Below are 43,422 nucleotides of genomic sequence, written 5' to 3' on the forward strand. Positions count from 1 at the left end.
CCGGCGCAACCCAGAGCAAGAAAGGCAAGATCGAGAGCGCCAACGGCGGCACCCTGTTCCTGGACGAGATTGGCGATATGCCGATGGCGCTGCAGGCCAAACTGCTGCGTTTTCTTCAGGAGCGGGTTATCGACAGGGTCGGATCAGTCAAACCCATCCCGGTCGATGTACGCGTGGTGTGCGCCACCCACCGTGATGTTCGCCAGTTGATCGAAAGCGGGGAATTCCGGGAGGACCTTTACTACCGCATCAGTGAAATCACACTCGATATCCCACCACTGCGGGACCGGAATGGAGATGCCCTGGTCATTGCCCAGTCTCTCCTCAAATCCCTGGGCAAGCAGATGGACCGGCCGAACCTGACCTTCACCGAGGATGCTGTCAACGCCATCACCGGCTATTCCTGGCCCGGCAACGTGCGGGAGATGATCAACAAGGTCAAGCGGGCAACGATCATGGCCGATGGCAAGCGGGTAACGGCAGTGGATCTTGATCTGCCCGCGGAGCAACCCCCTTCGGACACTCAGCTGAACCTCCGGCAGGTTCGTGAGAACGCCGAGCGGCGGGCAATCACCCAGGCCCTCCGATCATGCAATTTCAACATGGCTCAGGCCTCCCGCCTGCTCGGTATAACTCGGCCGACACTCTATAACCTGACAGACAAATACAGGATCGAGACATCCGAGTTCGTCGACAATGCCTAAACCATATCAAGAATAAAATCCGGAACATGCGAAGGAATTCAGCCATGAAAGTAGCAGAGGTTTTGCGGGTAACGTTGCTGTCTACCGCAATCATTCTGGGCATCGCGGGATGCGGCAGCGACACGGAGATGACCCAGGAAGAACTGCAATACATCAGCCACCTTGACCAGGCACGCTTCTTCCAGAAACAGGGAGAGCTCAAGGCCAGCACCCTCGAAGCGAGAAGCGCCATCGAGCTTCAGCCACAAAAGTCCGAGCCCTATCTTCTGATTATCAACAATCTGCTGATCGCCGGCGATGCAGTCAACGCCGAGCGCCAGCTGGACGAACTTCTGGAGCGTATCCCCGAGCAGTCCCTGAACCGCACAGATCGCAACCGCGCCCGTCTTATCCGGGCAGAAGCCCTTTTAATGAAAGGCAGGCACGAGCAGGCACTTGCCACACTGGAGCAGCTCGACTCGCCGGGTAACGAGGAGCAGCTTGAGGCCGATCTGCTACGCGGCCGTATCCTGATTGATTCCGGGCAACTCGAGCAGGCCGGCGAGGTATATCGGCAGGCCCGCGAAGCCAACAGCAACGCCATCATGCCGGTTATTGGCCTGGCCCGGGTTGCCTGGCTATCCGGCGACCAGGAACAGGCAGAGGAATTGCTGGATACCGCCAGCCAGATCGACGAGAGCCACCCGGAACTCTGGCTTCTCAAGGCCAGGATGGCCGATGCCAACGAACAATGGGGCGAGGCGGAAACCGCCTATATCCGCGCCCTCGAGGACATCGGCCAGTACGATGTGATGACCTACCGGAAATACGAAACCATCTCCTCTCTTATCAACGTGCTCCGGGCGCAGGGCAAAGCCAGGGAAGCCTTCGTCTACGAGGAAATTCTTGCCAAATCGGCCCCGGGCACCATCAAGGCCAACCTGACCGCGGCCCAGGCAGCCCTGGAGGAGAACGATCTGGATTCCGCTGCCGGTTATCTTGAAGAGATCCTGGCCCAGGCGCCGGAACATCAGCAAGGCGCCCTGTTACTGGGCTTGATTCGCCTGAGACAGGGGCGCGTGGAAGAAGCCGAGAGCCTGCTGGCGCCGATCGCTGAAATGGGCGAACTGGACGCGGCAAATAAACTGCTTGCAGCCACCCGTCTGAGCCTGAATGACATCGAAGGTGCCAGAGAAGCGATTGCCGGTCTGGAAGGAGACGAAAACGATCCGTCCGTCATGGCACTGGTGGGAATCACTGCCCTCGCCAGCGGGGATGCGGAGGCCGGTGAGCGGATTATCGAATCCGCTCTCAGCCAGAAGCCTGACTATCACACGCTCAGACTGCGCTACGCCCGCTACCTTGTGCAGGCAGACCGTACAGAAGACGCCCTGGAGCACATCCGGATGCTCACCGAGGTCCCAGTGCTCCGGGACGATGCCTGGCAACTGATGGTGCAGGCCTACGCTTCCAACGGTCAGCTTGACCAGGCTGTCGGAGCGGCGGAGCAATGGATCAAACAGCAGCCGGAAAACAGCCGCGCCATACTGGTTCGCGGGGAACTGGCGTTACAAAACGAAGAGCCCGACACAGCAGAGCGCTATTTTGAGCAGGCCCGGGAGGCTGCCCCCGATACTGCCGCTCCCCTCGTTGCACTGGCCCGGCTAGCCCTGTACCGCGAAAACCGGGACGGTGCTATCGGCCTCTACCGGGACGCATTGTCGACCGAACCGAACACGACCGGCGCGATAAGGGGCCTCTCGGAACTGCTCACGCCGGAAGAGCTTGCAGCTGATATGGAAAAGCTTCTTGCACAACAGCCGGACGCCATCGCACCGCGAATGGTACTGCTTGAGCAGGCCCTGATGGGCGAAAATCCTTCGAGGGCGGACGAACTGACGGCCACCCTGATAGAGCGTAATACCGAGAACCAACCGGCCGAAGCTGAACCGCTGGTGGCGAAGCTCTATTACGACACCGCCGCACGGAAGATGGCAGAAGGCGACACGGCCGAAGCTCAACGAATTCTGGATCGCGGCCGCGCATTGTTTCCGAGACAACTCGACATAGCCGTTGCTTCCGCCAGCCTGGCTTTCCGACAGGGGCGGCCGGAACAGGCGCGCAAGATCGTCGAGGAAACCCGCCTGGCCCACCCCGAGTCCGACCGCCCGTTGGTTGTGGAGGCGGAGTATCTTGCCAATCAGGGTAATCACACGGCCGCAGCCCGCATGTACCAGCTTGCGCTGGAAAAACAGAGCCGAGTAATAACCGAACTGGTCCACGCCAGGGAACTGAATCAGGCCGGTGATCCGGAAGCGGCCATCACTGCCCTTGAGCAGGCCATGAAAACCTGGCCTAACGATCCACGTCTGCCCCTGACCCTCGCCCTGTTCGCCCAGAATCAGGCACAGCCGGACAAAGCGAAACAGGCGTACAAGAGGGCCCTCGAACTGGACAGCGACAACATCCTGGCCCTGAACAATCTGGCCTGGCTCTACTTCGAATCGGATCATCCGGATGCACTGCCCCTCGCCGAACGCGCCTATAAACTTGCACCACAATCCGGCTCCGTCGCAGATACTTATGGCTGGATCCTGTTCAACGAAGGGTTCCACGAGGATAGCCTCCCGATTCTCGAGAAAGCCTATGAGCTTGAACCGGGAGAACAGATTGCCCTGCACCTGGCCGAAGCCTACAAGGCAACAGGCCAACAAGAGAAGGCGGACGCCCTGTTGGAGAAACTGTAAGCAGCCGGCGATATAAGCTTTGGGCACAAAGAGCGAAATGTTCCAAGCCCGCGCTGGCGCGCAAACTGCTGGGCACCATACTTAACAGACTATTTCATTAACCAGGAAGGTGGATGACTATGTCTGTGGGCACAGTACTTGGGCTGGGATGCACCATTTTGTTTGTGACGGGCTGTCAGAGCTGGCAGTACCGCGATATCGAGTCGCTTCCTCCCACTGCGGCGGTTCCGGAGACCAGTGAGCCCGGGAAGGTTGAGGTGCGGTATTTTGACAACCTCGATGGGACCGCCATAGACACGATGACCTCATCCACCAAATTCCCGGATAATCCGGATGAGGTTGCTGAGTTAACCAGCCTGGAGGATCCGGACAATAGAGCAGATTACTATGGCTCCTACGTCAGGGGGTTTATCAGCCCGCCAACCTCAGGCGAGTATCGCTTTTTCCTGAGTGGCAATGATGAGGCTGAATTCTGGTTGAGCACATCAGATTCGCCGGAGAATATCGAGCTTATATCCTTGGTCCCCGGGTGGACTAACGTTAACGAATTCACGAAGTATTCTTCACAGACTTCTCGCTACATTTCTCTGGATTCCGCACAAAAATACTACTTTGAAGTCCTGCATAGAGAAGGCTACGGCAGCGACCATTTCGCTGTTGCCTGGGAAGGGCCCGGAACCTCACAGCAGGTGATTGGCAGTTCTTATATCCATAGCTGGGCCCAACCGGCAACCGACACAATTCAGAGTAGTGAGGAGGCTTATCATCTTGGCTATCGGGTTGGATTTCTCGATGGCTCGGAGGGCTTGACCTTCAACCCATCATACCCACCTCTGGATCAGGATCAGGACGGCCTCTACGACAACTGGGAAATCGTGCATGGCCTCGATCCGAATGATCCTTCTGATGCCACCAGCGACCCGGACCAGGATTTACTGTCCGCGGCGGACGAGTTCCTGATTGGCACAGCCGAGGGGAACCCGGATTCCGATAACGATGGGATTCCCGATGGCGTGGAATATGCCTATGGAATGGACCCACTGGATCCGGCTGATGCCTCCGAGGACCTCGACAATGATGGCTACACCAATCTGGAAGAATACGTTGCCGGAACAGAGCTGAATGATCCGGGTGACAGCCCTGCCCCGGAACCGGAACCGGAGCCCGACACAACGCCAGAGACTGATGAAATCGCATACGTAACCGGTTTTACAGGGCAATACTTTTCCGGCACCAATTTTGAACGCCTGCTCGCGGTACGAGTGGATGAAACCGTCGATTTCAACTGGGGCAACGGAGCTCCTATTCCGGAGAGCCCCGATGACAACTTCTCCGTCCGCTGGAACGGTATCTTTACGGCACCTCACTCCAGTGGAACCAATGAGTATGAATTCTCAGTGCGTACCAATGATGGTGTCCGCCTCTATGCGAACGGGGAACTCGTCATCAATGACTGGTCGTCCCATGCTCCCACAACCTTCACCTATAACCGTTCAATGAACGCTGGCGAGGAACTGCGAATCACCATTGAGTACTACGAAGGCACAGGCACAGCCGTTGCACAGTATAGTGTTCGAAACCTCAGTACCAATTCCAACGTCGACACCGCCAGCACTGTCGTCTCGCCGGATATGACCCAGATGGCCAGCGTCGATTCCGATGGCGATGGCATCCCGGATACCTGGGAGCTGCAATACGGCCTGAACGCCTGGGTACCTGATGCCGATGGCGTGAACAACGATGCAGGCATCAGCAATATCGAGGCTTACGAAAGCGGGCTCGATCCTTACACGCTAACGACTGTCTCGGGCGAGTCATCACAGACCACGGCTCCGGAAACAAGTGAGCCCGCGCCATCGGAAACCGCGGGCACTGTCACACTGACCTGGACGGCCCCTTCAACCCGAATGGACGGAAGTTCGATCCTCCTCTCCGAGATTGACTACTATGTCATCAACTATGGCCAGGAGGTCACCAATCTGGATCAGAGCGTCAACGTTGGCGGTGGCGAGGACAACTACACCTTCAGTAATCTGAAATCAGGAACCTGGTACTTCACCATTCGGGTGGTGGATACCAACGGACTGAGCAGTGCGCCCTCTGAACCGGTTTCCGCTGAGGTCCCGTGATTGAAGCCTCTGCTGTATCAATTGGTCCCGGCAGCCCCGAACCGTTCATCCAGACGGTTCTCGACCCGCTCGCGGACCAGGGGGGCCAGCCGCTCCAGGCTGGCCTTTCCATCACAGGTGTCGCACCGGACGCCAATTACAAGCAGTGATGCATCAGAACGGTTATTGAAGATCCCGGGTAACTGGGCGAGCTTTGCTCTTAGCTCATCGGCCTGCCAGAAACTTTCCACGTAATAGCCATAGGCAAGATAGACCCTGGATTCGCTTTGCCTGTACTTAAGTGCAAGTCCGGTCAACGTTGTGTCACTCCCGGCTGGAACAGTGAAAGTCTGCTGGGGAAGCAGGAGATCGGCATCATAAAGTCGATTCGCATACTGGACAACTTCGCTACCGGGGCGTTGCTGGTTATAGGTGAAGAGACCGACATAGTATTCAGGCTGGGCTTGTCCAGGCTGCAATTCGTCCCGCTCAACAAAAACCCCGGTCGATTCCAGATCAGGCTGCTGGATGACCGGCTGCCACCCCCCGAGTGAACCCCGAAACAGGGGTAACCATTGTTCCGACGGAAGAAGTTCAAAGCCATGCCGATCAGAGCCCGTATAATCTGCTTCTGCAGTTGAGGATTCGACCGCCCATGCAAGGGTTACAAAAACTAAAGCCGGAACCAGTGAAATCCAGGCTTTCATCCCCCCATTGTTCTTGGCAAGACCCTTGCCGGCTGAGCTTGCAGACGTCTGCTCTTGCCTGTGCTCCAGGTACCTTGCCAGCACAAACAATGGTACGAGTGTTCCTGCAAAGACCCACCAGCCAAAATAGTCATGCTCCCAGATCAGCGACGAGGTCATGTTAGATTCGTAACCAACATAGATGATCACAAATACCCGGATCCAGTTGGCAACCATGGCCAGCAGCGCCGCTGCGAACAGGAGAATCACCCTTTCTGTCACACGCTGATAGCTCAGCTCCGCGTAAATGGTGGCAATCGTCAGGCCGACCAGGAGATAACGCAGCCCGGAACAGCCATGAGCGATCTCAAAGGCCCCCACCCCCGGAAAGTAGACAAATACCCCTTCAACCGTGAAATCGATTCCGAGTGCCGACAACAGTAGTTGGTTCACCGCGACGGTGATCAGTTGCAGTGGCCAGGACAGGTAATCCCACACCGGAATAGCAAAAATAAACAGGCCAATGGGCAGGAAGAATGCGGACGCCTGTCGCCAGCCCCAAATCAACAACAGCAAACCGAGAAACAAGGGAACCATCGCTATCTGCTGGAAAGCCTCGACAAAAAGGACACTACCAGCAAGGTAGACAGCGGCTGCCAGGGCAAGAGGAAATAACCAGCCCGGATAAAACCCGTTGACCGGGCGGAGGGTTCGCCATTTGCGCACGGAGAGCACCACGCAAACGAGCAGAACAAGAAAACCGTGGGAATAGGACTCGTCGAACTTCTGCCAGCGGCTGAAAAGCACCTGGAGAGCTGGCCAGACTGCAATCCCGGCTCCGGCCAGGAGAACGACCGGCAATAGCCATGGGGAATGCCTTTGGAGTGTGGAACGGTCCATGTCCGGATTCTCTACCTCGAGTCCTTGATACGGTATAACAGTTTGAAAAGCCGGCTGCGCACCAGCATCAGCGATACCAGGGGTGTTCGATCGGTTGCGAGTTTCGCCTTATAGTCTGCATTCTTTCCTCCGCCCGCCAACAGATCGAAAGCCTCAACGTCACCATTCTCGAACGCCGCCTCGATACTGTAACCAAGATGCAGCGTCCCCAGGGCCAGCTTTTTATGGAAATTCTCCACAAACCCGGCCTGCAGGTTATATGCCACATTTCTATACAGAACATTGTAGAGCACAGAAACCGGTCTGCCCGAAACGCAAAGCACCGACAGTTCCGGCCTGCCGCCCTCGTGAACAATATTCTTCAGAAATTCACGATGAAATGACAGGCTCGTCTCGTTGAAACAGGGCTGACCCCAGCGTTCACGATGGAAGTCATTCAACAACTCAAAAAATGAGACAAGCTTGTCGGGCCACCAGTTCCCAATGGTCACACTACCAAGCTGCTCCAGGACCGAACGGCGATTGTACAGCCTTAAACGTGTACCACTACCCAGGCTCGCCAGGTAGTCGCTGAAAAGGCCATTCGTCTCAATGGAGTAGGCAACATCTCCGCCAGTTCGCCGAACCAGGCACCCGCGATCGTCCGCCAATTCCAGAAGAGCCCGGACGCCCGGTGAGTCCTCCGGCATGTCAGAGAGCACCGCCTCACTCCAATCCACAGAAAATATTGCCTCGGGACTGGCAGCGGGAAGCGTATTGTACTCAGTGCGGGGCGTGGAGAGCCGGCGATAGTTCGTGCCAATGAACTGCAGGCAGGTTACAGGCAGAACGCCCTTGTACTTGTAGCGGTCCCGATAGAGCCCCGAACAACCCCGGCCTTCACTCACGAGTTCGAAACCCGGGGTCGATCCCCAGTACTTCCACCAGGCATCCTGCCAGGCTCTGGTCAAAAAAAGATTCATGTTTGCGTCGTCCTTGAGTAAACCGCTGACAAGGCCTGTCAATAAACCTTACAAGCTGCGGCTGCACGCAGATTAGGGTCGAGCATATCACATTGTATTAAGGCCTGAAGTGCTTGACTGGCAAGAAAGATGCTCGCTATCCAGGGGGAAAAGGAATTACAAAAAGTCTTGAGGGAGGCAACCAGGCATGCGTGATTTCCGGCTTCGTTATACCCTGCGTTTCATTCTGGCAGCGTGTTTTTTTCTGGCTACATTTGCCGTTCAGGCAGCGCCCAATTTGTTGGTGAGCACATCCCCGGAGCGGACTGCTCCTCTTGCGCTCAGCGGTGCCCAACTCAATGATCTGGTGTACATTTTTGTGGCGCCGGAAACCGGGATAAAGCAAGTTGATTTTTACCTGGATAATCCGCCTCCAGCCTCGCCACGAGTGACGGAGAGGCTGAAGCCGTTTGACTTCAACAGGACAGCGGCCGATCTCACGGCAATCCCGTTCGATACCAACTCCATTCCCGACGGTCAACACAGTGTTTATGCGCGTGCCACGTACACCGATGGCACCAGCGAATTACTGTCAGCAACTTTTACAGTCAACAACTCTGCGCCAGCATTCTCCTTCAGCCAAACGAATCTGGATTTTGCACTGGAGGCGGGCAGCGGTTCAAAAACATTACAGGTGGGTCTGTCTTCATCAACATCGGGTGGTGAGACGTTCTTTATCTCGGATAATGCCAACTGGCTAACAGTTCAACCCACCACCGGCACTGTGCCCGAAACTCTTACCATCACCGCAAACCCGGACGGATTGAGCGCCGGCCAATATACAGCGACGGTAGAGGCTACCGGTACCGGCATTGCTACAGCTTACCTGACGGTTGACCTGACAGTGGTACAACCCTCAAACACTGCTTATTCATTGATGATCAGCACCTCGCCTGACCGCTCCGGTGCTACCGGGCTTAATGGCTCTACGGTTGCCGGGGATATCTATGTCTTCGTGCCCCAGCAAAGTGGCATGTCTCAGGTCAGGTTCTACATCGATAACCCCCAGAAATCAGGTACCCCCAACCAGACTGAAAATATGCCTCCCTATGACATGGCGGGCACAGCACCGGACGACACAGCCTATCCTTATGACACCTCGATACTGATTGAAGGTAGCCATACGGTCACTGCGGTCGTGAGGGAAAGCGACGGTAGCCTTCACGAGGTGACTGAGTTCTTCACTGTCGCCAACGACATGGCGGCGCTTTCCTTCAGTAACGCCAGCCTTTCCGGATCCCGGCACGTCGATAATCCGGACCCCATTACGACAGGTGTCAGCCTGACCGCGAGCGATAACTCCTCCGCCAGCTTCTCAATTTCATCGAGCGCTGGCTGGTTGTCTGCCACCGGCAATTCGGCCACGACTCCGGCAACGATAACTGTTACTGCGGATCCAGCCGGGCTCGCCGCAGGCACCTACAGCGGAAAACTCACAGCCAGTGCCTCAGGGTACACGGCAGGAGAGCTCACCTATACGTTGACTGTTACCTCGGGCTCTCAGGGCATCCTGGCCAACCCTACCTCGCTGGTATTCAACGGTCAGCCTGACTCTCCAATCTCCAGCCAGACCCTGAGCGTTAGTCACAGCGCCAATGAGAGTCAGGGTTTTACTGTGAGTACCAATATGCCCTGGCTCTCTGTGTCTCCCACCAGCGGGACCACGCCCGAGAATCTCAGTGTACAGGTCGACAGCTCAGGCCTTACCACCGGTAGCTTCGACGCCACGATCACACTCACACCGAGCAGTGGATCAGCGATCAACGTTCCGGTAACCATGATCCTGTCCAGTGATGACAAGTGCGCACCGGTACCATGCAGCGACGTGCGCATTGATCTGCCCTATCAACTCACCTTCACCGAAGGTCAGGGTTACTACCCTGATTCCAATGGCTGGGGAACAGGGTTTACATGGCTCGATGAACCGGCCAGTGGGTCCGGGTATATACCGGCCAACCTGGAAATGAGCTTTTTCGAAGGTGTTTTGAAGTACACCACTACTTCCGGCATTTCATTCAAGAATATAAACAGCCAGGACAATGCCCTCGGAGTAGGTTTCGCGGCACCGAACCAGATCACACAGATTTCCACTGAAATTCTGAACGTTCCGGCCGGGAGCGGCAATTACGAACAAGCGGGACTCTGGTTCGGAAACAATCAGGACAATTATGTGAAATTGGTAGTCATCTCTACTCCTCAGGGGCTAAAGATTCACTACCTCCTTGAACTCGCAGGAAGCATCGCGACAGAAAAGAACATCACGGTAACTGGTCTTGCTGGAGCCGACGTCACACTCTCGATGATTGTGAATCCTTACAACCGGACTGTGGATCTGACCTACAAGGTCGAAGGTGGAACCACCAAGCAGGCAGGAACCGTGTCTCCCCCGGATGAATTCTTCAGCTTCGATGCCGCAGGAATAGATCCGGAGATTGGTACCCGCAGCTTTACTGGTATTTTTGCAACTCACCGTAACGGTTCGAGCCCGATAACCTACCTGTTCGATGAGTTCACTATGGAAGCGGGGGGAGGCCCCCTCTCGCCCGAATCCGCAGTGGAATTCCTGCGCAAGGATTACAATATCGACTACCCGACCTCCATGGTATGGGGACCCGATGACCGACTCTATGTAACAGAACTGTTCGGCACCATCCGCGCCCTCACTTTTGATGCCGATATGAATGTAGTGGACGATCAGGTCATCGAATCCCTGATTAACAGCGTAGGACCGCGCCTCACCCTGGGTATCACCGTGTCGCCGGATGCAACAGCCGGAAACATGGATCTCTGGGTAGCTCACTCAAGCCCGTCCATTGATAATGGTGAAGTTAACTCCGGCATGGTCACCCGCCTCAGCGGCACAAACTTTGCGAATGTGGAACACCGAATCACCGGCCTTCCCCGCGCAATCGCCAACCATTCCATCAACTCCATTCATTTTGGCGACGACAACCGTTTGTACATTGCTGTCGGGGGCAACACGGGTGCAGGCGCGCCGAACAGCTCGGCATCCGAGTTCGGAGACCGGGCAGAGCAGCCACTCAGTGCAGCTATCGTCGTAGCCGATGTATTCGCCGCATCGTTTGATGGCACTTGTGCGAATACCACGAACATGTACGGCCCGCCTCCCTGTGACGTGGTGCCTTATGCCACTGGTTTGAGAAACAGCTACGACTTTGTATTCCACTCCAACGGCAAGATGTACGCCACAGACAACGGCCTTGGTGTTACCGGTACCTATCCGCCAAAACCCGAACCAGTCTGTACCGGGCTCGCAAATACCGCCAGTTATCTGAACGGCGGACATAACCCCGGCGCACAACCAGACCTGTTACTGCTGATTCAGGAAGGCAAGTATTACGGTCACCCCAACCCGTACCGTGACGAGTGCGTGTTCAAGGATGGCAGCTACCAGAATGTCGCTCCGTTGCCCAATTATGAACCAGCCCTCTTCGATCTGGGGGACCACAAATCTTCCAACGCTATTATCGAGTACAGCGGCGCTCAAGGTTGTGTTGGCGACTACCTGAACGGGCAACTGTTGATAACCAACTATTCCATTGGTGATGACATTTTCCGTGTACGCCTTAATGAAACCGGCGATGGCGTCATCGAAGGGGAGCCTCTGGTGACCGGTTTCAATGATCCGTTGCCAATGACCAGTAGCCCCGACGGCACCATTTTCGTAGGCCAGTTCGGTGGCGGCAAGCTAACATCGCTCAGCCCTGTAAGCCTGGGATGCTGGCTTACCCTGGCGCCCAGCCCGATCAGCATACTTGACGCCAGTGGCGCTTCTATCAACGAGAGGATGTACATGGTCGGTGGTAAAAATGCCAGCGGTCACCTGACCACGCTCTTCATCTATGACGCGAACTCGGATAGCTGGAGCCAGGGCGCCAACCTGCCTGGTCCGGGGGTTGAAAATCCGGCTGTCGTCGCACTTAACGGCCGGATCTATGTGTTTGGCGGCTCAACCGCGCCCTTCTCCGGAGCGGTCAGCAATGCGGCCGTCTATAACCCGGCGAGCAACAGTTGGCAGACTCTGCCGCCGATGCCGACCGCCCGCGGGGGCGCAACCGCACAAGCTGTGAATGGGCTGATTTATGTAGTAGGCGGCATGGACAACAGCGGTGTATCCCTGGCCACAGTTGAAGTCTTCAGCCCGGGCACGGGGACCTGGCAGAGTGCAGCGGGCCTGCAAACCCGCCGCGACAACCCCGGCTCAGCCGTGCTGAATGGAGAGCTGTATGTATTCGGTGGACGGGTGCGTAATTCTGATGGTTCCGCCCCGGAACCAGCACTCTCTTCTGTCGAGAAGTACAGCGCCTCCACCAACACCTGGCAGTACATGACTCCAATGCCCACAGGCAGGCGGGCCATGAGTGTTGGAACAGCTACCGGCAAAGTTCAGGTTATGGGCGGCGAGGCTAACCCCAATAGTATTTCCGGAGTCTTCGAGCAAAACGAAGAGTACGATCCTGCCACCAATAGTTGGCGCAGCCTGACCAAAGTGCCTACACCCAAACATGGCGCTGCGACAGCAACCATTGACAATAAGGTTCATATTGTCGGTGGAGGCGTACAGACCGGTAACTCCTACACCAGCAGCCACGAGGTCTTGCAGTTCTGATTGTTCGGTTCCAGGCCATCAAACAGAGGGGCTGACCACGGTCAGCCCCTCTTCTTTGAAAACAGCGGACTGGCTTGTAAGCTATACTCACCGCAAGGACCACTTTCACACGGATAGTACACAATGCGCGCCAAGCGGTTCGTAGCCAGTTCCCTCGCCCGGACACTGGAAACGGTTGTTGCCATCATCACCGGCCTGATCATGATGCCGTTGATGATCCGTATCCTGGGCGAAAACCTTTACGGCATCTGGATTGTAATCGGGAGCATAGTCGGATCCCTCTATCTTTTCGATATCGGGATGTCTTCAAGTGTTACCCGTTACATCGCCTATGCGCTGTCACAAAAAGACCGGCGGCGCGCAAGCCAGGTGATGTCTACCGCTTTTGCCATCTATTCTGCCCTGTCTTTAATTATTATTCTTACGTCCGTCGTCATCGCACTTGGTGCAACGTTTTTCGTCGAGTCTCCTGAAAACACACGGCTGGTGCAGATTCTGATCCTGATTGTCGGGCTGAATGTCGCTGTCGAATTTCCTTTCAAGAGCTACGCGGGCATTGCTGGTTATCATCTCAGGCAGGATCTTCTCTCCTACTCCCGAATTGCGTTCAAAGTAGCCAGCACCCTGGTCATCGCCTGGCTGCTGTTCAAGGGCTTTCAGCTGATTGCCATTGCGCTGGTACAGTTGGCATCGTCATTCTTCTCCAACCTTGTATTTCGTTTCATCGCCCATTATCTGGAACCCGAGGTACGTCTCCAACCTCGGCTCATTGACAAGGCTACGGTTAAAGAAATCTTCAGCTTCAGTGCATGGGCTTTTATTGTGGACCTGTCACGGCTGCTGAAAGAACGAGGGGATGTCTGGATGGTCGCGGCGTTTACCACACCTGCCTTGCTGACTGTCTATTATGTGGGAGTCCGGCTGGTGGAATATTCCAACCAGCTACTGTACAAGGCGTTCGGATTTACATTACCGCTGTATACCGAAGCGGTTGCGCGAGAGGACGACGCTGAACTGGCTCGCAAGGTCCGAATGTTTTTGCGCCTTAACGCAATGGTAGCTGGCGGGTTACTTATCGGAGCCTACCTGTTTGGAAACGACCTGATTCGCCTGTGGATGGGAAGCGACTTCCAAAGCGCCGAAGCGTATCTTGTTCTGGTTGTACTGCTCTCAGCCAAACTGCTTGTATTTATTACCGCCCCATACAGTAATGTGTTGTTTGCCATCGCCAAACACCAGTATCAGGCCTATGTTTCGGCTACTGAGGCGGCTTCTTCCCTCATCCTTATTCCAGTACTGATTCATCTGATGGAGAAGCCTCTTCTTGCGGCTTCCATAGCCATCGCCTTACCCTTCCTGGTGACTCGACCGTTCATCATTCCCCTCCTTGTCTCGCGTCACAGCAGCGTCCCCGTGACCTTGCTGTACCAAACTGTTCTTCCTTTAGTCGCAAAGATTACTGTATTTGGACTGTTGTGGTATTTCGGCATCAGCTTTGCTGCCGGAGACCCGGGGTTGATGGAATTCCTTCTGTTCGCCGGAACCTTTGGCTGCAGTTATGCGATCTTTGCATACCTGCTCTTGCTGGATCACGAGGAACGCAATCTGCTCTTGTCCGGCATTGGACTAAGAAAACAGACTCAGCCCTGATTACCGGAGACGCTTCGGACGATCTTTCTCCCGGTAATAGGCGAAAATCCCCTGGAACATACCCAATTCGATGGCATTCAGGTAATAGCGGTGGCTATCACCCAAGAATCTCCAAAGCTGTGTTTTAGTAAACAGGGTCAAAAGCTTCCGAAAAAGAAACCGTGGTACACCAAACCAGTGTTTGTAACCATCGAACTCCCGGTATAGGGCGGCCTTCCCTTTTCCCTGCCGATAGGCACGCCCCCTGAGCCAATCGATGGAAAGCTGGTTTGGTCTGATCTGATGATGAACCAGGGCGGAGGGTATGCACGCACTTCTGAAACCAGCCTCCGAAGCACGGAGCAAGAATTCCGTTTCGCTACCCATAGTGTAATTTGTACTTTGGGAGGGTCCGATCGACGGATCGAACGAATACCCGGCCTCAAACACCCTTTTCCTGACCGCCATGTTGGGCCCCCAGATTCTTCCAGGCCGAATCTCTCCCTCGGGCAAATCCCAGTCTGCAATCACATACGCTGAACGCGTAAAACCATTGTCCAGATCAATCCCCTCCTCCGGCTCCATACCTTCCGGAAACAAGGGAAGAATGCGCCCTCCAAACAGATCAAACTCCGGAAGCCTTTTCGCCCCGGACCAGAGATTTAACAACCAGTCGGGATCGGCTATAACGTCGTCGTCCGTGAATACAACCAGTTGCCCTTCAACTTCAGGCATCGCCCGAAGTAGCGCATTGTTCTTGCCGGCAGTGGCCTCTTCCAGGTATCTGACAGGAAGGGATTCAGAAAACCCGGACACCAGTTTCAACGTCTCAGGCCGGCAAGCGTTGTCCACAACAAAAACTTGCCAAGCCAGGCCATCGGTTTTAAGGCTCTGAAAGCTCAATAAGGTCTTGGCAAGAATCTCATCCCGGTTGTACGTGGCCAACACCACAGAAATGTCCACTAAACTCGCCTCAACTGTCAAAAATCCATTAGTACTTCTATCTTCCACGCTGACTGGCCCGCGCCTTCACCAATCTATAGACTCGCGGCGGGAGCAATGACTTCAAAACACCACGCAAGGCAGCGCCACTCGGTTTGGAAACAAATGACCGGGCAAACGCACCCAAGGCCTCATACGGCCTGGCTTCATTGTGAAATAAAATATAGCCAATCTTCAGAAGGCTCCGTGCCCGCCAAGCTTTCGCTAACGACCTGATTCGCGGAGATTCCGAGCTGCGCAAAACCTTCTGAGCAACAACAACCCTCTCCCTGAATTGCTGCAATTCCCGTTGCTTGGAAACACTACCCGGGGTATCGCGGTATAAATAGAATGGTTTATCGCGGTAAAGAATGGGTCCTAACTGCGCCAGACGAATCCACATATCCCGATCATCCAGATTCCTCAATGACTCATCAAACGGGCCCGCAGCCTCTAGCGCCGAACGACGGGCAATCACGCTCGATGTGCCAACGAAGTTAGTTTGGAGGAGTGTAGCGAGGGCATCTTCACTGGAAAGTTGCCAGGTATTTGGCGCTGCTGGTTCTGTTAATAAGACCTGGAACGTCTCGTACCGATCTATATTCCTTTCGATGCGAATGCCGAGGTCTTGGTCGGCAACGTGGAAATTGCTGCAAATCATTACCGCTTCAGGATTGCGCGACAAAGCAAGAAGCACTGCCTCTATTTCTTCCGAAATGACCAGGTCATCGGCATCGAGAAACAGTATGTATTCGCCCGAGGAAACTGCCACGCCCCTGTTCCTTGGCGATGCAGGCCCCCCGGAGTTTCTCTGCCGAATTAGAGACACACTGTCATCCCTAATAAAAGGCTCAATTACAACCGACAACTCATCGGTGGAGCCATCGTCGACCACGATGACCTCCAGCTCTACTCTCTTGACATCAAGGACCGCATTGAGAGTTGAGCCAATCGACTCGGAGGCGTTATATGCAGGAACAACAACTGAGAGTTCCATTTTGCGTCCTTTCGTAAATGTCTCTGCGCATGTTTGTCACATCCCTACACGGTGTTTCAGCGATCTTATTACAGCCACACCACGCCGACCTAACAACGATTTAAGATAGAGCGAAAGAAACCGGGGCTGCAGGCTATGGTTGAGCGCTTGCACCAAGGCTTCACGTGACGCCCGCATATCACCCCTCGAAAACAATTCATACGCCATCGAGTGATAGTTCAGTGCTATCTGATGACGAATATCCTTTGCAAAAGCTTTGCTCACGGGATCTCGGAGTTGCTTTTCGAGTACCCTGATCCTTGCATCAGCACGCTTCAGCGCTCCTCCGCGCGAAATGCTATTTTCCCGGATCCTATAGAGGTGATATTCCTTGTCCAGATAAACGATCGGATACCTTCTGGTGATCCGGAACCACATATCTTTGTCATCACCGTTTTTTAGTGACTCGTCGAAGCCTCCCATTTTCGAAAATATACTCGATCTAATGGCAACTCCTGAGGTTCCAATAAAGTTCTGACGGGCCAGATGGGAGCAGGCAGTACGAGCATCAATGAGAGCGACATCGGGCTCACCACCTGAACGAATCTTGTCGATCAGCTCATAACCCTCAAGGAAATCCATGTCCAGAATCTCGCCGTTCTCATCGACGCAACCGAAATTGGTGAAGATCAGAGCTGACTGGGGGAACCTTTCGAATGCTGCTACGGTCGAAGTTACCTTCCCGGGTAACATCAGATCATCCGAGTCAAAGAAAAATAAATACTCGCCTCGAGCATGCAGTGCTCCCACATTTCTTGGAGAAGCCGGACCACCACTAGCGTCCTGGTAAAAATACCTGAAACGTTCGTCAGCCAAGAATGGACAGACCTTTTCTTTAGTCCCGTCCGAAGAGCCATCATCCACAATAACAACCTCATCATGAGGTCCCAACTCTCTCAATATGGATTCCAAAGTTTGGATTAGAAATTCCCTACAGTTGTGGGAAGGGATAATGATACTCGCTCTCACTTAATGAAATTCCTCAATATTTCCATAGAGACCGGACCATAAGGGCAACGAGCCATAAAATACATAAGCAAAACTCTATGGTCATTCTAGTGATTTCGACTAAACTGTACGTAGTTCATCAGAAACTTAGTTCCTAGCATAGCACTAGGTTAACGTTCTATAAATATTTGATTATTTAACCCAACAGTCAGCAGACGAACGAAGAAAGCCGTCATGCCAATACGCCATTTAGAACCCCAAGCAAGGTTCAGAACTAGCTTCGCCCCTCATCCAGTTTCAAATAGGGTTTCCGAAAGCAAACTTCTAGTTTTCGCCACATGCATATATATCATCGCATGGTATTTGCAAGTTGGGTTACGTGTCCCGATACTAGGAACTATTCGGTTCGAGTTTGTGCTTGGATTTATACTTAGTTTTTGTGCAATTTTCAAACTAATCCAAGAACCATCTTTCTCACCGCTCGCAAAACCAGTAATAATATTTATATTTGTATTGTCTTTCTACACCATATTTTCCTATGATCGAAGCCAGTCGTGGGAAATATTCATCGAAAGAGTTATAAAATTCTCAATGCTCGGTGCATTTATTGCGGCGTTTGTCCGTACTGAATGGGCGCTTAAAATGGTTGTCGGTGCATTTTTGCTTGCGATGTTAAAGCTCGGACAAGAGGGCTTTATGGGTTGGTATTCGGGAGGAATGATATGGGAAAATCAAGGAATACCCAGACTACATGGCGTTACGTCGTTATACAGACATCCTAACTCATACAGCGGCATGGCTGTTGGCTGTTTGCCTTTCATATTTTATTTATTTCCTATATCGCGGACTTGGCAGAAAGCTGCGCTCACAATTCTTTTACTCTCCTGTTTAATAATAATAGTATTTACAGGATCGAGAACAGGATATGTAGCCACTGCATTATTATCACTTTATTTTTGGAAACACCTCATCTTTAAGAAACGACAAATAAAAACCATTTTGTTTGGAGCAATATTGATGTTCTCAGTTATATTTTTTGCTCCTTCAGAATACACTCAACGATTTTTCACAATATTCACACTTCAGGAAGCCGAAGGTGGATCCTCTCAAGCCAGGATTCAAATAATAAAGGACGCGTTAGAAGTATTTCTTTCTCATCCATGGGGAGTCGGCGTGGCAGCATTTCCAGAGGTTCGCTATGAGATGTTTGGTAGAGCTCAGGACACACACAACTTATACTTAGAATTGTTGACCAATCTAAGCGTCGTTGGATTAGCTGCTTTCACATTTTTAATTATAAAAGTAATAAAAACCAATATTCATATAATAAACAACCCAGAAAGCGGCGAATTTGTTCGAGCAATATCGAAATCAATAATTGCCTTTATTTATGCCCGACTTTTTCTCGGTCTCTTTGGAATGGATACATATGAGATTTACTGGTGGTTCGCTGTGGGAATCACTATAGCTGCTTATCGAGTTTCTGGCACAGATAAAAAATATAGTTGGTCCGATCTGAACTCACGAAAAATCGGATCTAGGATTGAACAGAGATAACTAGCAATCTTATACGTTGTGGTAATAATGACGACTCTTAAATTCAAAAAAAAACCTAGCACCCAACACAAGCTAGGGATATCATTTTAGGACACTGGACAATTGCGTAGGTTGGTGACTGTTATGGTAAAGTATTCGACACTTTCTATATTATTATCGCTATCAATATCAAATCACCTCTATGCCTTAGAGGTGATACCCACCAACGAACCGAACACCTTTTCACTCTCTGGGGAGGGTTTTGGAGAGGCACCAACAATAGCACTCCACGCAGATTTCGAGGAAGGTCCCATAGGAGGGAGCTTAGCCAGCCCCTGGACACTACAAAGCTCTGGCGGTCCATTGCCAACTTATACCGATGACCGCCAAGTAACCGGCAAATTAGCTGCTAAAGCAACGTTCACCGGAAACTATTATAACTCAACCGCAGAGTACAAATCTCTACCCAAAATGCGGCAAATTTATGTTAGCTATTACGTTTATGTTGACCACGTAGCTGGAGACAAATCAAGGAACGTAAAGTTAGCCCGAATAACCTCAGGATACAGTAGCGGCGGGTATGACCAACCCTCTCTCGGCATTACTCTCTTTGATAATAATAACAATGGCGTAATTTACATGTATCCTGGAGAGTCTAAAGAAAATTACGACGATTGGATGGGCACACTCACAGGAAAAGGCTGGAAAAGAATAGAATATTTCGTTCGATTATCAGAGCCATCCTCTACAAATAATGGGCTCATCCAAGTCAAAATTGACGGAAACATTGAAATGAATTTCAGTAACATTATAACAGACTATTACGGAAACTCATTTGAGTGGCTCTCTATGCCCTATTACGTTGCACATGATCCAGGTGGTGACTATTTCATGTATTATGACAACGTCTATGTCTCAGATAACTATGCGCGAGTAGAGATTTGCTCAACACAAACCTATCAAGATTGCACAAACCCCGTCATTTCTAAAATTGAATCTTGGAACACTAATAACGTAGTTTTTTCCACCACAGACGAGGAAACATACAGCAAGTATGTATACGTCTTTTTAGCAAATGGTAGTTTGTTGAACACAAATGGGCTTTCCGTATGCACTGACTGTCCAGAACCGCCAATCGTCGAAGTTCAATAATAAATTAAATAAGTATCCAAAGGTTTTCCGTCTTCATGTACGGAGCCCCTGCATTAAGCCTTAAATATTACAGGGGCTCAGATCTTTTCTCGATAGCCTAAAATCATTTTTTTATATATTTCGCTTCCCAGCCCCCAAGCTCTTCCACTCAGAGCAGTTAATGCTATCAAAAATGTTTTTGGCACTAAAGTAACCGCGTTGCGATAAGTGGTTCTTCTTAGACGAGCAATTGTAAAAATAAACGGGGGTATAATTAAAGCTATTACTGCAAGCCACCACGGCAAGTTTAAATACAAGGCTGCGGGGGTCAGCATAAGAAGGGAAATCCAGACCCAAGTTAAAATCACAACCTTATCACCAAAAAAACCATGCGCAATTAACTGTGTTTCACTTTGGGAAACCATTTTTCTGAATAAATCAACAAGTGATTTGGGGTAGCCCAAATGGACTACCGCTAGATTTCTTTTGGAAATGATTTGGAACCCAAAAGCTCTCGCGCGCTTACATATCTCATCATCTTCCGCAGTCTTTAGCCGATCGCAAAACCCACCTAGTCGAAAGAAAGCGCTTTTTTCAAGTGACATATTAGCACCAGGTAATGCATTCACCGGACCTTCATAAAAAGTTGTATTTGGAGCCCAATTTTTCTCTACGAAAGTGCCGTCTTTAGGGGAAAGACAAGTCCCTCCTACTATTAACTCGCTGTTTCGACCATTAGCAAAAACATTATGAATAACCTCGAGCCACTCAGGAGGGGCAATACAATCAGAATCGAGAAACGCCAGAATTTTTCCATTCGCAAACTCTGCACCCATATTTCGGACACCTGCAGCCGAAGTTGCGTAACTCTCAATTAAGCTGAAACCAAACGACTCGACAGTTTCTACAGTGGAATCCGTGGACAAATTGTTTACAACAATGACCTCGAAAAATTTAGGATCAAACGTTTGTTGTTTCAAACTTTCCAAGCACCTAAAAATGAACTCTTCAGAGTTCTTGGCGGGTATAATCACCGAAATTATCGGACAATATTTAGGCATAATCTGCGTATCGACCGTAAGATTTCCTTGCATAATCATTGAGAGTGTAGTTCTTCAAGAATATTTGTCTAGCCCTTATTGCCATATTAATAATTGATTCATTACGCATCGTTAAAGCCATTTCAAAAGCCTCTAAAATAGCATCCTCATTGGAGCCTTCTATCTTGATACATGCATTATTTTCCCAAAGCCGATTGGCAACTTCACCTTCATTTGTTGCAATAACAGGAACCCTCCCACGGCAAGCCTCGAGAATGGACAGCCCAAATGCTTCATTAGTTGATGCTGATACAAAAAAATCATAGTTAATTAGGGCTTTGTCTGCGTTTTTTGTATACCCCATCAAATTAACTGAGGCGCTCATGCCTTTTTCATTAATCAAATCATTAAGTAAGCCATACTGTTCGCCTAAGCCAAAAATATCTAGAGTGATTTTTTTAGCGTACTTAGTCTTGTTAAATTTGTAAACTGCATTTATTACGGATTTAATATTCTTTTGAGGATCTAGTCTAGATAGTATGCAAACCCTTATTTCTTCATTCTGTTCCCTAATACCCATCTTCTGATATTTTGTATCCTGTAGTGCATTAGGCCAAATCTCAACATCATCCACTCCAAGACGCTCAAGAGATTCTGCAACAATCTTTGAAACAGCAATAAAATGAACTCTCGGATCACTACTAAACTTTCTCAGAAACACTCTTTTAGCAAAAGATTTTGGATCTCTCTTGCTAAAATAATTATAATTAGAATGAACGGTGCAGAAAATCGGGCGATTCCTAGTAAAAAAGATGGAAAAAAACAGTGGAGTAAAAGAATGACAATGAATAATATTTGGGCTAAAAGCTCGCATAAACCGAATAAATCTAAATATCGCAGTAAATTTATCACTACTCCAAAAAAGCTGGATTTTCGGAGAGAACAAATTAAAATAACCGTCAAATTCTTCATCGCTATTAAGTAACACGAGAGCGGAACTATTCCGTGTATTAAACGACTCAGTATTTCGAAGAAGCTCCGTAATTCCGCTACGGCTCCAATGAACAAAATGAACTACTTTAAAAATATCTTCTTTATCTTCCATCCTAAAAACCTGAGCTTCGTCTTAGTATCACCTTTGAAAATATTCCTACTAAAATAGAGGAATTTTAGAAAATTTGATTTCGGTAATCGCCCCGAGAATTTATAAAGATCAACAATACTATCTTTAGGTAATCGCACAGACTTTCCTGACATTACTGGTCTACCATCATCTAATATATCCACACCATGAATAAAAGCTTCAACACAATCGTCGCTCAAAAAATTGACCTCTACCATACCACTCCGGTTTATATATTTATTCCAGGTTAGATCAAAAACAAAATCTCCCAAGCTATAACAAACAATACTGTTACTAATTCTCTCAACCTCATAAAAAATATGTGGGTGATGACCGACGATAAGATCAGCACCGGCCCCAACTAACCTAGCCGCGACTTCTCGCTGTAATTTAGTTGCGTTTAGGTTTGATTCAGACCCCCAATGCAAATTTAATATTAGTATATCGCATTGAGGTGCAAGAGATTTCAGATTATCTGTAAGCTCATCAATGGATGGGAAGTAATAGGTAGAGGCGCACATACTTCGCTTTGGATCACTTACCAATGATGCACCCACAACGATAATTTCTTTATCACCTAGCGTTGTCCGAGCTATTCCTTTTTTATCTTCAAGACCACATATTGAAATTCCGCTCCTTTCACATGATTCGAGCATGTTATCAAAAACAGTTGGCCCAAATTCCAATGCGTGGTTGTTTGCAACACTTAAAACTGTTTTCGGGAATTGGCTAAAAATACTTAAAGCAGATTCGCCAGCTCTGAACACTCTTTTGCTCGGATCACTCTCGTCAAATAAATCGCCACTTACTACACACTCGAGGTTACCAATTAACAGATCACCCTTTTCTATAAACTTTGTAACACCTGATAATATATCTTCCCCACTTAATACAGACGAACGAACCCCATGTCCAAAATTAAAATAATGTTCTCCAAGACAGATATCGCCCACAAGGATTATTTTCACACTATTTCCTTTGCAGCGGCGAGTAGTTTCCAACTACAGCCTTAAATTTACCATTTCTCTCTCTCGCCAGTTCCTTAACGGTAATAACTTTTACCTTTAACTGGTCTTGTGTCCTCTTATTGAATTCCTTTATTATAGTTTGCCTGTTCAAACTGCTAAAAGATACATCAGGTACGACAAAAATATCGACACTAGAATCTACATTCTGTATTATTTGTGCCTCTCTGATTCCTAATCCACCTTTAAAGATTGGGTCAAGTCTTCCGATTGGCGTTCCATCTTTCAGATAAATGAGATCATCTATCCGGCCCTCTAGTGATTCGATGATTGGAAATGGCAATCCGCACGCGCAATTCGAATTTGACAGCTCTATTACATCTCCGACTTTATAGCGAATTAAAGGCATTACTTCATTGACGAAACCAGTAGCAACTAACACTTTGCCGCCAAGAATATTGTCTTCTAGTGCTTCGACAATCCCATGCTCCGGATGCACATGCATAGTGCCCTGGCAACATTCAGAGGCAAAAAAAGCCATCTCGGTGCATCCATACTGGTTTACAATTTTAGTTATAAACGCGCGATTAATTAGATATCTCTGTAGTTCAGTCAGAGGTTCAGCAGTCGTCATGATGAGGGGAATGTTTATAGGCTCTTCATCGTTATCGATTATATATTGAGCTATTTGTGCAATACTTGAGGGGTATGAAAATATCTCTTGCGGCTTATATTTTCTTATTTTCTCCACATAATATTTAATATTCTTCGGATTTAAGTGATAAGAGGACATCAACAAGTTATTATTAAAAAGGTCATGCCGCCAAAATGGTGGCTTGGAAATCCTTGGAGAGATAATAATTCGACCAAAAAGCGAGACCCTCTTGGGTTGTATCGGTAAATTGTACCAGCTCCTAATCCTAGAAAAGAATGCGTAATGCTTGGACCTTGAAACCCTATTCGTAAAGACTTTTAATGGAGTTCCACTAGTCCCACTTGTGAATAAAATGAAGGTATCACTTTCTCTTTCATATCTTTCATCAACGAACTTTTCGGGATTCGACCTGATGTCTTTTTTCTCAAGGATAGGGAATAGGACTAGGTCCTCTATACTTTTAATGTCTCTATAATTAAGCCCCTTTTCCCTGGCCCATTCGCGATAGAATGGAACGTTCTTGATCGCGCCCTGAGCTATTTTTACGAAGGCCTCATTCTTCAATCCAATCATTTCTTGTTCAGAATACTACTGCGACGCGATAAGTTTATTTAGAAAGATCGAACCGTCTTTAGAGTATCTTTCCCTTTTTATCCGCGCACCATAAATACTCACTGCCATATTCTGAATAAATACTGGCGAATTGTAATAGATATTTTCAATAATTTTATTCATAAACTCCAGCCAAATTCATTCAAGATCGAAAATCGCCGATTTTAATTTTAATCTTAGATAGGTTAGACCAAAAATATTTTTTTCGAACAAATTTTTATTTTTATTAGCAGGATATCTATTTAATTCCCATCGATCCGAAATCGGTTTAAGGCCGGGAAATGCTGATATACCGTAAATATAACCTGCTGACTGTACCTCCTTCTTTACGAGCTCATTAAAGTCACCTGACTCTCCATTGGGATAACAGAAACCTATATCCTCCAACCCCAATTTTCGCTTTATTAAGGAGATAGGTCGTATAAGCTCATTTTTAAGTTGACCGCTCCCTACTCTTGTGAGAATAGGATGTGTATGCGAATGGCTCCCGACTTCAAGGCCATCATCAACCATTTCCGCTAGCTGTTCCCATGTTACGGCACTGTATTCGTTCGGTGGATTAACTAATTTCGTGACTCCAGTATTTTCGAAAACCCGATTGACGGTCGCATTCTTAAGCTCTTCATCTAAACTCAAACAAAGGTTAGCAATATCATGCCAGCATTTTATGGTTTCTTCCGGCAGGTAATATTGCTTTCCTAGGGCTTCAACGAATACTTTATTTTTTTTTGAATTTTTCAAACAGTACATTAATTGATCTGGCCATAGCCATAAGTTTTTATCAACAAACCCGGTCGTAATGAAAAGAGTTGCCGATAAACCACGTTCTTTTAAGATTGGGAAAGCATATTGGTAAAAATCATAATAACCATCGTCAAAGGTAAGTACTACCACATTATCTGTTCGGTCTCCTTTATCATTTGCAGTTATTAACTCTTTGAGAGTCATAACACGGAAATGCTTGCTGATAATGTCGAGCTGCTCTTTAAACTCGGAAACCGTAATTGCACCATGAACCGACGTTGGCAAAATTCTATGGTACATTAATATCTTTGGGTGTCTTTTGCTAAGAATCCGCGCTAATGGTAAGACTCCCAATGATCGCCCCCCCTTAAATAGGATGTGACTGAAGCTTGAATTTGGCATTTCTTTATATCCGCCTCAAAACTAACTTTGCCATCGCTTTCCAGGCTAATATATTTAACCAATCATGCTTTATACCATGCATCAAATCTATAAATGGCTCTCGAAACGTCCTTTCGGATTTAGCAATTTCCATAGCACGGCAAACATAAATGTCTGCCCACGCCCTAGAAATTACAGAACCAGGAATAGCATCGGGGTATTTCATCAAAAACTTAGTCAGGATTTTAATAGCGTTATCATATCGTCCGCGATAATTGTGAGACATTTGTCCTGACCAGAGTCGGTAAGCGTATGTTTTTTCTGGATTGTATTTAAACTCCCAGTTTAGGGAGTAACGTAGCCATAGATCCCAGTCTATTCCCATTGGCAGACTCTCGTCGAATACGCCATCCTTGGTCATACAGGCCCGCCGGATTAAAGCTGTTCCAAAGGGGATGAAATTCTTGATCACTAAATGGTTCGTCACCTTTCCGCTATATCGATAGTAGGGCTTCGGTTTGTCGATCAGCATTCCTAACTCATCAATATAGGATACTTCGCTATAAACGACTCCGACCGATGAATCTTTGAATAGCGGCATCTGTAACTTAAGTTTGTCAGGGTGCCACAGGTCATCGGCATCACAGAAGCCAATGAATTCCCCTTTCGATTCCGCTAATCCCCGATTCTTTGCCTTCGGCTGACCTTGATTTGCGGTTCTGACATAACGGAACCTGGCGTCATCATTAAACCGTGAGATACTCTCAGCGGTATTATCCTCCGAACCATCATCCACCACGATCACCTCGAGGTTCTTCCAGTGCTGGTTCAACACCGACTCCACTGCATCCGGCAGATATTGCCCCATGTTATAGGTGGCGATCACAACGCTCACCAGAGGTTCGTCTTTCATCGTTAAACCTTGCATATTGCAAACCGGTATTTTCCTGAGGATTCCTGGGGGATCTCCGATACATCATGGATAGTGATGGAAACGGAGTCGCCGAAGACTTCTTGTAGTTCAGAAATTAATGCCCGGTCCATTTCAGGCTTGTGATCGCTCCCCTTCACACGGTTGATGTTTAAGCCTGTAAGATCTTCCTGTACCAGTTGCATTTGCTTTATTCCCGGCACCTTCGTCAGCGTTCGCTCGATCAACGAAATCCCAGCCACCTGCCCGCCATCAGGAAGCTTCAGAAAATCCGCCACCCTTCCTTCCAGTCTTTGAAGGATGGGCAGGCCACGGCCACAACTACACGGTTCATCGGTAAAGGTCCCGACATCCTCTACCCGGTAGCGAATGAGAGGCATCGCAAAGTTATTGAGATCGGTAACCACGATCTTGCCCGGTTCACCTGGCTTCACCGGTTTATTCTCCCCATCCAAAAACTCTACAAATAAGTGAGGGAGATTCAGATGCATCCCACGATGTTCCTCACATTCACAAGCGATCAGCCCCACCTCTTCGCACCCATAGCGGTTGGTAACGGGACAATCAAAGACTTGCTCGATAGCCTTACGCTCCTGATCAAGCAACATCATTGAGGTAGCGACGATTCCTCTTGGGCGGAGATCTGTGATTCCCTGGTCACGGAGATAGCAGGCAAAAATATAGATTGAATGGGCGTGCCCGAAGATTGCTCCGGGTTGTTCCACGCGCCACTTCTGAACGAATTTGCCCATGGAGGTTTCGCTCAAATTCATGGTATCGAGGTAAATAGTCCGGTCCAGCAGATGATGGCGTAGCTTCTGTTTCATCGTTGACGGCACTGGAGGGTTACCCCAAATTGCGGCCTTCTTCATACCCAGATCCCAGCCGGACCAACGGTCTGCCATTAACTGGGCTGCGTTTCTTCGCTCCTGGCAGGCTTCGTCGAAATAGAGCTGGAGCGAGAACCCTGTTGATCCACCGGTTTTTGCGCTCACCAATTCGTTGCGATCAAACTGGTCACTGATGAAATTCTCCAGGTTGTTGCGGATGTCCGATTTGGTCGTTACCGGAATCCTGAGCAGGTCGTCTTCACTCCGAATACTGGCCGGTGATATTCCATGTTTACTGAATACATCCCTGTAAAAAGGGCTGTGTTCGGCCGCGTGAGTCAGTAGCTTTTGTAATCTTTCCCATTGCATCATCCGCAGTCGATCAACTGGCCACCATTGCTGCTCCTCCAGTGCCCGCCATTCTCTCAACCGTTGGCTTCGATCCTTGAGATCCCACAAGGGATAGAAAACATACCGTGAAAGTGAATCCATCATGCTTCAGCCATCCCTGGTTCAAGCAGGTGGTACAAACGGATGTATTGGTTAAGCATACTTTCCAGTGAATAGCGCTTGGCCATTTGCTCTTTGTTTAATCGCCCCATGGCCAATCGCCTGTCCGGATTATCGATCAGGGCTTCGAGCCGCTCAGCCAATGAACCTACATCACCGACTCCAACCAGATAGCCATTGACCCCATCATCAATGATTTCCGGATTGCCGCCCGTATCCGTGCATACCACGGGCTTTCCGCAACGCATGTATTCGATGATGGAATTGGAGAAACCTTCGGTTTCGGAGCATAAAACGGCGATATCAAATTCCTGGATATGGCGCTCAGGATCAGGCTGGCTACCAAGGAATTTGACTTGGCCAGCAATACCCAACTTCTCGACTCTTCGACGATAGGCAACTTCATCGCCGCCTCCGACGATGCGAAGCTCTACATTTCTGCCGGAGTGGATAACTCCCGCCACCGCCTCAATCAGGTCTTCAATCCGTTTGATTGGTCGTAGGTTGGCAACTATGCCGATGATGAGTGGTTGTGTCCGGTTCTGCTGAGTATCAGGCTCGTCTCCACTCGAACTACACTCTTCGGTTCCCTCGGGGTATCCGTTGTAGATAACATGAAGCTTGGATTCGGGAACCCCTTCAAGCTGTGCGGTGATTTCGGCCACCGCCTTGCTGTTGCAAACTACTCCATGGACAAACCGGTCAGTCAGGCGCAAGGCTTTGAGGTAAACGCCGGAGTACCAGAACCCCATGTCACGGCGAGATATCAGTGTCCTCAGTCCAGCCAGCCGCATCATTGGAGGGCAAACAACCGAGGCGTCGTTGAAGAAAACATGGACCACCCCGAATCCGTCATCGGCCAACATGCGTCCATAACGATAAACCGCCCACCAGCTGCGGGGATCCGAAATGCGTCCAATATCAAGCTCCTCTATCGCAACGGGAAATGCATCGCTTCTGCTGTAATCGCTCGCTCTGAAGACCGCAAACCGTATGGTCCATCCCCTCTGGGTGAGACCTTCAACCAGCTTGAGGACCTGACTTTCAGTCCCCGCGTAAGGGCTTTCATATCGGTCCATCACAATGCAGAGCTTCATGCCACAGCCCTCTGATAAACCTGAAGATACTTTTTTGCCATGGCATGACTGGAGTAGTCCTTATCAATCCGTTGTCTGGACCACTGCGCCCGATCTGCGCTCTGCTCCGACTCCCTTAGTACAGAAATCACCTCCTCCGCCAACGAACCCGGAATCTCAGCACGGATAACCCTGCCGCCTTTGCCGGCACCAAGCACTTCACTTATTTCCCCTACATCGGAGGCGACAATTGGCAAGCCTACGGTCATCGCTTCCAGCAATGTGATTGGCAAACCCTCGGTGAGCGAAGGCATGCAAAGCACATTTGAACGCTGCATGATGCTGGGAACATTACCCAGATATCCCGGCATCATTACTGCATCGTCCAGACCAAGTTCATGGGTTTGACGTTCCAGTGAAGCCCTCTGGGAACCCTCGCCGATCACCAGTAATCCGGCAGATGGAAAAGACCGTTTCACTTCTTCGAACGCACTGATCAGGCGGTCAAATCCCTTTTCCCTTGCCAACCGCCCAACCCCTAGCAGCAGCGGGGTATAGATTCTTATGAAGGCCTGAATATTTTCGGGGAGTTCGGCGTCTGACTCCGCAATGATTCGGCTTGCATCCAAACCATTTGGTATCACGGTAACCTTGGGAGAGCGGCCAATGGCTCCCGGAACTTGGCTTTTCATAGCATTAGACACAAGCACCACTTGTCTCATTCGACCCAATGCCAACTGGTCAACGCTTTCGTAAAACCAAGCCTTGGTGAAGAATGGTGCATGGACATAACCGTGTAGCGTAGTCACTAAAGGAATCTTACGGATTGATTCTGGCCAAAGTCCCATCAATACATTGAACTTGTATCCATGGGAATGCATGACTTCAAACCCCTCTTTTTGCGCCCACCTATAAATTTTTCGGGCATCCAGAAGATTTAATCCAGGCTTCATTCGCCAGCATATGAGGGGTAAACCTTGATGGCGTGCTTCCGTTTCAAGTTCTTTTTCACCTAGCCGGGGGTCACCTGCACTCAAGATCATAGGAGACAATCCGCTCTTCATTTGCTCTCGAACTAGGGTGAGCAGCACGTTCTCTGCCCCATAGAGACCACCACTATCAATTAAATGAAGAACTTTCATAAATTAAATTAACCTAAACGGAGAACCAAGAAAGCTAATGCACGTTCAATTCACATAAAGACAAATACTCTCTATCTAAAACTTGCTACTAGTTAACTAATAATTAAACAAAATGATAAACCTCTTAGTCCAATGGTTTAGCCGATGTTAATTGATCGGAACGCTTGGAATCTTGACTAATAATTGACTGTATTCTTCCCTTTGCCTTTCCTGTAACCCAATTAGTGGCCCAAGTTACTGGAACAGATATTGCGGCACTTATCATAAATACTGAAAAAATTTTTACAGCCGCAAGAACTAGATCATCTATGACATTTACCAATCCAAACTTTGTTTCCAAAAAATATATAGAGAAGCTATGCACTATGAAAACTGAATATGCATGCTTGCTGAAAAAGAGAACTACGCGGTCGGCGAGCGACCAATCATCAAGTATTTTATTAATCAACCTTTTTAATAATAAAACAGAAAGTATGGCAGCATAGCTACCAGACAAATAATACGTATCCGGTGCATAGGTGTGATTTGCCATATTCACATCCACATTAAGCCAAAACACGTTAGTCAAAGCTACTGTCATTGAAACTATTAGCAACCCAAGCAAAAATTTAAAATCAAACAACTCCAACCTTTTATAATACAGAGCACCAAATACAAAAAAACCTACATTAACTAATCCTTGATAAAAGTTGTGACCAAGAATGCTAAAATTATTACTAACACCAATTGATTGATGAAACACTGAAAGAACTATCGAAAAAATAATCAGAAACAATAATGGTACACTTGAGTTTCTAGCCATTACTAAAAAAGGGACAGTAACGAGTACGATAATCACCATCGCATGAATAAACCAGATCTGACCCATTGGAAATGGCGTATCCGAGCTCTCGGGAATAATGGTTAGCCATCGAACAATCTCTTTAATGTTAAAGCTTGGGGCCTGATTATTATAAATCCAGAATACGACCATGGCACTCAAAGCTATCACATAAAAAGGTCCCACAATCGACAGCAGACGTTTTATAAGGTATAAACCGAACCCATTGGAGCGACTTAAGCTATAAAATGAAACGGCACCACTCACAAAAAAAAGAAGTGGAAGTAAATTATGGACAAACTGAGAATAAGGAGTATAGAACCAAGATAAGCCCAAATGTACGAGCACCACTCTGATTATCGATAACCCACGGATACGATCAATAAAAACTCTCTCAGACTTGGATAGATCCTGGAATTCAATGTTTTTTGTTGAGGTGGTTTCCATTAGTCTTCCCTCACCCCTTTCTCGGCTTCCAAACCACCCGCTTCTCCCCCCGCAAAAACGCGATCACCGCCTTGAGCGATGCCACATTCAGCAGAAGGAAGTAGTAAGGCACAGAGTACAGCGGCCCAAAATTACGGCCTTCGCTCTCATTCTTCCGGCCGATCCAGGCCAGCCCGTATAGCGCCACGAGTCCCAGGAATGCCAGCGGGTAAATTCCGCCCCTTGGCATCAGGAGCAACGTTGCCAATGTGAAAACTACAAGTGGTATGAAAGCGAGGTAACGCAGCAGCTTGTGGGAGATCAGCTGAATGGCGAAGAAGCCATAACTCAGAGGATTCATCAGTGCCGCCATGTCCTTCAGCGCCCATAGGGCTCTCAGGCTCACCCGCACCCGCATACTGAACTCGCTGCCGCTGTCGTTGAGTACCGGTTCTTTCAAGAGTGCCCGGGGCTCGAACACCACCCGGTAGCCCTGCTCCACGACTTTCAATGGCTGCACGAAATCCGGTAGCTGGTCGGGGCGCAAGGGTTGGTAGAGCGCCTTGCGCATGGCGTCGATTCCGCCGTCCACGCCGACGATGGATCCGGCCCGGGTCTCCTGCTCCCGCAGCCAGTTCTCGTATTTCATGTAGGCGCTGCAACCGTCACCCACCATAGATCCGTCGTCATTCACGTACACCATTTTGCCGGTGACGTAGCCGACATCGGGGTCATGGAAGTTGCTGACGAGATGCCGAAGCGCATCTGTTGCCCATTGGGAGTTGGCGTCGGAGAACAGGAGGATTTCGCCGGTGGCATGAGGGACCAGTGTATTGAGACCGGAGGTCTTGCCCTGGCGGGGAGCCTGGCGGAAGAGGCGGACAGGCACTTTGGCTTCCGCGGCCACGCGGCGAACGATATCGTCCGTGCCGTCGTCGGATTCGTCCGAGATGACGAGGATTTCGATCCGGTCTGCGGGGTAATCAAGGGCAAGCTTGTTCTGCAGGGTCGCCTCGATATCCGCCGCCTCGTTGTAGGCGGCAATCAGTACAGAAACGGTCGGCGCCTCGCGGTCGTCCTTGCGAACCGGGGTAGCACCAGTGTTCGCAATCAGTTTTGCCAGCAGCGGATAGCCAATATAGATATATCCGAGTAGCAGCAGTGACAACCAGAACAGCACGTGAAGCATGGTTTATCGTCCCTGACGTCCTATAACGTCCTTACGAATTTCTGAGCGCTGAGGGCCCGATCCTGGCCGTCAGCATCTATTGGCGTTGCAGGGTTCAGACTAGCTGGCTCAAGCAGCCCAGCGTCCCGTAGCACTTCGCCCATGGGTGCAAAATCAAACCGCTGGAGCAGCTTGTTCAGGCGTGCCTCGCACACATCCAGGTTGTTGTAATGCCGGAACCTGGATAGCCATTTGACCTCGAGCCGCGGTTGCTCCGGGTCCACCTCCCAGGGGTGCAGGTAAAACACAAATGGCCGCCCCTGGCGGTTGATGGAGCCAAGTCCCCATTGGCTGAACCAGTAGGGAAACAGCCGGAAGTACCCACCACCGGCGATCGGCAGGGTATAGCCGGGTAGTTTCAGGGTGCTCAGGGGAAATTCCGCCAGTTCATGACCGTTATCGGTCTTCAGGCGGTAAGGCCAGCGGGGGGCATCCGGCATGCCATAGCGGTCATGGTGTACCGGGAAGATGGAGGAATCCCAGATAAAGCCTTCCTCGGCAAGGATGTCGAGGGCCCAGCGGGATCGGGCGGTGATTGAGTAGCTGGCGGCACGATACCCGGTCACGGGTTCGCCAAGGATGTCTTCGAGAGTGGCCTTGGACCGGCGGGTTTCTTCACGGAAGACATCCGGAGTCTGATTATAGATCAACTGGTGGCTGTAACCGTGGCTTGCCACCTCGTGGCCGGCCGCACGGATGCGACGAACCAGTTCCGGGGAGCGCTCAGCTACCCAGCCGAGGGTGAAAAAGGTTGCCCTGGTATTGTGTTGATCGAGCAGGCCCAGTAACCGGTCGGTGTTGGCCTCTACCCGATATTCCATGGAATCCCAGTCATCCCGGCGCACCGCTTCAGCGAGCGCGGCCACCTGGAAGTAGTCTTCCACGTCAATTGTCAGAGCATTGCGAATGCTGTTCATTGAGCCCTTCCCTGGCCCTGTTTCTCAGTTGCCGTTCAACGGAACTGGTAACTCAGGCCGAGCAAAATCCAGTTTTCGTCGTATTCACGGGAGGCGGTCTCGCTCTCCCGGCGCTCATGACCGATACTGCCGTTCGCGGTCAGTTTGCGGCTGAGCTGATAGTCCAGACCAACCCTCAGATCCAGCACATGGTCATTGGAGTCGGTCTCGCCTCCATAGTCATAAAAGTCATAGCCAAGGCCCGCATTGAAGCCCATGAATTCAGTCACAGGCCTGCGATAGCTGGCATTGACGCCTGAACGATAGTCGGTCAGATCGCTCAGAAGGTAATCTGTCTGGCTGCCATAGCCAGTCAGCCCAATGGAACTCCCGTCACTGAAGCCTTTGTCCAGTGTCGCGCGAAATGCCGTTACCTCAACGGGCTCGGTCTGTTCGAGGTTGAACACGAAAGAGCCGATGCGGATATCAAGGTCCGACGTCTGGTCGGTCAGTTCACGGTTGGCTGCCAGCGTCAGTAATGTGGTGGGGTTGATCTCACGCTCGAGCCTGAGATTACCCACAATCCCGTCGTTCTCGCTCTCACTGTTTGGCCTGCGGCTCTCCAGCTGGCTGACGCCAAGTGAACCACTCAACCGGGTGGCAACCCATTGTTTACTGAAGGTAGCCGTCAGGGTATCGCGGTCCACATCCTCACCGACTGTGTCGAGTTCCGCCCGGTCGGCCTCGGCAAACAGGCCAGCAGTGAGGGTCGGACTGAACAGGTGGTTCCATGCAGCAGATGCGATGTAGCGTTCGCTATCCGGCTCAACGGGCTCGCTGTAGTCGGTCTGCTCATAGGAAGCCCGGAACACCAGTTCATCCACCGAGGTAGGCCTGAAGCTTAGCACTGGGCCGGTGCGGAAGATGTTCTTTCGGGTACGGTTCTCGGGGGTATCTCCGGCACGGGTGTCCTGGGTGACATCGCGAAGGTAATCGGTCAATTCCCAGCTCAGGTTGTCGTTGATCTCGCAATCACCCAGAAACGTCATGTTGCTGTAGACTTCCGGATCATAGGTGTCATCGAGCCAGTATCCGTAACCGAACCGTGAACTCAGATCGGCGATACACCGGCCCGGATCGGTGCGGTATCCGATGCCGATGGTGGCCCGGGTTTCCAGATCGCTGGTTTCATTCGAGGACGAGAGTTCCACGTTGTCACTGAATCGCCCCTCCAGGGAACCATCTATCCGAAGAGGCTCGGCGACAGCGGTCGATAACCCGGCACTTGCTATTGCCAATACCAATACCTTTCGCTCAACCATTGATCACCGCCCCGACAAATTTCTGCGGATGGAATGCAAGCGCTGCCTGCTCTGCTGTTGTCGGACTCACCCGACCATGGGGAACCACCAGCATGGCGTAGTCACACAGTTCACCAAGGATGCGGGCATCCGGCGACTCGCTGATCGGGGCGGTATCGAAAATGATAAACCGGTCCGGATAACGCCGGCGCACAGCCTGAACAAACTGCTTCATGCGAAAGGACGTGAAAAACTCACCTGGGACTTCCCGTCGGCTGCCCGCCGGGATCAGCCTCAGCCTCGGAATACCTGTCGGATACAGGATACTGGCGACATCGAAATCCGGGTCGTCGAGGAAATCGGTCAGACCGTATTCCGGCACTACATCGACCAGTGAGTGCAGACTCGGCTCGCGCAGATTGCAATCAATAACAACCGCCGTCTTGGCCTGATCAAAGGCAAACGCCGCCGCGAGATTGAAGGCCACAAACGAACTCCCGGCAGCGCTGCTGGCGCCACTGACCACCAGAGTGAAGTTGTTGCCTCCAGAGGCTTCCAGAAGTTTGGTACGCAAATCCCGGAACCGGTTGACCAGTTGGCGGTTGGGAGATTCGGGGTAGATGATGCGCCGCTCATCAAGATCATCATGGCTGAGCCGCCGCGGCTCCTGCATCCGCACGATCTGTTTGCTGATGACATAACGGTCAACAGCGCCCGGACCCAACTCCAGGGAGCTGGGCACCAGCATGCGGGAATCATCCCATTCCGAGTAAGGGACGCCCTCGCCTTTCAGGGCTTTTTCCGCATCGCTCTCCTCCGGTGCCTGTTTGTGCACCTCCCAGAAACGGCCTTCCCGGTTCTGCTGCTCGGCGTCCGGATTGATAGAGCGATCCTTGGCCTTGGCGTGTTTGCTTTGCTCAGTCATCCGATGACTCCCATCATTGATGCCGCCGCGATGGCAACGTAGGCCCCGCAAACCAGCAAGGCGCAGACCACAACCAGCGTTGTCAGGCGGCGTTCACGACGTTGCTCGTAGGGTGTTTTGACCTGCGGCAACTCGGCCAGGACCGGCAAACCGATGGTCTCTTCCAGTTGCTTGCGAGCGCGAACGCGAGGGTCGATCTGAAGCAATCCTGCTATCAGCCCGAAGGGCGCAATGGCACCGAGAAACAGGCCGGCAAACGCAAACGTCGAGAATTTCGGGCCTTTGACGCCACGCGGATACTGCGCATTCTCACTGATCCGATAGCTCAAGCCCTGGCCTTCAACATCCAGATGCATGGACACCCGGGCCCTTTCACGACGTTTGAGCAGATCATCGTAAATCTGCTTGTTCACTTCCATGTCGCGGGTCAGTTCGGAGTACTCGGCCTTGTTTTCCTGGATTCTCTCCATACGGAGCATGTGCTCAGACAATAACTCATTAAGTGCCCTGATCCGGGTGTCTTTGGTCCGGATATCGGCGCGGGTTTCTGCCAGTGCGCTCCTGACCTCCTGGAAGACCGGGTTGGCTTCGGCATCCCCGCCGGAAACCACGTTTGCCGGCCCGCCATCCGCCAGGGCCTGGGCCCGGCGCCGCTCGAGTTCCGCAATCTGCTCCCGGAGAATCACGATATCGGGATAGGTGTCATGATAGCGGAGCCTCAGGTTGTCGAGCTTGTCCTGCAGGCCATTAATGCGCTGCTGATATTGGTCCACTGCCCGTTGCTGGATGACCGGAGCCATACCCAGCAATTCTCTCTCCAGGGACGCAGCCCGGGACTGGAGTTCCTGGCGGTCGAGTTCGGCCCGTTCAATCTGGCTGCGCAGGTTGGCCATTCGCTGATTGGCCTCACCCTCGGTGCCGTCCACGTTTTCCGAGAGGAATTGCTTCATTCGTTCTTCAACCTGAGCCAACTGCTGCTCGTAGCTCTTGACCTGTTTGTCGATGAACTCGTAGGCACTTCTGCTTTCGCTGCGCTTGCGGGCATTGTTTTCAGCGATAAAAAGTTGACCGAGCCGTTGTGCAACCTGGAAGGCCTGGGTAGGAGATTCTGATGAGTATCCGATGCTGAAGTAGCTATCGCCCCTTGGCCGCACGAAGAGGTTGGCGCGGATAGCGGCTACCCGGCCCTCTAGTGCTTCCGGAGACAGGCCCGATGCTTCCTGACCGAATATTTCAGGATCGGTAGCGACCGGCTCGACGATACTCCGGCTCCACAGCAACTCCCTGGCGGCAGACGCGCGGTCACTAACCTTTGTCGTTACCGCGCTACCCTCCATCAGCGGGCGGATGATATTACTGTCATCCACGAAAATAACGACTTCGGATTCGTACTTGTAGGGCCACACGAATCCGGCAATCAGCACCCCAAAACTGACAACGGCAAAGATCACCAGAGCCAACCATTTGTGGGCCTTTATCTCCCGGAACATTTCGGCCGGCAATTGTGAGAAAGGGAGGGTCATGACACTGTTCCTTCCCGGTTCATACCGGGGTCTGCTACCTTGAAAATCCTTTTATCAGAGCACCCGCTCAGGAACGCTGAGGATATCCCCCGGACGCAACAGATAGTTTGTCTTCACATCGCCCCGGGTGAGGATATCGTCGAGCCTTACCGGAATGGCCACCACATCGTCACCAACCTTCCGGTAGAGCATGGCGTTGTTCTCAGCGGCAAACTGATTGGCGCCACCGGCCTGAAGCACGATATCCAGTACCGTCATGCCGGCACGATGGGGCATCGAGAGGGGTTGCTGAACAGCTCCGGTGACGCGAACCCTGTCGATAAACTCATGACTGCCCATGCTGGTCACGACAACGCTGACCTGGGGCTGACGGATATAGGAGGCCAATTCGTTTTCGATGTCATCCGCAAGCGCTTCCGGCGTTTTCCCACTGGCCTGGACGTCTCCGACCAGGGGCACGGAGACTTTTCCGTCCGGGCGGACCGGAACCGTAATACTCAGATCTTCGTTTCGCCATACCGAGACCCGAACGGTATCGGTGGGCCCGAGAATGTATTCATCAACGCTTGTGGAGGTATCGACTGTCAGCGCCCTGTTGATCGCTTCGGGAGACGAAGCGGTGGGTGCTGCACATCCTGTAGACAACGCTACCGCCACCAGGGTCGCGATTACGCCCCAAAACCTGAACATCCGTGACATTGTTATTCCTCTCTGAAATCCCTGCTTGAGTTCGGCTTCGAAGACTGCGCCCCTTCCGAAGCTACCTTGAACCTTTCCTGAACAAGATCACTTCTACCGTCTGCATGATGATCAGAAGATCCAGCAACAGACTCTGGTTCTTGATGTAGTAAAGGTCATACCTGAGCTTTTCGCGACTGTCCTCTTCGTTATCTGCGTATGCGAAGCACAGTTGCGCCCAGCCTGTAATCCCGGGCTTTACGCGATGCCGTTCGTTGTAGAACGGGATCGTCGCTGCCAGTTTCTCGACGAAGACCGGCCGTTCCGGACGGGGTCCCACAAACGCCATGGTACCGTTCAGCACATTGAAGATTTGTGGCAACTCATCGATGCGCAATTTCCGGATAAACTCGCCAACCCGGGTCACCCGGGTGTCGCCCTTGCTGGCCCAAACTGCACCGTTCTTTTCCGCATCCGTCACCATCGAGCGAAACTTGTGTACAAGGAATACCTTGCCATTGAGCCCTACCCGCTCCTGGCTGTAGATAACCGGGGCACGGAAGCCGTCTTCCAGCTTGATCGCGAGCATCGTCAGCAACATGAGAGGGAGGGTTGCCAGCAGCAGAGTGATGGACGAGGCCAGGTCCAGCGTTCTTTTCCAGAAGCCTGCAACCGAGGCGACGTTGTATCCATCAGAGAACACCAGCCAGCCCTGGGTAATCATTTCCAGGGCCACCTTGCGGGATTCCCGTTCGTAAAAGGTGGCACCGTCAACAACCTTGACGCCCTGCATCTTGCATTCAAGCAGGTCCTCCATGGGCAGCCCCTTGCGGCGATCTTCAACCGCCACGACAATCTCATGAACCCGGTGGGAAAGAACGTACCTGTGCAGCGCCAAAGTCGGCGTGACCAGGAAATTATCATTCACCGCCACCGGTTCTCCCGGCATAGGTACAAAACCCGCCAGCGTGAAACCTTTCCGGTTGAAAGGCGTCTTCAGATCCTCCAGCAACTGACTGGCCCGTGGCCCGGCCCCGAGTACCAGTATCCGGCGCTTGAAGGCGTCCTTGCCCACAAGGGCGAAAAATACAGTTCTCGCCAGACCCAGTAGAAAAAGCCCGAATACAGCAGCGGTTGTCAGGACGCTGGTATGACCGAGGTACCACATCCAGTCACCACCGACCAGGTAAGCGAGACCGCAGAGCGGGAGGCTGATAATCAGGGCCAGGAGGGTGCGCAGCATCATGCCGGACATGCCCTCTTCCAGACGGGCCTGGTGTACCGCAATGGCCACCATCACAAACAGATTCAGCAGTGCGAAGACAACCGCGGAAGGGACAACGAACCAGATCTGGCTCATGAAGAACGAAGCGTCACCGAAAAAGGCAAAGAACACCGACAGGCAAAACGCCAGGATCAGGATCAAACAATCGATCAATCCCAGAATCAGGAAGGGTAAATGAATGTAATGCCGAAAAAACCTGACGTGAGCCACATAAACTCCTTGTGTTCTTCACGTAACAACCACAACTTTGCCTCACCGGAATTCAGGGCTTTTAACTCTTTCCCGAGCACCTGATCCGGTCTCAACCGGGCAACAGCTTACTTACAAAGTGTAACCTGTTTTTACATTACGTCAACAAACAGTCTTTCGGAAAGTCCGCGAGAATGCCGGCAATAAATCTTCCCCGGCCTCCTCGCGGAGCCTTCGTTTCTGGATTGATTTGATATGGAAAATTAACAGGCGGTGTCAGATGACTTGCGCCGCTTCATGACTCCCATTCCAACAAGTCCGAGACCCAGCAGAGCCAGGGTTCCGGGCTCCGGAACGGTACCGACGGTCACGTTGTCGATGCCGTAGCCATCGTTTTCATCGTTGGAATAGAAGGTCAGCGAGCTGATTGCCACGTCGCTCATGATGCCGACGTAGAAGGCTGAACCACTGGCGAGGCTGGGATCGAATACCGCGCCGAGATCAAGCGTACTTTCCGTCTGATCCGCGAACAGGATATTCATGATACCGCCGACGTCATTTGGATCCGTCAGATAAAAACCCACGGCGGTGTACATGCCCGCAAGCGTAAACTGCATCTGCTGGGAATCCATGCTGTCGAGCCAGTTCTGGTTTTCACCATCAGCCGGCATGGGGTAACGGCCACTGAACGGACTGGTGTCCGAGTTCAGGATGGCCAGCCCACCTGCGCAGCTGAAGCCACCATCGTTACAGGCCTCGGACGGATAATCGCCGCCAGGCTGCAACTGGGTGAAGTCGCCAACGCTGGTGTTGATGGTATTGGTCTGGTCTGCCGAGCCGGTGGCTGCGGTAAACCCTTCGAAGGTTTCAGTTGTCGTATCCTTGAGGAACGCCAGAAAATCTGTCTCTGCAGCCTCAGCCTCCGCGACTCCCGGACCGCTGACGGTCACGTCGATCATGGCGGCATTCGCTACTGAAACGGAAAATGCAGATGCAAGCGCAATCCCCGTTAGTTGCTTTGCTAGAGCCAATTTCATGTCTCACTCCTTTGACAATGATTGTGGGTATCTCCACGCCCTTACCCAAAGCAAACAAGGAGCCAACTTTTATTTTTCCTGCCCTTTCAGGAAGTTAAAAAAAGCATCTGAAAGCAGTGTAAAAAATACTGACGTTTTCTCCCTTCAAATCACAAAAAAGCTTACAAAGTCGGGAACCGGCACTTCCTCAAGACGCTGCTGATCCTTACACAATCCGAAAATCCGCTCACACTGCGGCCCCGGAAACCGCGTCGCCAGATTGGCCCGGAATTTCTCCTCCAGCAGCGGAATCCCCTCCTTGCGGCGCCGCCGGTGGCCAATCGGATATTCCACAGCCACTTTGTCGGTACTGGAACCATCCTTGAAGAACACCTGTACCGCGTTGGCGATGGAACGCTTCTCGGGTTCCAGGTATTCACGGGTGTAACGGGGGTCTTCCACCACTTCCATCTTGTCCCTGAGCTCGTCGATGATCGGGTGGCCATCGTGGAAGCTGTCTTCGTAGTGCTCGGCTGTCAGGCTGCCGAAGATCAGTGGTACCGCCGTCATATACTGAAGGCAGTGGTCCCGGTCCGCCGGGTTGGCCAGCTTGCCCACCTTGGAAATGATGCGGATGGCAGACTCGTGGGTGGTGATGATAATTTTATCGATCTCATCCAGACGGTCCTTCACTTCCGGGTGCAGCGTGACTGCCGCCTCGGCTGCGGTCTGGGCGTGGAATTCGGCCGGGAAGGAAATCTTGAACAGGATGTTTTCCATCACGTAGGAGCCGAATTCCTGGGGCAGAGAGAACTGGCGTTCCTCCTCGGGTTTGAGCTTCTGGTCCTTGTTTGTCTTGCTGAACAGGACGTCATAGAAGCCCCACTGGGGCGCGGTCAACACACCCGGAATGCCCATCTCACCACGCATGGCGATGTCAGCAAGCCGGACCGCGCGGGAACTGGCATCCCCTGCCGCCCAGGATTTCCGGGAACCGGCGTTTGGCGCGTGGCGATAGGTCCTTAATGCCTGGCCGTCCACCCAGGCATGGGACAAGGCGGACAGCAGCTGTTCCCGGTTGGCCCCCATGAGCTTGGCGGCCACGGCGGTTGACGCCATTTTCACCAGCACCACGTGATCCAGCCCCACCCGATTGAACGAGTTCTCCAGCGCCAGCACACCCTGGATTTCATGGGCCATGATCATGGCTTCCAGCACATCCTTCATCACGAAAGGCGCTTTGCCCTCGGCCAGCCGTTTCTGGGACAGGTAATCCGCGACCGCCAGGATAGCCCCCAGGTTGTCAGAGGGGTGACCCCACTCTGCCGCCAGCCAGGTGTCGTTGTAGTCCAGCCAGCGGATGGTGCAGCCGATGTCCCAGGCCGCTTTCACCGGGTCGAGCCGGAACTGGGTGCCTGGCACCCGGGCGCCGTGAGGTACGACGGTCCCTTCAACGATTGGGCCAAGATGCTTGGTGCATTCGGGAAAACGCAGGGCCAGCAGGCCGCAGCCGAGAGTGTCGATCAGGCAGTTGCGCGCCGTGTCCCAGGCCTCTTCGCTGTCGATCTCATAGTTCAGGACATAGTCCGCGATTTTCTGGAGTACCTCGTCATAATCCGGGCGGACGTTGACGTCGAAAGTTGCAGACATGCTGTTGCCTCCTTTCCTGATTGTTTTCCCGGGCAAATAAAAATGCCCCCGGCCGTTTACCTTCTACCTGAAAGATAGACGGTATACAGCCCGGGGGCATTGTCGGCTCAGGGGGTTCAGCCCTGGAACGAATCTCCCGGCACCCTCACCCAGCCTTCCATCAGGATCCGCGCACTGCGGCTCATGATGGCCTTGGTGGCGGTCCACTGACCATTCACTTCCTTCGCCTCGGCGCCAACGCGCAGGGTTCCGGAGGGATGGCCGAAGGTGACGTGGGTGCGGTCCCCGCCGCCGGCAGCCAGGTTGACCAGTGTTCCCGGAACTGCGGATGCTGTAGCGATCGCTACCGCCGCTGTGCCCATCATGGCATGGTGAAGCTTGCCCATGGACAGGGCGCGCACCAGTACGTCGATGTCACTGGCGGTGATCTGCTTGCCGCTGGACGCCACGTAATCCACCGGTTTGGCGACGAAAGCCACCTTGGGCGTGTGCTGGCGGTTGGCCGCTTCGCTCACGTCCTGGATAAGGCCCATTTTCACCGCGCCGTGGGCACGGATCGTCTCGAACATCTCCAGTGCTTTCGGGTCATTGTTGATGTCGTCCTGCAGCTCGGTGCCCTTGTAGCCGATGTCTTCCGCATTGATGAAGATGGTCGGGATGCCGGCGTTGATCATGGTGGCTTTCAGGTTGCCAACACCCGGCACGTCCAGGTCATCCACCACATTGCCGGTGGGGAACATGGCGCCGTCGCCATCGGCCGGGTCCATGAATTCGATCTGGACTTCCGCCGCCGGGAAGGTGACGCCGTCCAGCTCGAAATCGCCGGTTTCCTGCACCTCACCGTTGGTGATGGGGACGTGGGCGACGATGGTTTTCTTGATATTGGCCTGCCAGATGCGGACGGTGCAGATGCCGTTCTCGGGAATCCGCTCCTTGGCCACGAAACCGCCGTTGATGGCGAACGCGCCTACCGCTGCGGTCAGGTTGCCGCAGTTGCCGCTCCAGTCCACGAACGGCTTGTCGATGGAGACCTGACCGAACAGGTAGTCGACATCGTGGTCTGGCTGGGTGGGCGCGGCGAGGATGACGGTCTTGCTGGTGCTGGAGGTGGCGCCGCCCATGCCGTCGGTCTGCTTCTGGTAGGGATCGGGACTGCCGATTACCCGCAGCAGCAGCTTGTCCCGGGCTTCACCGGGAACCTGGGCGGCCTCGGGCAGGTCCTGCAGGCGGAAGAACACGCCTTTGCTGGTGCCGCCACGCATGTAGATGGCGGGGACTTTGATTTGCGGAGCATGGGTCATGATTTTGCTCTCTGTTTCGATGAAGATGGGGTCAGATGAAAGCTTTCATCTGACCCCGTTTTCGACGCTAACCTTGTGGGTGTCGTGAACATGAACATGGGGTCAGATGAAGGCTTTCATCAGACCCCTATTTCAAAAGTTGGGGTCTGACCCCTCGGG

32 protein-coding genes (1 of these 32 cut by a window edge) are annotated in these 43,422 nt (G+C 51.6%); 7 read left to right on the forward strand and 25 right to left on the reverse strand.

From position 1 onward, the window contains the following. From prsR to ACESMW_RS00765, 3 genes are all read left to right on the forward strand, one after another. Positions 1–704: the 3' portion of a PEP-CTERM-box response regulator transcription factor gene (gene prsR / locus ACESMW_RS00755; protein WP_372985183.1), read on the forward strand. It extends 676 nt beyond the left edge of the window; the window shows 704 of its 1,380 coding nt (coding positions 677–1,380); the start codon falls outside the window, past its left edge; it ends in the stop codon at positions 702–704. Between the two features lie 44 nt (positions 705–748). Further along, entirely contained in the window at positions 749–3,430 is a 2,682-nt protein-coding gene (locus ACESMW_RS00760) for a tetratricopeptide repeat protein (protein WP_372985184.1), read from the forward strand. A 113-nt stretch (positions 3,431–3,543) separates the two neighbouring features. Continuing rightward, positions 3,544–5,559 carry a PA14 domain-containing protein gene (locus tag ACESMW_RS00765; protein ID WP_372985185.1) on the forward strand — a complete coding sequence of 672 codons (2,016 nt, stop codon included), beginning with the start codon at positions 3,544–3,546 and terminating at the stop codon, positions 5,557–5,559. A 17-nt stretch (positions 5,560–5,576) separates the two neighbouring features. Here the strand turns inward: ACESMW_RS00765 and xrt are convergent, their stop codons facing one another. After that, entirely contained in the window at positions 5,577–7,124 is a 1,548-nt protein-coding gene (gene xrt, locus ACESMW_RS00770) for an exosortase (protein WP_372985186.1), read from the reverse strand. Between the two features lie 11 nt (positions 7,125–7,135). Further along, positions 7,136–8,086, reverse strand: coding sequence for a GNAT family N-acetyltransferase (locus ACESMW_RS00775; RefSeq protein ID WP_372985187.1), 951 nt, complete (start codon positions 8,084–8,086; stop codon positions 7,136–7,138). Positions 8,087–8,273: 187 nt separating this feature from the next. Here ACESMW_RS00775 and ACESMW_RS00780 point away from each other — a divergent pair, with 187 nt between their 5' ends. Together ACESMW_RS00780 and ACESMW_RS00785 are read left to right on the forward strand one after the other, a co-directional pair. Further along, positions 8,274–12,755, forward strand: coding sequence for a kelch repeat-containing protein (locus tag ACESMW_RS00780; RefSeq protein WP_372985188.1), 4,482 nt, complete (start codon positions 8,274–8,276; stop codon positions 12,753–12,755). Between the two features lie 123 nt (positions 12,756–12,878). Next, positions 12,879–14,405 carry a lipopolysaccharide biosynthesis protein gene (locus ACESMW_RS00785; RefSeq protein WP_372985189.1) on the forward strand — a complete coding sequence of 509 codons (1,527 nt, stop codon included), beginning with the start codon at positions 12,879–12,881 and terminating at the stop codon, positions 14,403–14,405. Here ACESMW_RS00785 and ACESMW_RS00790 read toward each other — a convergent pair whose 3' ends face one another. Genes ACESMW_RS00790 through ACESMW_RS00800 form a run of 3 tightly spaced genes read right to left on the reverse strand, consistent with a single transcriptional unit; the run spans position 14,406 to position 17,370 of the window. After that, positions 14,406–15,347, reverse strand: coding sequence for a glycosyltransferase (locus tag ACESMW_RS00790; protein ID WP_372985190.1), 942 nt, complete (start codon positions 15,345–15,347; stop codon positions 14,406–14,408). 37 nt (positions 15,348–15,384) lie between these two features. Continuing rightward, entirely contained in the window at positions 15,385–16,362 is a 978-nt protein-coding gene (locus ACESMW_RS00795) for a glycosyltransferase family 2 protein (RefSeq protein WP_372985191.1), read from the reverse strand. 36 nt (positions 16,363–16,398) lie between these two features. Continuing rightward, positions 16,399–17,370 carry a glycosyltransferase family 2 protein gene (locus tag ACESMW_RS00800; protein ID WP_372985192.1) on the reverse strand — a complete coding sequence of 324 codons (972 nt, stop codon included), beginning with the start codon at positions 17,368–17,370 and terminating at the stop codon, positions 16,399–16,401. A gap of 213 nt (positions 17,371–17,583) precedes the next feature. Here ACESMW_RS00800 and ACESMW_RS00805 point away from each other — a divergent pair, with 213 nt between their 5' ends. Both ACESMW_RS00805 and ACESMW_RS00810 read left to right on the forward strand, forming a co-directional pair. Then, on the forward strand, positions 17,584–18,906 hold the full coding sequence (locus ACESMW_RS00805) for an O-antigen ligase family protein (protein ID WP_372985193.1): 1,323 nt from the start codon (positions 17,584–17,586) through the stop codon (positions 18,904–18,906). Between the two features lie 123 nt (positions 18,907–19,029). Continuing rightward, entirely contained in the window at positions 19,030–20,037 is a 1,008-nt protein-coding gene (locus ACESMW_RS00810) for a hypothetical protein (protein ID WP_372985194.1), read from the forward strand. 77 nt (positions 20,038–20,114) lie between these two features. Here ACESMW_RS00810 and ACESMW_RS00815 read toward each other — a convergent pair whose 3' ends face one another. The 20 genes from ACESMW_RS00815 to prpF form a co-directional block, all read right to left on the reverse strand. Then, positions 20,115–21,116, reverse strand: coding sequence for a glycosyltransferase (locus ACESMW_RS00815; protein WP_372985195.1), 1,002 nt, complete (start codon positions 21,114–21,116; stop codon positions 20,115–20,117). Next, positions 21,070–22,161, reverse strand: coding sequence for a glycosyltransferase family 4 protein (locus tag ACESMW_RS00820; protein ID WP_372985196.1), 1,092 nt, complete (start codon positions 22,159–22,161; stop codon positions 21,070–21,072). Before ACESMW_RS00820 ends, ACESMW_RS00815 begins: the two co-directional genes overlap by 47 nt. Beyond that, positions 22,131–23,147, reverse strand: a complete 1,017-nt coding sequence (locus ACESMW_RS00825; RefSeq protein WP_372985197.1) for a CapA family protein — start codon at positions 23,145–23,147, stop codon at positions 22,131–22,133. Before ACESMW_RS00825 ends, ACESMW_RS00820 begins: the two co-directional genes overlap by 31 nt. A 1-nt stretch (position 23,148) precedes the next feature. After that, positions 23,149–24,372 (reverse strand): phenylacetate--CoA ligase family protein, encoded by a 1,224-nt coding sequence (locus tag ACESMW_RS00830; RefSeq protein ID WP_372985198.1) that lies wholly within the window; start codon positions 24,370–24,372, stop codon positions 23,149–23,151. A 177-nt stretch (positions 24,373–24,549) separates the two neighbouring features. Further along, on the reverse strand, positions 24,550–25,455 hold the full coding sequence (locus ACESMW_RS00835; protein ID WP_372985199.1) for a polysaccharide deacetylase family protein: 906 nt from the start codon (positions 25,453–25,455) through the stop codon (positions 24,550–24,552). Between the two features lie 106 nt (positions 25,456–25,561). Continuing rightward, the gene (locus tag ACESMW_RS00840) at positions 25,562–26,449 is read right to left on the reverse strand and encodes a glycosyltransferase family 2 protein (RefSeq protein WP_372985200.1); all 888 of its coding nucleotides are present in this window, start codon (positions 26,447–26,449) and stop codon (positions 25,562–25,564) included. Between the two features lie 2 nt (positions 26,450–26,451). Further along, a complete protein-coding gene (locus ACESMW_RS00845; protein WP_372985201.1) occupies positions 26,452–27,792 on the reverse strand; it encodes a phenylacetate--CoA ligase family protein in 1,341 nt (446 codons plus the stop codon). Then, positions 27,789–28,904, reverse strand: coding sequence for a glycosyltransferase family 4 protein (locus ACESMW_RS00850; RefSeq protein ID WP_372985202.1), 1,116 nt, complete (start codon positions 28,902–28,904; stop codon positions 27,789–27,791). The genes ACESMW_RS00845 and ACESMW_RS00850 overlap by 4 nt, the downstream gene beginning before the upstream one ends. After that, a complete protein-coding gene (locus ACESMW_RS00855) occupies positions 28,901–30,025 on the reverse strand; it encodes a glycosyltransferase (RefSeq protein ID WP_372985203.1) in 1,125 nt (374 codons plus the stop codon). Before ACESMW_RS00855 ends, ACESMW_RS00850 begins: the two co-directional genes overlap by 4 nt. Before the next feature lie 124 nt (positions 30,026–30,149). After that, positions 30,150–31,292: an acyltransferase family protein gene (locus tag ACESMW_RS00860; RefSeq protein WP_372985204.1), complete on the reverse strand. Its 1,143-nt coding sequence runs from the start codon at positions 31,290–31,292 to the stop codon at positions 30,150–30,152. Positions 31,293–31,302: 10 nt separating this feature from the next. Beyond that, positions 31,303–32,460, reverse strand: a complete 1,158-nt coding sequence (locus tag ACESMW_RS00865; protein ID WP_372985205.1) for a glycosyltransferase family 2 protein — start codon at positions 32,458–32,460, stop codon at positions 31,303–31,305. Between the two features lie 20 nt (positions 32,461–32,480). Next, positions 32,481–33,416 carry an XrtA system polysaccharide deacetylase gene (locus ACESMW_RS00870; protein WP_372985206.1) on the reverse strand — a complete coding sequence of 312 codons (936 nt, stop codon included), beginning with the start codon at positions 33,414–33,416 and terminating at the stop codon, positions 32,481–32,483. 35 nt (positions 33,417–33,451) lie between these two features. Then, positions 33,452–34,693 carry an outer membrane beta-barrel protein gene (locus tag ACESMW_RS00875; protein ID WP_372985207.1) on the reverse strand — a complete coding sequence of 414 codons (1,242 nt, stop codon included), beginning with the start codon at positions 34,691–34,693 and terminating at the stop codon, positions 33,452–33,454. Positions 34,694–34,709: 16 nt separating this feature from the next. Beyond that, a complete protein-coding gene (locus ACESMW_RS00880; RefSeq protein WP_372985208.1) occupies positions 34,710–35,621 on the reverse strand; it encodes a polysaccharide biosynthesis protein in 912 nt (303 codons plus the stop codon). Further along, entirely contained in the window at positions 35,618–37,144 is a 1,527-nt protein-coding gene (locus tag ACESMW_RS00885) for an XrtA system polysaccharide chain length determinant (protein WP_372985209.1), read from the reverse strand. The genes ACESMW_RS00880 and ACESMW_RS00885 overlap by 4 nt, the downstream gene beginning before the upstream one ends. Before the next feature lie 54 nt (positions 37,145–37,198). Beyond that, the gene (locus ACESMW_RS00890) at positions 37,199–37,843 is read right to left on the reverse strand and encodes an XrtA/PEP-CTERM system exopolysaccharide export protein (protein WP_372985210.1); all 645 of its coding nucleotides are present in this window, start codon (positions 37,841–37,843) and stop codon (positions 37,199–37,201) included. Positions 37,844–37,904: 61 nt separating this feature from the next. Further along, positions 37,905–39,260, reverse strand: coding sequence for a TIGR03013 family XrtA/PEP-CTERM system glycosyltransferase (locus ACESMW_RS00895; protein WP_372985211.1), 1,356 nt, complete (start codon positions 39,258–39,260; stop codon positions 37,905–37,907). Between the two features lie 299 nt (positions 39,261–39,559). Then, entirely contained in the window at positions 39,560–40,333 is a 774-nt protein-coding gene (locus ACESMW_RS00900) for a PEP-CTERM sorting domain-containing protein (RefSeq protein WP_372985212.1), read from the reverse strand. Positions 40,334–40,477: 144 nt separating this feature from the next. Next, the gene (gene prpD / locus ACESMW_RS00905; protein ID WP_372985213.1) at positions 40,478–41,962 is read right to left on the reverse strand and encodes a 2-methylcitrate dehydratase; all 1,485 of its coding nucleotides are present in this window, start codon (positions 41,960–41,962) and stop codon (positions 40,478–40,480) included. 116 nt (positions 41,963–42,078) lie between these two features. Further along, a complete protein-coding gene (gene prpF / locus ACESMW_RS00910; RefSeq protein WP_372985214.1) occupies positions 42,079–43,263 on the reverse strand; it encodes a 2-methylaconitate cis-trans isomerase PrpF in 1,185 nt (394 codons plus the stop codon). Positions 43,264–43,422: the final 159 nt, after the last annotated feature.

Source organism: Marinobacter sp. (assembly GCF_041690455.1).
Classification (GTDB): Bacteria; Pseudomonadota; Gammaproteobacteria; order Pseudomonadales; family Oleiphilaceae; genus Marinobacter.

Bases quoted from the DNA above. Each gene is read 5' to 3' on its own strand.
- ACESMW_RS00890 (WP_372985210.1), bottom strand. From the start codon at position 37,843: ATGTCACGGATGTTCAGGTTTTGGGGCGTAATCGCGACCCTGGTGGCG.
- ACESMW_RS00775 (WP_372985187.1), bottom strand. From the start codon at position 8,086: ATGAATCTTTTTTTGACCAGAGCCTGGCAGGATGCCTGGTGGAAGTAC.
- ACESMW_RS00900 (WP_372985212.1), bottom strand. From the start codon at position 40,333: ATGAAATTGGCTCTAGCAAAGCAACTAACGGGGATTGCGCTTGCATCT.
- ACESMW_RS00785 (WP_372985189.1), top strand. From the start codon at position 12,879: ATGCGCGCCAAGCGGTTCGTAGCCAGTTCCCTCGCCCGGACACTGGAA.
- ACESMW_RS00880 (WP_372985208.1), bottom strand. From the start codon at position 35,621: ATGACTGAGCAAAGCAAACACGCCAAGGCCAAGGATCGCTCTATCAAT.
- ACESMW_RS00805 (WP_372985193.1), top strand. From the start codon at position 17,584: ATGCCAATACGCCATTTAGAACCCCAAGCAAGGTTCAGAACTAGCTTC.
- ACESMW_RS00850 (WP_372985202.1), bottom strand. From the start codon at position 28,904: ATGAAGCTCTGCATTGTGATGGACCGATATGAAAGCCCTTACGCGGGG.
- ACESMW_RS00760 (WP_372985184.1), top strand. From the start codon at position 749: ATGAAAGTAGCAGAGGTTTTGCGGGTAACGTTGCTGTCTACCGCAATC.
- ACESMW_RS00795 (WP_372985191.1), bottom strand. From the start codon at position 16,362: ATGGAACTCTCAGTTGTTGTTCCTGCATATAACGCCTCCGAGTCGATT.
- ACESMW_RS00845 (WP_372985201.1), bottom strand. From the start codon at position 27,792: ATGATGGATTCACTTTCACGGTATGTTTTCTATCCCTTGTGGGATCTC.
- prpD (WP_372985213.1), bottom strand. From the start codon at position 41,962: ATGTCTGCAACTTTCGACGTCAACGTCCGCCCGGATTATGACGAGGTA.
- ACESMW_RS00765 (WP_372985185.1), top strand. From the start codon at position 3,544: ATGACTATGTCTGTGGGCACAGTACTTGGGCTGGGATGCACCATTTTG.
- ACESMW_RS00860 (WP_372985204.1), bottom strand. From the start codon at position 31,292: ATGGAAACCACCTCAACAAAAAACATTGAATTCCAGGATCTATCCAAG.
- ACESMW_RS00855 (WP_372985203.1), bottom strand. From the start codon at position 30,025: ATGAAAGTTCTTCATTTAATTGATAGTGGTGGTCTCTATGGGGCAGAG.
- ACESMW_RS00840 (WP_372985200.1), bottom strand. From the start codon at position 26,449: ATGAAAGACGAACCTCTGGTGAGCGTTGTGATCGCCACCTATAACATG.
- prpF (WP_372985214.1), bottom strand. From the start codon at position 43,263: ATGACCCATGCTCCGCAAATCAAAGTCCCCGCCATCTACATGCGTGGC.
- ACESMW_RS00885 (WP_372985209.1), bottom strand. From the start codon at position 37,144: ATGACCCTCCCTTTCTCACAATTGCCGGCCGAAATGTTCCGGGAGATA.
- ACESMW_RS00865 (WP_372985205.1), bottom strand. From the start codon at position 32,460: ATGCTTCACGTGCTGTTCTGGTTGTCACTGCTGCTACTCGGATATATC.
- ACESMW_RS00820 (WP_372985196.1), bottom strand. From the start codon at position 22,161: ATGGAAGATAAAGAAGATATTTTTAAAGTAGTTCATTTTGTTCATTGG.
- ACESMW_RS00780 (WP_372985188.1), top strand. From the start codon at position 8,274: ATGCGTGATTTCCGGCTTCGTTATACCCTGCGTTTCATTCTGGCAGCG.
- ACESMW_RS00815 (WP_372985195.1), bottom strand. From the start codon at position 21,116: ATGATTATGCAAGGAAATCTTACGGTCGATACGCAGATTATGCCTAAA.
- ACESMW_RS00830 (WP_372985198.1), bottom strand. From the start codon at position 24,372: ATGATTGGATTGAAGAATGAGGCCTTCGTAAAAATAGCTCAGGGCGCG.
- xrt (WP_372985186.1), bottom strand. From the start codon at position 7,124: ATGGACCGTTCCACACTCCAAAGGCATTCCCCATGGCTATTGCCGGTC.
- ACESMW_RS00810 (WP_372985194.1), top strand. From the start codon at position 19,030: ATGGTAAAGTATTCGACACTTTCTATATTATTATCGCTATCAATATCA.
- ACESMW_RS00835 (WP_372985199.1), bottom strand. From the start codon at position 25,455: ATGTACCATAGAATTTTGCCAACGTCGGTTCATGGTGCAATTACGGTT.
- ACESMW_RS00870 (WP_372985206.1), bottom strand. From the start codon at position 33,416: ATGAACAGCATTCGCAATGCTCTGACAATTGACGTGGAAGACTACTTC.